Here is a 56,021-nt window from a genome sequence, read left to right as displayed (position 1 = left end):
CCGGGATGGACGATGAGCACTTCGAGCCCGTTGCTCCCGGTGCGGTGGACCAGGAGCCCGGCGCTTCTCTGCGTTCGTGATGAGGGCACGCGACCAGTGTGCCTGACCGTTATCGACAAGAGGCCCGGGTATTCACGCCGCAGCGTCTATCGGGGTCCGCGTGAGCGACGGGCGAGTCGGCGCATCGGCGGCCGGGACGGGCTTCCCGCGTCGGGCGGCGACGTCGGTCACGAGGCGCTGGAGATGGGTCTCGAAGGCCACCAGTCGACTGACCAGCACCACCACCGGCGCGCCGACGCCTGCCGCGGCGAGACGTTCATGGTCACGAGCCGTCGTGAGGGCCGGCGAGAGGGACAACCCGTCGACGTGGTCGCGCAGCGCCTGGACGGTGGCGGCGCTGAGGCCATGGACCTCGCTGCGGATCGGGTCGGCCGCGGTGATCCGTGGATCCGCTCCCTTGGCGCGGTGCCAGTCCGCCAGAGGACCGCTCCCCTGCCAATCGGCGACCACGGCCGCGAGGGCATGCAGCACGGGCAGAGGCACCGGCTGTTCGCGCCGGTACAGCGCGTCATATGCCTCGCGCGTCCCGGCCAGAACCTCAGGCGTCAGGTCAGCGAGCGAGCCCTGCTCGTCGGGCGAGTCACGAAGAATGGCATCGAGAATCTGATCGGCTTCCAGGGCGGAATTGATTCGGCTCATAGAGTCACCTTATGCCCGCCAGAAGCTGCACTATAAGGTCCGGACACGTGACCCCGAGCACATCGCCCGGACCTCGATGTTCGACCGGCACAGTCGCTGTGAGATCAGGCCAGGCGTGCCGGCGGGCCGGTGTGCTGCACGTCGCCGATGAACCACATGTCCGTGCCGGCGCCTCCGGCGACGAGGTCGCGGCCCTGCGAGGCGACCGGGAGTTCGCCGAGCGCACGGCTGCGACGCAGCAGGCCCGCGAACCAGGCGACGTACCCCGGATCATCACTGGTGGCCTCGACCGGCGGGATCACGGCGAGGATCCGCTCTGCGATCGTCTCGGCGCTGGTCCGGGTGACCAGTGTCGACTCTGCGAAGCTCCACTCATCGCGGAGTGCTCCGCCGAACGAGCCGCGAGCCACCTTCGTGACGTCCCGCAGCTGGTCGAGGGAGTCGCCCACCTCAGCGTCCCGCCCGACGTGCACCCGCAGGTGCATGCCCGACGGGGACAGGGCGGGGAGGAATCTGATCCGGTGGTAGCCGCGCTCGTGGAGCACCGCCACCGCGTCCATGATCCGCCAGACGATCGCGCAGGTCACGGCTCGCCCTGCCAGGGAGTCGTAGACGGAGACGGGGAACGGCACCGTGTAGTAGGTCCGCTTCTTCGCCGCCGCGAGCCGCTCGCTCAGCATGTCACCCGAGAGGTCGAGCAGCCGCATCCGCAGCGGATCACCGGAGCGGACGTTGTCGACCACGTAGAGATGGAAGTTGCGTTGGGTCCGCCCGGCCTCCACCTGGGGCTCCTCGAGCCAGAGGTCATCGCCGCGAGCGGATTTTCCGTAGGCCTTGACCTCGATCAGCCGCTCTTCGCCCGTCCCGTCGTCGGTGCTGACCATGTCGGCGGGGCTGCCGGGCACATGGCGGGTGTCGCGTGCCGTCCGGCCTGCGGCTGCTTCGTACGCGGTCACGAATTCGACCGCGGCGTCCTCGACCTGTCTGTTCGTCATCGAAGTCAGACGCGTACTGCGCGGTGCGGGGCTCATGTGCTGATCATGTCAGGCACACCTGCCGCGCGATACCGATCCGGGCCGCTCACCCCTCCAGCCACCTCGGCTCGACCAGCGTGGTGCGGGGCCCGGCTCCGTCCACGCGCAGCAGGCGCACGAGCTCCTGGACCGCGAGCTCGCTGATCTCCACCCGCCGCGGGTCGATCTGGGGCACGGCGGCCAGCAGCGGGCTGACGTCCCGGAGGTCCTCTCCGCTCAGCGCGATCAGCATGCGGGTGTCATCGACCAGCGCGCCATCGGCGGCCATGGCGAACAGCGCCTGGCGCACCCCGGTGATCCCGAACAGGGCCGTGCGCTCACCGGGCCGCGTCAGCCGCAGAGCCCGGTGGGGGATCTTCGCCAGGGGCCCGGCGTCGAGAACCACGTCGAGGTCGGTCTCGTCGGCGTAGTCCTCGATGCCGGCGAGGAAGCGGGCGACATCATTGCGCTCGCGCTTTCTTCCCGGGGCACCGAACAGCAGCAGGCGGGCGCACCCCTCCTCGACCGCGCGATCGACGATCATTCGACCCAGCAGCTCGAAGTCCAGATCGACGACGGATCCGTGGGGGAACTCGTCCGGCTTGCCGATGGTCACGAACGGCAGACCGGAATCGATCACAGCGTTCACACGCTCGTCGTGCCGGCCCAGCTCCATGAGGATCAGCGCCTCGCACACGCCGGTGCGGACCACGCGATCGATGCCGCGCGCGCCCTCCTGCGCGGTCACCAGCAGGATGTCGTAGCCGTAGCGCTGGGCCTCACGGGCGATGGCGCCGATGAACATCATCAGCACGCCATCGTCCGCGTCGGCCTCAGGGACCATCAGTCCGATCACGCCGCTGCGCTGGGAGCGCAGGGTGCGGGCACCGGAGTTGGGGTGGTAGCCGAGCTTGTCGATCGCGTTCTCGACCCGCCGGCGGGTGGCCTCGGAGATGGGGCGGGAGCCGGTGAGCACGTAGCTCACCGTCGATTGGGAGACACCGGCCAGACGGGCGACGTCCTGGCTCGTCGGCGGCTTCTTCCTCACGGGTGCGGCTCCTCCTCCATCGTCGCGATGCTGCGCCCGGCGAGCTAGTGCATGCTGAGACCGGAGGTGCCAGTCTTCCACGTGGCCAGCGCCGTGCTGCGCCCGTCGGCCGCATCCAGGACGCGGGCGGACTCGAGCGCCTCATCCAGCACCTCGGCAAGCTGGACGCTGCGACCCTCGTCCGCCGCGCGCACGGCCGCCTCGACGATCGCCTGGGTCCATATGTTGCCGTGGACCTCGCTCGCCGGCCTCGCCCCGGTGCGCAGCGCCTCGCAGAACTCGGCGAGGGATGCGTCCAGCTCCCAGCGGGCTCCGGCCGACGGTTCGCGGCCGCTCACCGGGTCCTCACCTTCGCTCTGGGCCGACGGTGGCCGCTCACCGTCCCAGGCGACGGATCCTCGCGGGCAGCTGATCGTCCATTCACCGTTCCAGCTCGTCTCCCGGCCCGGCGCGCACCAGGAGCCGCTGTACGTATGCACCGCGCCGCTGTCGTAGGTGATCACCACGGTGGCGGCGGCGTCGCCCGCGTACCAGCTCCATGGCGGGTTCGATGAGTTCGCGGTGACCGAGACGGGGTTGCCGTCCACGAGGACGCGCCCGGCGTCGAAGGCGTGGATCGCCATGTCGATGATCAGCGGATGGGCCATCTCCTCGCGGAAACCGCCGAAGCGCGGCGCCCGGTAGAACTGCGTGTCGAGGATCCCGGCGCCGCCGAGCTCGTCGGCGAGGCGCCGGGCCTCGTGCAGATGCGGGTTGTTGCGGCGGGACTGGGAGACCATGAACAGCTTCCCCGTGGTCTCGGCGTGACCGGCCAGCGAGACGGCCTCGGCGAGGGTGGCCGCGCAGGGCTTCTCCCCCAGCACCGGGTAGCCGGCGTGGAGGGCGTCGGCGGTGACCGGGTGGTGCGCGGCCGGGATCGTCACGTCGATGAGCGCGTCGGCGCCCGCTTGGCGAGCAATGGCCAGCGGGTCCGTGCCGGCGAGGATCCCCGGGCGTTCGTGCTCGGGGACCACTTCGGTGACGGCGTTCTCGGCGGTCCCGTCGATCACGTCGGCGACGCCGACGAGCTGCGCGGCCTCGGAGGCGAGCACGGTACGGATCCATGCCCGGCCCATCCCGCCGGCGCCGACGACGACGACTCTCACGGGCGAGTGCTCGTCGCCGGTGGCCGCGGTCGTCCCGGCATCGGGACGGGAACCCTCATGTGCAGACCTGTCGGCGGCGCTCATGCGCCCTTCCCGGCGGCCGCGGCGTCACCCACACCCTGGCCCGCGGTCCCCTTGACGAACCATTCCGTCTCGAAGCGGTCCAGCACCGGCACCTGGCGGTCCGCGACGGCCGGCCGGGCCCACCCGACTCCGTTGGCGATCACACGGCGTACCTCGGGCTGCTGGTAGACGGGGTAGTCCTGGTCGCCGGGGCTGAAGTAGAAGATCTTGCCCTTGCCCCGGCGGAACGTGCACCCGGAGCGGAATACCTCGCCGCCGCTGAAGGAGGAGACGAACACGAGCTCGTCGGGCACGGGGATGTCGAAGTGCTCCCCGTACATCTCCTGCTCGGGAATGATGATCGGGTGCGGGATGCCTTCGGCGATGGGGTGGCTGGGGTTGACGGTCCAGACCAGCTCGCGGTCGGCCTCGTTGCGCCAGCGCAGGGTGCAGGTGGTGCCCATGAGGCGGGTGAAGGGCTTGGACCAGTGCCCGGAGTGCAGCACGACCAGCCCCATGCCGGCCAGCACGTGCTTCTGCACGCGCTCGGCGACCTCGTCGGAGACCTCGTCGTGAGCCATATGGCCCCACCAGGTCAGCACATCGGTCTCGGCCAGCACCTCCTCGCTCAGACCGTGCTCGGGGTCATCGAGCAGTGCGATGCGCGTGGTGACGTCCTGGCCGTGGTGCTCGACGATGCCGTCACGGATGGCGGTGTGCATTCCGTCGGGGTAGATGTCCCGGACGCGCTGGTCGCGCTTCTCGTGGCGGTTCTCGCCCCACACGGTCACGCGCAGAGGCGGTGCGGTGGCGGAGGCGGAGGACGATGCAGCAGGGGTCGACATGGGTTGTCCTTTCGAGGGGGATGGTGGAGAGGGTCGGGCCTATTTCACGGCGCCGCCCGTGGCACCGGCGGCCACGTACTTCTGGGCGACGATCATGAGGATCACCGCGGGCAGCGAGGACAGCACCGCCGTGGACATCACGGCGCTCCAGTCGGTGTCGTTGGTGCCGATGTAGGTGTACAGGCCCAGCGTCACGGGCCGGATCGATTCGCCGGTGGTCAGGGTCAGGGCCATCAGGAAGTCGCTCCAGGCGAACAGGAACGAGAAGATGCCAGCGGTGATCAGCGAGTTGCGGCTGACCGGCATCACGATCGACCAGAACGCTCTCACGTGACCGCAGCCGTCGACGCGAGCGGCTTCGACGATGGAGGCCGGGAACGTCTCGAGGTAGGCGCGCATGATGAGGATCGCGAACGGGATGCCCTGCGAGGCGTCGGCCAGGATCAGGCCCGGGATCGAGTTCACCATCCCCAGCGGCGTGTAGACGGTGTACAGCGCGTTGGCGATAACGATGCCGGGAATCATCTGGCTGATCAGCACGAAGAACAGCAGCGCCGCAGTGCCCCGGATGCGGAACTGGGCGAGCGCATAGGCGCACGGGGCCGCGATCACGACGGACAGGGCGCACGCGCCGATCGCGACGATCAGCGAGGTGATGAGGTTCGGGCCCTGATCGGCGATCGCGCGGGAGTAGCCCGAGAAGTCCGGGTTCAGCGGGAGCCATTGGATGTTCAGGCTGTTGCCGGCCGGGGCCAGGGAGGCGTTGACCATCCAGTAGACCGGGAACAGCATGATCGCGACCAGGACGATGCCGATCACGGTGTGGAGGTAGGAGCGGCCCGGTCGGGTGCGGCGCGGGGCGCCGGAGAGGGCGGGCCCTGCGGAGTGGCCGGCGGGCGAGGCGGGAGCGGCGGTGCTCATCGGGGTCATCCGTTCTTCTCGGCGCCGGCGTTGGCGCGCAGGTAGACGAGGCTGAAGGCCAGGGCGATGAGGATCAGGATGTTGCTGAGCGCGGCGCCCTGACCGAAGTCGAACTCGACGAAGGACATCTCGTAGCTGCGGGTGGCGAGGGTCTGGGTGGCGTTGGCCGGGCCGCCGCCGGTCAGTCCGATGATCAGGTCGAGGACCTTGATCGTGTAGATCACCCCGAGCAGCAGCACCACGCTGACGACCGGCCGCAGCATCGGCAGGGTGATGTTCCAGAACGACGTCCAGCCCGTGGCGCCATCGAGCTGGCCGGCCTCGTAGAGCTCATCGGGAATGGATTGCAGGCCGCTGTAGAGCAGCACCACGTTGAACGGGATGCCGAGCCAGATGTTCACGATGATCACGGCGATCAGCGCTGTATCGGAGCTGTTCAGCCAGGGGATCGGGTCGGAGATCAGTCCGATCCCGGTGAGGAACTCGTTCAGTGCCCCGTTGTCCTGCTCCAGGATCCATCGCCACACCGCTGCCGAGACGATCATCGGCAGCAGCCACGGCAGCAGCAGCAACGAGCGCAGGAACCCGGACAGGGGGAACTTCTTGCGGAAATACAGTGCCAGGCACATGCCGAGCACGAACTGCCCGATGATGGAGCCGACCGTGAACAGTCCGGTGTTGCCCAGGGCCCGCAGGAAGATCGGATCGGAGAACGTGGCGGCGTAGTTGTCGAGGCCGACGAACGGGGCCTGGCCGTTGAAGAACGTCGCGAAGTCGTAGTTCTGGAAGCTCATCACGACGTTCTTGATGATCGGGTATCCGAAGAACAGGACCATGTAGAGCGCGGCCGGGGCGATGAACGCGTAGCGCACCATGAGGTCCCCGCGATGGCGGCGCCGCCTGGGCGTCCGTGGCGCTCCGCCGGACTCCGCGAGCCCCGACCTCGCGGCGGTGGGCTGGGTGGTGGTCATCATCGATCTCCTCAGCTGACGGTCTTGGCGGCTTCGTCGAACGCGTCCGCCGGGTCGGTGTCATCAACCAGAACCCGCTGGTTGGCGGTGTAGATCGCCTTGGCGGTGCGGGGCCAGTCGGGGCCGAGCTGCGCCGTGCGGGAGCGGGCGGTGGAGACCTGGTCGACGAAGGTCCTCAGGTCGGGGTTCTCCTCGGCGAACCGCTCCGCAGCGTCGGCGTCACCGGGGATCGTGTTGCGCTCCCCCGCCATGTACAGCTGGTTCTCCGGAGCGACGAAAGCCTTCAGCAGCTCGGCGGCCTTGCGCTGCTTCTCCTCGTTCCCCGTGATCGGAACGGTCCACACCTCGCCGCCCAGGGGTGCGACGGAGTCGTGCTCGGCGGTGGGCACGGGGATGGTGACCACGTCCCACTCCAGGTCCGGGGTGTCCGCGGTCAAGCCGGCGATGTTCCACGGCCCGTTGATGCACATCGCGGCGTTGCCGGCCTTGAACTGGTCGATCACATCGCCCTGGCCCCAGTTCACGACCGAGCGCGAGGCGAGCCCATCGCGAACCATGTCGGACCAGAAGCGGGAGGCACCGAGCACTCCCTCCCCGTCCAGATCCGTCTCATCGCCGTCGTTGGACCACATGAACGGCATGAACTGGAACGTGCCCTCGTAGCTGGCGATCGCGGAGAACGCGAAGCCGTAGCGGTCCTCGGTGGTCAGCGCCTCCGCGGCGGCGCGCAGCTCGTCCCAGGTCGTGGGAGGTTCGACGCCCGCGTCCTCGAGCAGCTGGACGTTGTAGAACAGGGCGATGGTGTTCACGGTCGGGGCGATGCCGTACAGGGTCCCGTCGTACATCCCCAGGTCGGCGACCGGCGCGGTGAGCCCGTCCGTGGTGATCCCGTAATCCGCCAGCGGTGCCAGAGCCCCGGAATCGGCGACCTGCTGGACGTTGGGGTTGTCGAGCATCAGCAGGTCCGGCAGGGTGCGCGAGGACCCCATCTGCAGGACCTTGGCGATGAGCTGGTCCCCGGGCACGCGCTCCCGGGAGAAGCTGAGACCGAGCTCCTCGGCGCAGGTGGTGAAGGTGCCGTTGATGGCGACGTCATCGGCCGGGGTGTTGTAGTAGTCCACGATCCGGATGGAGTCCGGATCTCCTGTCCCGCCGCCGGATCCGCACCCGGCCAGGCCCAGCAGCCCTGGGGCCGCCACGGCACCGAGGCCGAGAGCCCGACGGGTCAGGCCCGAGCGAGGCGGCGCGGTCGCCTCGAGGCGTGCCGGACGGGCCCGGGCGGGCGGATGGGGGCGTCGTGGCCGGGAGTTCGAAGACATCTTCGTCCTGCTTCCTCTGTCTCACGTCGGGTGGTGCGCGACGCGTATCGATTCGTATCGATAACGGGGACAGTCGTCGACGATGGCGAATGGGTTGGCTGTATCTGGCGCAGCGATGCCCGCGTCCCGACACCGGGTGGGCTCGCTGCGACGACCGCCATCATGGCGCAGCTTCTGCGTGGACGCAAGGCTCGGAGAGTCGGAGAACGGGGGCGCCCGCGGAGCTCCGCGTGCCAAGCCTTGCCGTTCGCGCAAGCTCTGGGCAGCAGCAGCGGTCCGCGGTCGACCGTGACGCGCCATCGATTCGTATCACTGCGCAGGGCGAGGGCGTCGCTCCTCCGCTCCGTCACAACCGGCGCCCGGCACCGGCACCGGCACCGGCACCGGCACCGGGCCGAGCGTCCGTGGGAATCAGGGCAGAGAGATCAGCGCCTGGACCGGAGCGTGGTCGGAGGGGTAGGAACCGTCGCGGTCCCGCGAGACGTTGATGGCGGCCTCGTGGGTGGTGATGTCCTCGGTGGTCAGCACCCAGTCGATGCGCTCACCGTCCTCGACCGGGTCCTCGTACCCGGGGAACGTGCCCCACGCCGGGGTGACCTGCTGTTCGGCGCTGTCCCAGGTGTCGACGGTCGGGCCGTCGGTGACCAGGGTCGTGTAGGCCCCCGAGTCATGGGCGATGGAATTGAAGTCGCCGGTGACGATGGTGGGCAGCTCATCGAGCTCACCACCCTCGAACAGCTCGATCATGGCCTCGCCGCTCGTGATCCGGGCTGGCTCCGACTCATGATCGAAGTGGGTGTTGATCATGGCGAACTCCTCGCCGCTGGCCAGGTCCTTGAGTCGCGCCCACACGACGATGCGAGTGACGTTGTTGCCCCAGGTGGCCGAGCCGATCACGTCCGGTGTGTCCGAGAGCCAGAACTGGTTCCAAGCGAGCACGTCGAACCGCCGGGCGTCGTAGAAGATGGCGGAGTACTCGTCGTTGCTCCCACCCTGGCGGCCGTACCCCACCATGCGATGACGCGGCAGCGCTTCCTCCACTGCGCTGAGCTGGGCATACTTGGCTTCCTGGACCCCGAGAAGACAAGGCTGCTCGCGCTCGAGGAGGTCGATCAGGATCGGCCGACGGTCCGGCCAGTGGTCGGGATCGCCCGGCTGCGTCTCGGTGGAGCGGTCCAGGCGGATGTTGAACGTCATCACGTGGAGACGCCCACGCGTCGCCCTGCCGATCAGGGGCCGGTTCGGGCCGCCCTTGCCTGGCGCGGCGGGAGCAGCGGCCGCGGGTGCGGCGAAGGCAGCGGCGGCCGTGGCCCCGGCGGCGGCGGTGCCTAAGCCGGAGATGAGCGTGCGACGGTCGATCGGGCGGGCCATGAGGATCTCCTGAGGTGGAGGGGAACAGGGGCGCGAGCCAGCCTAGGAACGGCACCGGCGTCGCGGGCCCCGAGCCCTCGACAGTTCACGACCTCGGCACCTGGGCGTCATCGTCGACCTGACGTCGGCCCCGCTGCCGCGCCGGCCTCGTGGATCACAGACCCTGATCGTCGAGCCAGTGGTAGCCGTGAGAGACGACTTCGAAGGGATCCATCGCGGTGCGATCGAGCTCGACCAGGTTCCACTCGACCTGCGAGGGCAGTGCTGAGGCCGCCCCGGCGAGGTCGGCGCTCCCGCACCCTAGGGGCACTTGGTCCGCAAGGGGATCATCGCTGAGCCCGGGCCCGTCCTTGAAGTGAACGAGGCGGACCCGCTCACCCAGACTTTGCACCAGTTCCGGCAGGGAGCGTCCGGCGGTGTGCGCCCAATAGAGATCGACTTCAGCAACCACCGAGCCATCCAGTTCCTCGAAGAATCGGTCGTATCCTCGCGAGCCGTCCTCGAGCTCGGGCCAGTCCCACCAGTGATTGTGATAGCCCACGCGCACTCCATGCTGCCCGGCCTTGTCCGCGAGCCGGCCGAAGGCCTCGGCGAAACGCTGCACACCGTCCCTCCGGGCCAGGATGTCGCGGCCGAAGCCCAGGACGTGTTCCGGCACGCTTGCCAACGCGACGGAGGTGCCGACGATGGCCAGTTCTTCCAGCAGCCAATCCATTTCCGAGGGAGCCGGGAAACGCGTGTGCACGGAGCTGACATCCAGCCCGGCCCGATCGATACAGCGCCGGAGCATCTTCGCGCGGGTGAGGCGGTCCCCACGGGACAGCGACGGGTTCCCGAGCCCGAACGGCTCCACTCCTTCGAACCCGATCTCCGCCACCCGCTCCAGAGTGCGCTCCGCATCCTCGGCCAGTGCATCGCGGACCGCGTACAGTGCCAGTCCCCTGCGTGCCATGCTTGTCCTCCTCGACAACCGCTTCCTTACTGTCGTTCAGTAAGTATGGTGGCCGGGAACCGTCGAGGCAAGGAAGAATTCGCTGAACGGCGTCAGCTATCCCGAGGAGTAGTCCGTGAACCCACTTCGTAGTCGCACGGCCGCCGAGACGGCGATGGCGATCCTGGATCTCGTTCGCCGCGAGTCCCCGATCTCCCGTGTCGAACTGTCTCATGCGACAGGCCTTACGGAGACGTCGATCTCCAAGACCGTACGCCGCCTCCTCGAGGCCGGCCTGGTCGAGGAGGCCGGACGGGACTCGACGGGGCGCGGCAAATCGCGCACCATGCTGAAACTTGCGTCGACCGCCATGTATGCCCTCGGTGTCGTCCTGGACGACACCAGGATCAATTGCGTACTGACCGACTTCAGTGGCGCGATCCTCGCAGCGAGAGAGCTGACGGGAACGCGCGGAGAGCTTCCGCATGATGTGACCGAGCGTGTGGCCGCGGCCGTGCTCGAGATGCTCAGCGCCGCCGGGATCGACAGCTCCGACGTCGCCGGGGCCTGTCTGGCGAGCCCCGGGCGATTCGACGCGGAGAAGAAGAAGCTGCGCCTCTCCAGCGTCGCTGCCGAGTGGGAGCACTTCGACGTGCAGGAACAGTTCACCGAACTCACCTCCATCCCCGCCACCCTCGAGAAGGACTACGGCTGTGCCGCCCTCGCGGAGCACTGGGTGGCGCGCGATACCCCCTCCGATTTCGTGACCGTCTACGTCGCCAACGGCATCGGCGCCGGGATCGTCATCGACGGCGAGCTCTATGGCGGACTTTCGTCGAATGCGGGCGAGATCGGCCACCTGCCTCTGGACCCGGACGGTCCGGAGTGCAACTGCGGCAATCGAGGATGCCTAGAACGGATCGCGGCGCCCCAGTACCTGGTCCGGGCCGCGATGGCGCGGCCTGAGCTTGCGCAGCGGCTCGGGCTCGACGGTGCCCGCGACACCATCCGGTCGGATTTCGAGAAGCTCGCTCGCGGCGCCGCACGTGGGGACGACGGAGCGCTCGAACTCATCTCCGGCGCCGCCGAACGATTGGCACAAGCGGTGCTGGGTCTGGTCAATACCCTCGACGCCGGTGAGGTGGTACTCGCCGGCCCCGCTCTGGAGTTCGTCGGCGACATCTTCGCCGCCACGATCCAGGAGGCATTGGATCACCTGTCGTTCATGCGGCCGGTGCACAGCGTGTCGGTTCGCCTCTCCGGCCTGGGGCTCGATGGCGCGGCCCTCGGTGCGGCGATCGCCGTGCTCCGCAACGAGGCCGCGGCGGTCTGACCACCCTTACCGCCTGATCCTTGGGGCGTTCCGGATCCGCTGACCTGGCCGGCGGCCCCTCGCCTGCTCCCGCAAGCGTCGCCGACCCCTTAACACGTCTACTTACTCAGGTTTAGAAAGGTAACCCAGCCCATCGCCGCGTCATACAGCGAGTTCAACGAGGAGCTTCACCATGGGAACGTCACAGTCACCGCACATCTCTCGCCGCAGTGCACTCAAAGCCGGCGCCGCATCCTCCGCGGCCGCCCTCTCTGCGCCCGCTCTCGCCGCATGCGGAAGCGGCGGGGCCGGAGGCGGGAAGACGGAAGTCCGGATGTGGTCGTGGTACAGCGAGCAGCAGGAGGTTCTGCCGAAGGTGATTGAGGCCTTCGAGGCCGACCATCCCTCGATCACCGTCACCAACCGCATCTTCGGCAGCCCCGATCAGTACCTCCCAGCACTGCAGGCCGCCGTGTCCGGCGGCGATCTGCCGGAGATTTTCGCGCCGCACACCCGCGCACTGGAGTACGGCAGGAACGGAATCAGTCTGGACATCAAGGCAGAGCTCGGATCCGAGTTCACCGATCAGTTCTTCGAGTCCGCGAATAACCAATACACCGAGGATGGAGCGCAGTACGCCATCGGATGGATGGCCCAGACCTTCGGCATCTTCTACGATCCCGCACAATTCGAGGACGCCGGGATCGACGGGGAGCCGGAGACCTGGGACGACCTGATCACTGCCTCTGCTGAGCTGCGAGACAACGGTATCGCGCCCTTGGCTGCGTCGTTCAACCCCGGAACGAGCGGCCTGGACTTCTTCCTCCCTCTCATCACCCAGGTCACCGATGATCCGACGTGGTACCTCAAACTCGACAAGGGTGAAGAAGGCTTCGAGTACACCTCACCGGAGGTGATCGAGGCACTCGAGTTGTTCGAGAAGATCGTCCAGGGCGACGTGTTCCAGGAGGGCGCCGGAGCGACCCAGGGCCCCGAGGCCACACAACTGTTCTATACCGGCAGGGCAGCGATGCTCTTCAGCGGTTCATGGACTCCCCAGGGTCTCGTGCAGGATGCCGACCCGGAGTTCGTGGAGTCCTACAAAGTCATGAAGAATCCTGCGATCAGCAGTGGGGCGCAGCACTGGACAGCGAACCAGGCAGGAGCAGGCTGGGCTGTCAGCTCGGAAGAGAAGAACCGCGACGCCACCTTGGAGTTCCTCCGGTATCTCTACTCCGAGGAGCAGTACTCGAGGCTCATGAACGAATCCAACTCGATGCCCGCGACCAAGGCAGCTGCGGAGGACATCGAGAATCCGGTGATGGAGCAGATGACCTCCTGGCTGGTCGACGGCGACGGTTGCCCCCACATCCCGTTCGGCCCCGGGTCCTCCGAGGTAGGCGGTCCGCTCGCCAAGATCCTCGATGGCTCCGGCACTCCTGAGCAGGTCGCGCAGGAGATGCAGGATGCCGTGATGAACGCCCGCGGATCCGCATCATGACCTCCACGGCGACGCGTGAGTCATCATCGCCCCCTGCCGTACCCGGCAACAACGTTCGTCGTCGACGAGGAGTGCCCCCGATCCGCCGCAAGGAGATGCTTGCCGGTTATGGGTTCGTCGTACCCACTGTCGTGCTGTTCGTTCTCTTCGTCGGCTATCCGATCCTCCGCACCGTGTACCTCAGCACGACTGAATGGAGCGGGTTCGGCGAAGCGTCGTTCATCGGATTGGAGAACTACGCGCGGGCCGCCTCCGACCCCGTGACGCGCCGCGCATTCCTTCTCACCGTGGCGTGGGCACTGGTCACCACTGCCCTCCAGACCGCCATTCCCCTGGTGATCGCAGCCATGGTCGCGTCGGTCCCTGGCCCGATCTCGGTGCTCGTCCGCACCGCTCTCTTCATGCCGGGAATCGTCTCCTTCGTGGTCTCCGGCGTCCTGTGGAGACTGATCTATGACCCGAACTTCGGGACCCTTAACGCCGCCATCCAGAATCTCGGGTTTGAGAGCTTCAACCATCCCTGGCTCGGATCTGCGAACTCGGCGATCCCGGCGCTCATGGTAGTGGCAGTGTGGCAGGGGCTCGGAATGAGCATGCTCATTCTCTTTGCCGGCATCCAAGGGATCGATCCAGGCCTGCAAGAGGCTGCGATGGTCGATGGCGCGGGCACGCTCCAGCGATTCCGGCACGTGACGTTGCCCAGCCTCCGATACGTCACCGCGATCGTCATTGCCCTGAACCTCATGAATGGGTTCAAAGTCTTCGATCTGATCTATGTCATGACCGGCGGCGGCCCGAACAACAGCACTCAGGTGTTGGGCACCTATCTCTACGACCTCGCCTTCGGCTCGACCTCGGGCTCGGTCCCACAGCTGGGCTACGCCTCTGGTCTGTCGGTGATCGTCATGGCTCTGTGCACCGTCGCCGTGCTGTTCCAGATGCGGCTGAGCAGGAGGGCCTCCCGATGAGCACATTGAGCGCATCCAGCACCACAAGCACATCGAGCACCTCACGCGGATCGAACACGTCGATGCGCACACAGGCCCGAGCGGGACGGTGGCTGAACAGCACCATCCTGCTCATCATCAGCATCGCGACCGTCTACCCCTTCGTCTGGATGATCCTCACCTCGATCCGGGAGTCCAATTCGGTCTTCGGTGGCTCCTTCCTGCCAGAGCGGATCACCTTCGATGCGTATGCCAGAGTCCTCGAGTTCACCGGCTTCATCGGCCACTACTGGAACTCCATCTGGATGACCGTCGCGACCTGCAGCATCGTCCTCGTGCTCGCCACACTGTGCGGCTATTCGTTCGCGAAGCTACGTTTTCCGTTCAAGAACACGATATACATCGCGCTCTTGTCGACGCTGATGATGCCGGGCACGGCGCTCATCATTCCCGTGTATCTGCAACTGCGCACCTTCGGTCTACTGGACACGCAGCTCGGCCTCATCATCGTCTACGCGTCCGGGGCCGCACCGTTCTCCATGTTCCTCATGCGAGCCTTCTTCGAATCGTTGCCCGATGAGCTCGTCCACGCTGCGCGTGTGGATGGAGCGGGAGAGCTGATCGTGTTCCTGCGCGTGGTTCTCCCTCTGGCCCGGCCAGGCATCGCCACGGTACTGATCTTCCAATTCCTCACGACGTGGAACGAGTTTCTCATGGCCAACACGATCCTACAGAGCCCCGAGAAGCTACCACTGCAGCCCATTTTGTTCTCCCTTCAAGGGGAATACTCCACGGACTGGACGACACTCAGTGCCGGCTTAACCCTCTCGGCAATTCCCGTCGTCCTCGTCTATGTCTTCCTCCAACGACAGTTCGTCGCCGGGATGACGCTAGGCGCAGTCAAGAGCTGACAATCACCAACCCAAGAGAATCGAGACACCATATGAGCATCGAATCGATCATCGTGAATGTTCGCGACGTCACCACGTCCCGGACCTTCTACGAGAAGCATCTTCAGGCCGAGGTGCTGGAGGAGAGCACCGATCACGCTCTGCTGGACGTGGTCACCGCGACGATCCGTCTCCAGCGCGTCGACGGCAGTCTTGAGTCGGCGTGGTCGACCGACGATCTGCACCGCGGCTTCCGTCATATCGGCTTCAAGGTCTCCGACACGGATCGACTCTTCGCCCAGATCGAATCCGACGGAGCTGCGATCCACCTCGCACCGATCGATGCCACCGGTGGTGTGCGCATCGCCTTCTTCTACGATCCGGACGGAACTCTCCTCGAACTGGTGCAGGGCGATCTGAAGTATCACGAGGTCGTGGATGAACAGCTAGTGGAAGCGGAGCATGCGCTCGGGGTCCCGCAGCGCCCCCGCTTCGACCACGTTGCCGAGACCGTCGAGAGCTTCGAACAGACGGAATCCTTCTACGCCCCGCTCGGCTTTCGGCACCACGGGACCATCGAGCAAGCGCACGATCCGCGAGGCTTCCGCATCCGGTTCCTCAAAGAGTCCGACAGCGTGCTCGAGATCTTCACCTACGACGCCGAGACGGTCTCGCCGCAGCATCGTCCCGGCGCTCCCGGCTTCGACGCCGTCGTGCTCCGCGACGGCGGGGGATGGCCGCCGGCCGGTTCCACGCCGGTGTCCGATGCGGCCCTCGATCCGGACGGTCTCCCCCTGCGCCGGGCCGGCGCATGAGCTCAGCCGGCCTCCCCCGGCCAGGGGCCTCAGCATGGACCCGCCCGCTCGGCCGTACCCAACTGCGGGTCTCCGCGCTCTGTGCAGGTGGCGGCGTGCTGGGATCCGTTCCCCAGATCTTCGGTTACGAGGTCAGCCGGGACGACGCCTCCGAACTTCTGGCCGCACTCTTCGATTCGCCGATCACGTTTATAGACACCTCCAACGGGTACTCCGGAGGTGAGAGTGAGAAGCGCATCGGCGACGCTGTGCGCAAATATGGCGGCGTGCCCGCGGATATGGTGATCGCCACGAAGGTCGATGGGCGTGACGGCGAGTACTCCGCCGAGCGGGTGCAAGCGTCTATCTCGGAATCTCAGCGAAGACTCGGTATCGACGCATTCCCCCTGCTGCATCTGCACGATCCCGAGTACTATCCGGACGTTGACTTCTTCGCGCCCGGCGGTGCCGTCGATGCTCTGCTCGCAGCGCGACGGGACGGGGTGGCAGAGCATCTCGGGATCGCCACGGGAAGCATCGAGCTGGCTCACCGATTCCTCGATACGGGGGCCTTCGACGTGCTGCTCATGCACTCCCGGTACACACTGATCGATCGCAGCGCCGACGCGCTGTACGACCGAGCCGCAGCCGACGGGGTCGGCATTATCAATGCTGCCGTGCTCGGCGCTGGAGTCCTCGCCCGCCCTCAAGAGCCTCATACGCTCTACGGGTATCTTCCCATCAGGGATGAGGTCCTGCACGCCGCGCGACGGATGGAGGCCGTCGCAGATTCCGCGGGAGTAGCCCTTTCGACGCTGGCCCTACAATTCTCCGTGCGAGATCCGCGAATCTCATCCACCGCCGTCGGATTCAGCAAGGCGTCCCGCATCGCTCAGACTCTTGACGCCCTCGCGACGGAGGTCGCACCGGAGGTCTGGGACGAGATCGAGGAGCTCGTGCCCGCGCAGGAGTTCTGGTTGCATTGAGGGCCGCCGCCCAGCGCACCCGGACCGACCACCCGGTCAAGACGGTCACGCCGGTGCCATCCGCGATTACTGAGCGTTCGCGCTGGTCAAATCAAGGTTCGATCTCGGACGCCCGGTCACCTCGTCCCAGTACCAACTCTTCCTTGCACAGCCGGACGCCGCGCGGTTGAGACCTCTTCGGCGGCGCTCATAGGATCGCGCTCACCGATGAACATGTGAGCTGGCGCACCGGCGAACTCGGCTAGGAGAGGCACCGCGATGAGCGATCCGTCGAACCAGGACCCCACCAGTAAGCACCGCGAGGAGGGTTTCGAGAAGCAGGACATGGCCCAGCCCGGGCTGACCGGTGACATGTCCGCCCAGCCCGACCACGGCGAGGAGAGCTATGTCGGGACCGATCAGCTCACCGGCAAGGTCGCTCTGATCACAGGCGGCGACTCCGGGATCGGGCGCGCCGTCGCCATCGCCTATGCCCGCGAAGGGGCCGACGTCGCGATCGTGCATCTGCCCGAGGAGCAGGCCGATGCCGACGAGACCAAGAGCTGGGTCGAGAAGGCGGGCCGGAAGTGCCTGAGCCTCCCCGGTGACGTCCGTGAGGAGCAGTTCTGCACAGAGGCCGTCGAGCGCACGGTCAGCGAGCTGGGCCGCCTGGATCTCGTCGTGCTCAACGCCGGCTATCAGAAGGACCGCGAGGGCTTCGACAAGCTGCCCACCGAGGAGTTCGATCGAGTCTTCAAGACGAACCTCTACGGTCTGATCTGGACGGCACGAGCAGCCGTGCCGCACTTGCAGGAGGGCAACTCGATCATCACCACCTCCTCCGTCCAGGCGTATCAGCCGAGCCCCACGCTCATCGACTACGCGATGACGAAGGCCGCGCAGGTCGCCTTCACCCAGGCACTCGCTCAGGAGCTGGGTCCCAAGGGCATCCGCGTGAACGCCGTGGCTCCGGGCCCGATCTGGACGCCGCTGATCCCGGCGACCGGGTGGCCCGAGTCCCTGCCCGAGTTCGGTCAGAGCACGCCGCTGGGGCGGGCCGGGCAGCCGGCCGAACTGGCGGGGGCCTACGTCTACCTGGCTTCGGAGCAGTCCTCGTACGTCTCGGGCGCGGTGCTGCCGGTCACCGGCGGCAAGGGGGTCTGAGCGAAGAGTTGCCCTCCCGCCACCGATCTCGAAGCAGGCCGCCACCCACAGCGGCGCTCCACTGCAGAAGGAGAGCACCATGATTCAGCGCGGAAGCGACAAGAACGGACCGAACCTCGACGACGAGCTCAAGCACGAGACCAGCGGCATGGTCGACGGCACCCAGCCCGACCACGTCGAGGAGTTCCGCCAGACCGAGCCGATGCCGGACGACACCGACGCCGACGAGGTCGAGGATGCAGCCGGTATGACCGGCAACGAGGTCGACGCCGAGCTCGTCTGGGAAGAGGACAGCGAGAACCCAGGCGCATCAGACGCCTGACCGGGCACGACCCACACAGACGCTCCCGTTCGACGTCACGTGATCTCGGACGGGAGCGTTCCCTTGCCGGGGAGCCTCCCTCACGGTCCGCAGTGGTGCAGGATTCAGCAGTCCGCGACGAGCCGAAGCAGGACGCGGGCACCGAACCGGATCGCGTCGACCGGGACACGCTCGTCGATGCCGTGGAACAGCGGAGCGAAGTCGAGGTCGGCGGGCAGCTGCAGCGGAGCGAAGCCGTACCCGTCGATGCCGATCTGCGCGAGCTGCTTGTTGTCGGTGCCGGCGCTGAGGCAGTAGGGCACGAGTTCGGCGCCCGGATCCTCGGCGAGGATGGAGCGGTGCATCGCATCGACGAAGGGCGTCTCGTGCGGCGCGTCCAGCGAGATGCCGATCTTGTCGACGATCACCTCGACATGCTCGCCGGAGAGCTCGTCGATCAGCGCCAACAGGTCGTCCTGGTGCCCGGGCAGGAAGCGGCAGTCCAACTCCGCCTCGGCCGTCTGCGGGATGACATTGCCCTTGTACCCGGCGTGGAAGGTGGTCACGTTCGCGCTGTCGGCGAGGGTGCCGGTGACGAACTGGCGGGCCCCACCCAGCAGCGGCAGGAAGGACTCGACGTCCTGTTCGTCCCATGGGGTGCCGGTGATCGAGGTGACCCGGTCGAACAGCGTGCGGACGCTCGCCACGTACTCGCGCGGGAAGACGTGGTCGTCGATCGCCGCGACGGCCCGCGAGAGACGCACGATCGCGTTCTCGTCGTTGGGTACGGAGCCGTGGCCGGCGCGGCCGGTGGCTCGCAGCCGCATCCACGCGTACCCCTTCTCCGCGGTCTGGAGCAGGTAGGCGCGCACATCCTGCCCAGTCGCCCGGTCCGGAAGGGTGATCGAGTAACCGCCCACCTCGCTGATCGCCTCCGTGCATCCCTCGAACACGTCGGGGCGATTGGCGATCATCCAGCGCGATCCGTAGGTCCCGCCCGCCTCTTCGTCGGCGAACATGATGATCACCAGGTCGCGCGGCGGCTTCTGGCCGGTTCGGGCGAGGTGACGGACGACGGCGAGGATCATGCCGTCCATGTCCTTCATGTCCACCGCGCCGCGGCCGTAGAGGACGTCGTCGACGATCTCGGCGGCAAAAGGATCCACTGACCAGTCCTCGGCGTGAGCCGGCACCACATCGAGGTGACCGTGGATGACCAGACCGCCGCGCTCGCGATCCGATCCCGGGACCCGCACGACGACGTTCGCGCGGCCGGGCCGGGATTCGATGATCTCCGGTGCCAGGCCGACCTCTTCGAGCTGGGCGACGACGTAGTCAGCGGCCGTGCGCTCCCCCGGTCCCCACGTGGCCGGATCGTGGCCGCCGTAGTTGCTGGTGTCGATGCGGATCAGATCGCGCGTGATGCGCACGGCCTCGTCCTGAACGAGGGCGAGCTGCTCATCGGTGGCGGCGGTGATGGTCACCGGGGTTCCTTCCGTCGGGGTACTGCGGTGGGTCCTGCAGCAGCGGGGCCAGCTGCACGATAGTGGGGCGGTCCGTGCCCGGGGGCGTCCCGGGGACGGCGACGTCCGCGCCTGCGCGGTGGTCGACCCCGAGCAGTGAGCGGATCCGGTCAGCCCGGGCGGCATCACCGGTGGCTGCGACCAGCTTGTCGCGCAGGGCGGGCGCGGGCAGCGGGTTCTCCGGTGCCCCGAGTGGCCGATCGGCATGCGCCGTCAGGGTGCGGCCATCGGTGGTGCGCAGCACGACCTCCGTCCAGAAGTCTCGACGGCCGGCGCCAGCCCGGGCAGGGCTGCTCGACCCGGCGGGACCACCTGACACGGGAGGATCCTCGGGCGCGGCGGGGCCCGCCTGGCTCCGGAGCCCAGGGGCTCCGGCGGGCGCGGGAACGTGTTCCCGGCGGATCCGGGCGCCGACCTCTGCGACCAGCGGGTCCAGGCTGCCTCCGGCGAGATGCTCGAGGGAAGGCTTGTGACCCAGGAGGATCAGGGCGACGACGGCCTCGACGCTGAAGCGGGCTTCCTCTGCGGTCCGCGGAGCCGTATGGATCAGTGCCGCATCAGCGCCCGGGCGCATCCGCACGGTCACCGAGGCGATCTCTCGTGCGCGCTCAGAGGCGGATCCCTCGAGCCCGGCCGCGAGGGCGAAGGCGGCATCGGACGCGGCCATCGCTGCTGAGCAGAAGGGGTAGCGCTTGAACCAGAGACCGGGGTCCAGCAGCGCCCAGGCGGTGCCGGGGGCCGGGCCGGTGGAACCGTCGATCCGAGCACCGGAGCCGCTGCCCACGGCGTCCCGGGCCATCCGTGGCGTCCCGAGACCGGCCACCACCGCACGCCGTCCCTCCTCGGGGACGCCGTGAGCGGCGAGCAGCCCGGCGGGGCCGAGCACGGCGTCCTCGGCCGTGCGGAGGCCCGCCTGGGCCCAGCCGACGGCGTCGACGCCGCTCTGGGATGCGAGACCGGCGTGCAGCGGCTTACCCGAGGTGCCGAACTGCGCACGCACACCCCCGGCCCTCGAGGCGGCGACGGAAAGTGCTGTGGCGACCTGGGAGACGGGCAGGGAGCGCAGGTGCGCTCCGGCGGCCGCCGCCGCGACCGCACCGGCGGTTCCGGTGGGATGCCATCCCGCCTGGTAGTGCATCGGCCCGAGAGACTCGCCGAGTCGGGCCATCACCTCCAGCCCGACGGTGTAGGCGGCCAGCAGCCGGTCGATCGGGTCGTCCGGGCCGGCCAGGGCGAGGAGGGCGGGCACGAGCACCGCGGAGGGGTGGCCCCGAACCAGTTCATGGGTGTCGTCGAGATCGAGCAGGTGAGCCTGGAATCCGCCGACCAGGGCTGCGCGCGATGGTGACAAGGCGTGCCCGCTGCCGATCACAGCCCGCGGGTCTGCCGGGGTGCCTTCGGCCAGGGCCCAGTCCAGGAGCCCGTCGCGATCTGCACGGGCGGACGGGTCGGCGTCGACGGCGAAGGATGCGGCGATGACATCGGCCACCGCCGTGCCGGCCGCGTCCCGCAGCCAGTCTGCGCAGGAGGGGTCCGAGAACGGGTCGGCCTCGTGCACGGCCCGGGCGAGAGCGTCCCGGACGGACTCGTCGGCGCTCTCCGGAGCGTTCACGCTCACCCCAGCGGACCCCTCGTATCCAGTGGAGAGCGGCCCAGGCCCGGGGCCTCCTCCCCCGGCTCCTCGGCGCTCTGTCCGGCCGCCGGCGCGGGCGGCCGTGGACCGCTGGTCTCACGCAGGAACCGCTGTGTGCGCTCCTCGCGCGGGGTCGAGATGACCTCGCGAGCCGGTCCCTCCTCGACGATGCGGCCTCCATCGATGAAGACCACGCGATCGGCGACGTCGGCGGCGAAGGCCATCTCGTGGGTGACGATGACCAGGGTGATGTTCTGCTCTGCGAGGTCCTGGATCACGGCGAGCACCTCCCCGACCAGTTCGGGGTCCAAGGCGCTGGTGGGTTCGTCCAGCAGGATCGCCGAGGGCTGCGCACCCAGGGCACGGGCGATCGAGACACGCTGCTGCTGCCCGCCGGACAGCGTCACCGGGAACTGCTGCATGGTCGTCTCGGCGATGCCCACGCGCTCGAGGAGCTCGCGCGCCCGCGAGGCGGCGTCCGCCTTCGAGGTCCCGCCGGCGGTCATCGGGTCCATGACATTCTGCAGCGCCGTGCGATTGCGGAAGAGGTTGTAGCTCTGGAACACCATGGCTGTCTTCGAGCGCAGCGCTCGCTTCTGAGGGCCCGTGATGCGGGGCGCGACGACGCTGACGTCGTCGATGCCGATGGTCCCCGTGTCGGGGGCCTCCAGCAGGTTCAGGCAGCGCAGCAGGGTGGACTTCCCCGAGCCGGAGGGCCCGATGATCGCGACCACCTCGCCGGTCCCGACCTGGAGATCCACGCCGTCCAGGACGGTGTTCTCTCCGGACCTGCCGTGAAAAGTCTTGCTGAGGTCTTTGACGTCGATCATGCGGGGTTCACCTCACGTAGGCGCGGCTGAGGCGCTTCTCGAGTCGGCCCTGCAGCCAGGAGTAGGCGATCACCAGGAGCCAGTACACCAGCCCCACAACCAGGAAGGTCTCGAAGAACCGGAAGGATGCGGAGGCGACGATCTTGGCCTCGGCGAACAACTCGGTAAGGCCCAGAGTGAAGGCCACCGAGGTCTCCTTGAGCAGGGAGATGAAGATGTTGCCGGTAGCCGGCAGGGCGTTGTAGGCGGCCTGAGGGATGATGTAGCGCCGGTAGACCTGCGGCGCGGTCATCCCCGTCGCCAGACCGGCTTCCAGTTGTCCGCTGTCGACGCTGGTCAGGGCGGCGCGGAAGATCTCCGCGAGATACGAGGACTCCTTGAGGGAGAACCCGACGATCGCGGCGGTCAGCGCGTCCATGGTCGACAGCGAGGGGATCAGCTGCGGCAGCCCGTAGTAGATGAGGAACAGCTGAACCAGAGTGGGGATCCCACGGAACAGAGAGACGTACAGCTGGGCCAGCTGATCCAGCACGGGGATCTGCAGGAAACGGATCAGCGCGACGAGCAGACCGATCAGGATGGCGAACACCATCGAGGCGACGGCGATCAACAGTGTGATCGGCAGGAACTTCAGCAGCTGGGGCAGTACCTCCAGCATGTATGCCGGATCGAGATCCATCGATCAGCTCCCTTCGTAACCCTCTGGCTCCGTGGTCACGTCATCGCCGTAGTACTTCTGGGACAGCTCGACCAGGGTGCCGTCCTCATGCAGCGCGGCGATCTGCTCGTTGAACTGAGCGACCAGCTCGGAACCCTTCTCGAAGGGGAAAGCCACCGACTCCCAGGCAATCGGGTCTCCGACGAACTTCAGGTCCGTGCCGTTCTCGGCCATCTCGGCGAGAAAGATGCCGGTGGAGTTGATGTACCCGTCCACGCGGCCGGAGAGCAGATCCTGCATGGCGCCATCGCGTGTCTCATAGGTGCGGATCTCGACGTCCACGCCGTGTTCGGAGATCCAGTTCTCCAGATGAGTGGTGTTGTTCGATCCCAGCACGCCGGCGATCGTGTGCCCGGCGATGTCTTCGAGCTCGTTGAGCTCGTCGTTGTCGCCGGTGGTGACGATCGTGGCGCCCATGTAGGCGTACGGATCGGTGAAGTCGTACTGCGCGGCGCGCTCCTCGGTCACGGCAACGTTGTTGGCGATCGTGTCGAGTTTGCGGGCCTCCAGCTGTCCCATCAGGCCGGAGAAGTCGGCATTGGTCCAGTCCACGCTGCGGCCCAGGTTCTCCGCGATGGTCTCGATCGCCTCGACGTCGAATCCGACGAGCGTGCCGTCCTGCTGGTAGCTGTTGGGGAAGGACTGGCCGGTGGACCCGGCGCGGATGGCGCCGGAGTCACCACCGCTGCACGCCGCCAGCAGCGCCGGGAGGGCCAGCGCAGAGAGGGTGAAGGTGCGTCGCTTCATGAGGAGAGTCCTTTCAAGAGCTCGGTGTGACGTGCCTGCCAGCCGGCGTAGGCGACGTCGTCGAGGGGGCGGATGTAGAAGTCGGTGATGTGGCCGAGGCCGAGGTCCCGGCTGCCGACAGGCTCGAAGCCGAGCCGGCGGTAGTACGCGCCCAGCCAGGGATGATCCTGGGCGGTGCCCAGCGAGACCGCCGGGGCATGGAGCTGACCGATCAGAACCTGCTGCTCCAGCTGGCTGAGGAGCGAACGCGCCAGGCCCTGCCCGGCGTGGCTCGGGCGGGTGGCGAGCCAGCCGATGTGCGGCAGCCCCAGATACCCCGGGTTCGGTCCCCACGGCATGCGCAGGGAGACGGTCGCGATGAGGGCGCCGTTCTCGTCGCACGTGCCGTAGGCGATGTTCTGGCGCAGATGCGTCAGCACATCGTCTCGAGAGGCCTGCGAGGCACCGAAATGCACTCCGAGCTCGACGTTCGCTGAATAGGCGGCCTGCAGCAGATCACGGTACTCATCGGCGCGCTCGGGCTGGATCTGTTCGAGCCGAGCCAACCCCGGCCGGCTGGTCGCGCTCTGTCCCGTCTCGGAGCCGGTCACGAGGCGGATCCGTCGGACGGTGCCGATCCGGCCGGGCCGGGCCTCGTGGACTCACCGGCGGGCAGCCCGGCGGCGTCGGCCGCGGCGAGGACATCATCGATGGCCGCACCGGTCTCCCCGAGATAGGCGCCCGCCTCCAGCCAGGAACGGATCATCGTCGGCTCGAAGCGGGAGGCGACACGCTCGTCCTCGGCGAGGACGTCGGCGAGGTGCCGGCCGGTCTCGACCGCGGCCATCGACGCGTCGTACACGATCTGGTGGGCAGTCTGCTTGCCCAGCTCGCGACCGATCTCGAACATGGCCTTCTCGCTGAGGATCAGTCCGCCCTGCAGCTCAAGGTTGCGCGCCATGGCGTCCTCGTGCACGACGAGCCCGGACAGGATTCCGCCGAGCGTCTTCAGCTGCGCCGAGAGGTAGAGATGGATCTCGGGAAGGGCGATCCATTCCGCCCTCCAGCTGATCGCATCGCGCTCGTGGACGGTCGCAGAGCCGTCCAGGACCAGCGCCATGGCGTGCTTGATGGGCGCGGTCAGCGCCGCGGCACCCTCCAGCAGTGCGGGATTGCGCTTGTGCGGCATGGTGGTCGACCCGATCTTGCCGGCAGTGAAGGGCTCCTCGACCTCGCCGATCTCGCTGTGCATGAGGGTGGACAGCTCGGTGGCGATCTTGCCGAGCGTGGTGGAGATCAGTCCGAGCACGGTGGCGTACTCCGCGATGCGGTCCCGGGCGGCCTGCCAGGCGATCCGCGGCGTGGCCAGCTCCAGGCGCTGCAGCGTCTCCCGCTCGATCTCGCGACCGCGCCCCTGGAAGGACGCGTAGGTGCCCACGGCCCCTGAGACGTTGCCGGTCAGCACATCCGGGGTGACGCCGTCGAACCTTTCGAGGTGGCGCAGGGCCTCGTCCAGCCAGATGGCGGTCTTGAATCCGAATGTCGTGGGCAATGCCTGCACGTAGTGCGTCCGCGCGGCCATCGGGGTGTCCCGGTGCGCCGCAGTGAGGTCGCGCAGTGCGACGGCGACAGCGGTCAGGTCCCGCCGCAGCGGGACGATCGCGGCCTTGATCTGCAGGATGGTGCCGGTGTCGACGATGTCCTGCGTCGTCACGCCGTAGTGGACCCATTCCCCGTACTCACCCGAGGCGTGCTGGAGAGCGGTGACCGTGGCGTTGAGCGAGTGCATCGCCTTGGCACCCTCGGCAGCGATTGCCGAGAGATCGAAGTCGCCGTGGGCCGCGCGCTCGATCGCGTCGGCCGCCTCGCGCGGGATCACACCCAGTGCACCCTCGGCCGCGGCGAGGGCCGCCTCGACGTCCAGCTGACAGCGCAGGCGATTCTCCTCGCTCCAGATCTCCCGCATCTCTGGGGTGCTGAAGCTGTTGCCGATGGTCAGCATGTCGACGACGTGGGAAGCCACGGGGGTCCTTCCGTGAAGGTGGGTCGGTGGATGCATGGGGGCACCCGGATGCCCGGGCTGCGCTCCGTGCCCTGGCGAAGGCGTCGGGGGCGACAGGTCTCGCGGAGGCCTGCAGGCGCATGGAGTGGCCCGATGCATCGGGTCGGTCGTCCATAACGCTACGTGATGCAGGGGCTAATGTGACGCTTTGCGTCGCATTGTGAGCCGAATGTGAGCCCCAGGTAACGGTGGGCGTGCGGAAGGCCACTCCGACCACCGCCGCGCCCTGCCGGATCGGTCCTGTCGCGCGTCCCGCCGACCCGGCCGCGGGCGACGCCTCATGCTGGAGCATCCCCGTTCGACCAGGAGGCGACCGGATACCCGCGCACAGACGCGACCTCTCCCTGACCCAGCTGACGTACTTCGTGACGGCTGCGGAGGCTCGCCGTCGTCGAAGACGTCGCGTGGCGAACCACGGACCTGCGGGTCGACGACAGCGGTGACCCGCTCGCCGACCTGACGCCTCTGCTCCAGCTGTGGCTACCGCAGAAGCAGGACTACCTCACACGTGCGGTCGATCCGACGTCGGCCCCGTCGTACGGCGTGCCGGGCGATCAGTGATGACTCTCGCGGTGGTCGGTGGGGGCGCGAGAGCTTTCCCGGCGTCGCGCACGGCGCGCGCCGAAGGGCGACACGGAGCGCCGCTCCCTGCCCGCCTCGACGGCCGGGCAGGGAGCGCAAGCGATCAGTCGTCCAGGTGCTCGATCGCGTAGTCGGCCTGTTCCTGCGTGAACTGGCCTCCGTACTCCGACGTCAACTGGTCGCGGATGGCTTCGGGCGACATGTCCATGGTGTCCCGATACGAGCGGGCGCTCTCCAGCGCATTCTCGTTCCAGTCCGCCTCGATGGTGTCGATGGCGTACTGCGCCTCCTCGGGGAGGAACTGCTCGCCGTGCTCCGAGGTGAGCTGGTCGTAGATTCCCTGCTTGGACATGTGCATGGTCTCCGAGTAGCTCTCGGCCGAGGCCAGCGCATTCGCGTTCCAGTCCGCCTCCACGTTGTCCACGGCGTACTGCGCCGCCTCATCGGAGAACTGGTCGGCGTACTCCGAGGTGAGCTGGTCGAACAGCCCCTGCTTGGACATGTGCAGCAGATCGGAGTAGCTCTGGGCGCTGTTCAGCGCAGAGGTGTATTCCGCCGGGACATCATCCTCAGCTGGCGCCTCCTCCTCGGCCGGCGCCTTCTCCTCGGCGGGGGCTTCCTCAGTGGGCGCGTCGTCCCCCTCAGCTGCCGCCTCCTCCGCAGGGTCCTCATCGGCCGGGGCGTCGTCGACCGGTGCCTCGGCCTCCGCAGGCTCCTCGACGTTCTCGACGTCGGCGGGTTCGGCGACCGCAGTCTCCGTTTCGCTCGGCTGAGGATCTCCACTTCCTGAGAGGGCGATGGCGGAGCAGCCGCCGACGAGCACCACGAACAGAGCGATGCACCCGCAGCCGGCAGCGAACAATCCTCTTCTCTTCTTCCGCGACGGCGCAGGGGCATTGGGTGGGACGGCAGCCGAGTCATCGCGGTGCGGTCCGGGAGCACCGGCGCCGACATTCGGGGCGGGCGGCAGATTCGAGGCCGACGGATCGTCGGGCGTGGGCGCATTGCTGTTCACAGCTGCACTCCATTCTGTGTACATGGTGAGGACCCTGGGCACGGGCGTGCCAGGGCTACTGCTGAGAAAAGAGGCCTGCTGCGGATACGTGAGCTCGACGAGGGTCAGGATCTGCGACGAGCATCGGCGTCCGACGCGATGTCGGAGGGGAACACCTACCGGTTGGGGCCTTCAGGAGAAAAGGTACGAATGGGGTCAGACAGCCGACGCCTCGAATCGGGCGTGGCCGCGGAGTGGTCGTGCCGAGAATTCACCGATACGCCCCGACCAGTCCTTGTCCCTATCGCCGCACCTGTGCGGGGTTCCGGGAGTTCTACGATGCCCGTGTGCTGCTGCTTTCGGATCCGACGCTCCTCGATATACCCGTCACCGAGTGCGGTGACGACCTGGTCGACATCCGGACCGCTCCGGACCTGCTGCTGGACCGGCGCAAGGAGGATCCGGAAGGGGCCTGGGCCACGCTCAGACGCGGCGTGCTCGATCGGCTCGTGGTCGCCCAGCGCGCCCTGCCGGACGGGATCCGGATCCTGGTGGTCGAAGGCCACCGTCCCGTCACGCTGCAGCATCGATATTTCGACGAACGCTGCCAGGATCTCGCCGGGCAACATCCCCACTGGTCCGCTCAGACGGTTCATGTCGAGGCGAGCGACGGCGCCTGCTTCACAGATTCCGGGAACATCACGGCGAAGGCGCGATGGTGGCGCGACACGCTGGGAACAGCCCTCACCCGTGCCGGCCTCGTGAACTACCGACCTGAGTGGTGGCACTGGTCGTTCGGAGACCGGTACTGGGCCGCCGTGACGGGGGCCGAGAGCGCGATCTACTCGCCTCGCTGATCACGCGGCCGAGCCTCCGCGCTGACCAGCGTCGATGAGTCGGCACACCGACACTGATACGTCAAGAGAGCACGTCGGGTTCGCCGGGCGGCCTTTACACGCCGTGCTCTACTTAGGTGATGAACACTCTCTCTGCCACCCGCCGCCGGATGACCCGTGACGAGGCGCTCGCGTGGAACTCGAACTGGTCCCTCGCCGACATCCGCCTGATCGGGGAGAACTTCGATCGCATCGGGGCGCGGACGTTCTACCGCACCCAGTCCAACGGCAGCATCACCGCGCAGGACGAGAACGGGCGCTCCCTGATGTACATCCATCCCGGGTATGTCCAGTTCCGCAAGGGCCTCGCCCCGACGGACCGCCCGGATCAGCAGGTCGAAGGGTTCGACCTCTCCACCGCGCAGCCCCGCGAGAAGACGCCCGCCAAGGGGGAAGAGGTCCTGACCATCTGCCCGTCCTGCTTCTACGCCATGCCCTACACCGGGGTCTGCGACACCTGCGGCTGAGACCCACCGATCAGGGCCCGGCCATCGAGCGCAGTGTCCGCTGCAGGACGAGGCAGTTGCCCAGCACGGACGCCCGGGGTCTCATGACGCGATGTCACGCCTCCGCGCCGCGCCGCGTTGTCGCGGTCCCGGTCGCCCACGCTCGCCAGCTCGGCGCAGCGCGGCCAGCGCCACGACCGTGCATGCGGCGAAGGACGGCCACAGTGCGAAGCGCTCGATCAGACCGCCCCACTGCACCTCGAGCCTGACCAGCAGGACAACACCCGACACGAGGCTGAGCGCTCCGATCGCGACGAGCCGCCACCATCGTGGATCCCACGATCGTGCCAGCACGGCCCCGGTCAGCGCCATGGCGACGCCGCTGAGCACGATGCCCGGGAGCGAGACGATCACGTGCAGAGTCAGCAGCTGATCCAGCGGCGTCAATCCGGTACCGATCGACGACAGGCCCGTCATCACCCACAGTGCCACCGCCGCCGTCATCATCGCTCCCGTCGGCAGCTGCGGGCGCAGCAGCACGGCGCCCACCGCCATCGCCGCTCCGAACAGGATGAAGGCACCGTTGACGGCCACGTGAGCCGGGGAGCAGACCGGGACGTGCTGCGAGTGGTAGGGAATCGACGTGCAGGTGACCGCGCCCAGATCGCTGATCGTGTTGTGCGCCAGGCTGTAGGGCGCGGTGCTCCACGCCGCGGCGGCCAGCTCGATCGGGACGTACAGCACCTGCACTGCCCACAGGACGATCCCGGCACGGGCCGATGCGGACAGAACCGGTGTGGACCGGGCGGGTGACTCCATGTCGCCATGGTGCGATGGCAGCGTCGCGACGTCTTCGTCCGAACGGACGATGTCGGGTCGAGCGTGGGCGAGTCGGTTGTCACACCCTCGCGCCAGACTGCTCCCATGATCCTTCCACCCGAGCCGAGCGACAGCGTCGGCCGACCGCTTGAGTTCCCCGAGCGTGGAACGTGCCCGAGCTGCGGTTCGGGAGAGATCGTCCACCATGTCCGAGGGCTGCCGGACGTGCTGTACGTGGAGGCCGCACCGGCGTGGATGGTCTTCGGCGGCTGCACGATGATCGGCCCCGACCGCACGTGCTCATCGTGTCAGCACCAGTGGTGGGGACCGTATGACGAGGACTTCGAGGAGGAGGATGAGGACGACAGCGAACACGACACCAGCGACGAGGACGATGGATGATGGCCCGGTCCACCGCGGTCCGCCACGCCGGCCCGTGCCCCATACAGTGGTGAGCATGGACGAGCCCCACCCCGCCGACCCGATCCTGACTTCCGACGGGCATGTCGCCGTCGACTCCGCCCCGGCGAACGGCTCCCCCACCGACCCGGCGCTGCGCATCCTCTCGACCGTCTTCGGCTACGACTCCTTCCGCGGCGAGCAGGCAGCCATCATCGAGCACGTCGCCTCCGGCGGCGACGCGGTCGTGCTCATGCCCACCGGCGGCGGCAAGTCGCTGTGCTACCAGATCCCGGCCATGCTGCGCGAGGGCACCGGTATCGTCGTCTCCCCGCTCATCGCGCTGATGGCCGATCAGGTCGCCGCGCTCGAAGCCGTCGGGATCCGGGCCGCCTTCCTCAATTCCACGCTCGAGCCGCACGAGGCACAGGCCGTCGAACAGCAGCTTCTGGCCGGCGAGCTCGATCTGCTCTACATGGCGCCCGAGCGTCTCGTCCTCCCCCGCACCCTCGATCTGCTGCGCCGCGCCGAGCTCTCCCTGATCGCGATCGACGAAGCCCATTGCGTCTCCCAGTGGGGCCACGATTTCCGGCCGGACTACCTGGGACTGGCCGTGCTGGCCGATGCATTCCCCGGCGTGCCCCGGATCGCGCTGACGGCCACCGCCACCGAGGCCACCCACGCAGAGATCACCGACCGGCTGCGGATGGAGGGCGCCCGCCACTTCGTCTCCAGCTTCGACCGCCCCAACATCCAGTACCGCATCGATCCCAAGGCCTCCCCGCGCGAGCAGCTGCTGCGCCTGATCACGACCGAGCACGAGGGCGAGTCGGGCATCGTCTACTGCCTCTCGCGCAAGAGCGTCGAAGCCACCGCCCAGTGGCTCTCCGATCGCGGGATCCCGGCGCTGCCGTACCACGCGGGGCTCGACGCGGCGGTGCGCCAGGATCACCAGGAACGGTTCCTGCGGGCCGAGGGGCTGATCGTCGTGGCGACGATCGCCTTCGGCATGGGCATCGACAAGCCGGACGTCCGGTTCGTCGCCCACCTGGATCTGCCCAAGTCCATCGAGGGCTACTACCAGGAGACGGGCAGGGCCGGCCGTGACGGGCTGCCGTCGACGGCATGGATGGCCTACGGCCTGGGCGACCTGGTCAACCTCCGCAGGTTCATCGACTCCGGGGACGGCGACGAGCAGTTCAAGCGCAACGCCCGCGCCCACCTCGACGCGATGCTCGCCCTGTGCGAGACCGTCTCCTGCCGCCGCGTGCAGCTGCTGCGCTACTTCGGGCAGGACTCCGAACCGTGCGGGAACTGCGACACCTGCCTGAGCCCGCCGCAGACCTGGGACGCCACCGTCGCCGCCCAGAAGCTGCTCTCGGCAATCATCCGCCTCGACCGCGAGCGCGATCAGAAGTTCGGCTCCGGGCAGGTGATCGACGTGCTGCTGGGCCGCGAGAACGAGCGCTCCCGCCAGTCCCGACACGATGAGCTCAGCGTCTGGGGCATCGGCACGGAACTCAGTGAGAAGGAGTGGCGCACGGTGCTGCGCCAACTGCTCGCCCGCCGCATCGTCGAGGCCGTCGGCGACTACGGCGTGCTCGTGCCGGGGCCTGAATCACCGGCTGTCCTGCGCAGCGAGGTCACCGTCGAACTCGCGGTGGACCGCACGCCCACGAAGCCATCGCGCTCGCGCAGCTCCTCCCGCGGTTCCTCCGGGGGCGGCGGGGCGACGTCTCGAGCGGCCGACGGTCTCGAGCCCGCTCAGCGCGAGGTCTTCGAGGCGCTGCGCACGTGGCGCACCTCCGTGGCCAAAGAGAAGCAGATCGCCCCGTACATGGTCTTCTCCGACGCCACGCTGGTGGGGATCATCGAAGCCCGCCCCGGTTCGGTGGCCGCCCTCGGCGGGGTCAGCGGGGTCGGCGCGAAGAAGCTCGCCGAGTACGGCGACAGCGTGCTCGAGGTGCTCGCGACGACATCGTCCTGACCGGGTCGCTCTCAGTCCCGCCCCGTCGCCGCTCACGGCCGCCGGCGGACGTTCACTCCCCCGACTCGCTCGGCGTCGTCGACCAGGGTGAAGGCACGCGTCTCCGGCGGGTACGGGAGATATCGTGGATCGGTCTCACGAAACAGCGGCCCGGCGCTCGGGATCCTGATGGGCCAGTTCTCCATGGCCCGGGTCACGCGATGGTTCAGACGATTCCCCAGGTCCCTGTCGCGGAACTTCGGTGCGTCGATCCGAGCGACCACCAGGGTGTGGCGCCCGCCCACCTCGATTCTCTCGATGTGCTTCCACGGCACCAGTCCCTGGCCGTGCAGAACATCGATCCAGCCCTCGCTCGTCACGCGGGCGCTTCGGCGCCCGACGGTGCGCAGCAGGCGCCACAGTCTCGGGACGAGGATCACGAAGCCCAGTACGGGCGCCCAGGCGAGGAGAACCAGGACCCACCACGGCGCGTTTCCCAGGAGGACCGCCACGATCATCGCCCCGCCCAGTAGCCCGCAGACCGCGGTTGCCCAACTCATGAGCGCGATGTGAACCCACTGCCCAGCGCGGGGCGCCACCCCGGATTCCGGATCTTGAGACCACTCGGGATCCAACCCGAGACCACGGACCTCCGCGGCGGTGGGAGCGAAACCCTCCTGCGTCCAGCGCCGTACCGCCGTGTGCGCCCCGGGCCGCCAGCGGACGCGCTTCCCGAGCCCGGCGCCGACATCGGGCGGCAGCGATGAGACGGCCCGCGACTCTCCCAGCACCAGCCCGACACGATCCCAGGGAAATGTGGTGGCATCCCCGCCGTGGTCCGGGACGACGGCCAGGCCCTCAGGGGACACGGCCACGATCCCGGCTCCGTCGGCGTACCACCGGCTGAGCCGGGGCAGCAGCGAGGACACCGCGAGTCCGAAGACGGCGGCGAGCACGGATCCGGCCGCCATGAGGCCCGCGGAGGGACCTTCAGTGCCGACGCCGACCAGAACGCCGAGGACCACGATGGCGACGACCAGCACCGCCAGGGCGATCCAGGACACCACGATCGCGAGCCGACGAGGCCGCTGGGCGATCATGACGGCACCACCGACACGCCGCGGCTCCTGCACGTCCTGAAGGAACCCTCTGAGAGTGACAGCCCAGGGCACCGCGCTGAGCAGGAGGAGGACCAGCGCCAACCCGATCCGGCTGGCGATCCCCAGGTCCGGCTGGAACGGCAACGTGACAGTGAACAGGAGTGCCACCACCGAGACGAGTCCCCGCACCGGCGGGATGCTCAAGAGCGCCATGGCGCTCGCCTGGCTCATCGCCATGGTGCTCCTCCGAGCGTCGAGGAACCGGGTTCTCCGCCCGCCGGGCCGCCATCCCGGCGTGCCCGGCCGGTCGCATCATACTCGGGTCGCTCGCAGCCAGCGGAATCCGTACGCCCCCAGCTCGACCTCGAGCTGACCGTTCTCCGGGCGGGTCACGCTCTCCGGCTGCAGGAGGTCATGGAAATCGGCCGATGCGATCTGCACTGACAGGGAACCGACATCGACCGTGGCCGTGCAGTCGTGGTCGGCGAAGTTGTGCAGGGCGACGAAGACGGCCCCATCGGAGACCGCGGCATGGGCGAGGGCGCTCCCCTCTCCTGTCTCCAGGACCGCGAGGTCACCGAAGGCGATCTCCGGGGTCGCACGGTATTCACCGATCAGCGTCTTGAGGAAGGACAGCAGGGAGTCGGGATCGTGCAGCTGGTCGTAGACGTTGACACGCTCGGGGCCGTAGTCGCCCTCGGGCAGCTGCTCCACGAGGTCGTCGCGGCGCGCGGTGGAGAACCCGCCATTGCGCCCGGAGTGCCACTGCATCGGGGTCCGCACGCCGGAGCGATCCTCGGTGCCGGCCGGCTCCCCCATCCCGATCTCCTCGCCGTAGTAGAGCACCGGTGCCCCGGGCAGGGAGAACAGGAGGCTGTAGGCCAGGCGGAGCCTGCGCTGGTCCCCGCCGAGCATCGGGGCCAGTCGCCGCACGATGCCCCGCCCGTACACCCGCTGGCGCGGGTCCGGTGAGAGCGCCTCGAAGACCTCCTCCTTGGCATCGCCGAGCAGTTCGAGATTGAGTTCGTCATGGGTGCGCAGGAAACTGGCCCAGCCCTGACTGACGTCGACCGCAGGCAGCTCCCGCAGCACCGTCGCCAGCGGCGCGGGATCGTGGCGGACGAAGGAGAGGAAGGCGGCTTCGGCGGTCTCGAAGTCGAACTGCAGGTCCAGCTCCACACCCGGGTTGCCGAAGTAGTCCAGCTGGTCCTGGTGGTCCAGGCCCACCTCGCCCAGCAGCGCCGCGCCGCCGTAGCGCCGGGCGACGAACCGCCGCAGCTCGCGCAGGAAGGCGTGGGGGTCGCTCTGGTTCCCCGCTCCGGGCGGGTGGATCAGGAACGGCACCGCGTCGATCCGGAAGCCGTCGGCCCCGAGCTCGAGCCAGAATCCGAGAATGCGCGAGATCTCCGAACGCACCTCGGGATTGGAGTGGTTGAGGTCCGGCTGGTGGTGATGGAAGTGGTGGAGGTAGTACTGCCCTGTCTGTTCGTCGTACTGCCAGACACCGTCCTCCTCGGTCGGGAAGACGTTGCTGCCGGCATCGTCGGTGGGCTCATCCTGCCAGACGTAGAAGTCGCGGAGCCGGGCGTCGCGGCTGCTGCGGGCATTGACGAACCACGGGTGCTGATCGGAGGTGTGGTTGATGACGAGGTCGATGATCACGCGGATGCCGCGGTCGTGGGCGACGCGGATCAGTTCGACGAACCGGCCGAGATCGCCCAGGCGGCTGTCGACGCCGAAGTAGTCGGTGACGTCGTAGCCGTCGTCCCGATCCGGCGTGGGTTGGAACGGCATCAGCCACAGGCAGGTCACGCCGAGATCGGCGAGATACTCGATGCGGTCGAGAAGGCCGTCGATGTCGCCGAGCCCGTCACCATCGGAGTCCTGGTACTTCTTGATGTCCAGGCAGTAGATGACGGCGGATCGCCACCACAGGTCGCTGCGGTCGGCCGGCCTCATAGGGTCTCCTTCAGGACGCTGATCAGGTCGTCGGCCCGATCCAGGAAGTAGCTCTGGTCCTGGCCGACGTGATGGATGTAGAGGTGGTCGAAGCCTCGGCCCGCCGCGGTCAGCTGCCCAGCGAGCTGCTCGACCGAGCCGGCGATCGCCACGGAGGACCGCATCGCCTCGGGAGTCGGCTCCGCGAGGGCGTCGAAGTCCTCGGGCTGCTCGACGTCCCACATCGTCGCCGAGGCGGTGGCGTGCTTCCACTGGTCGGTGGCGATGGCCAGTGCCTCGTCCTCGCTCGGGGCCAGGCTGACATGGGCCTGCAGCATGGTCTCTCCCGTGCCGCCGGCGTCGCGGTAGGCGCTGAGCACCTGCGAGGTGCTCTGCGGGTCGATGCCGACGGTGATCATTCCGTCGGCCCACCTCGCTGCCCAGCGGGCGCTGTCGGGGCTGGCGGAGGCGGCGATCGCGGGCGGCTGGGTGGCCGGACGGCTCCAGATCCGTGCCTGGTGGATCCGCACGACGTCGTCGAGGTCGACCTGCTCGCCCTTCAGCAGACGACGGATCGCCTCGACCGACGCCGTCACGCGCCGGCGCCGGGTGTCCTTGTCGGGCCAGGGGTCTGCGGTGACGTGCTCGTTGACGGCCTCGCCGCTGCCGTAGGCCGCCCAGAACCGGTCCGGGAACATCTCGGCCAGAGTGGCCACGGCCTGTGCGATGACCACGGGGTGGTACCGCTGACCGGGCGCTGTGACGACACCGAAGGGCAGCGTCGTGCTCGCCATCGCGGCGCCGAGCCAGCTCCACGCGAAGCCGGCCTCCCCCTGCGCCGTTCCCCAGGGTGCGAGGTGGTCCGAGCACAGGGCGGCGTCGAACCCGACCGCCTCGGCGCGCTGGACGTCGGCGAGCAGGGTGCTGGGGGCGATCTGCTCGTGGGATGCGTGATACCCGATGATCGTCATGCTCACTCCTGGATCATGCGCTGCCGGTCTCGTCCTCGGCACAGAAGGCGTCCTCTGCTCCGGCCCGCCCGACGTTCTCGACCGACGTCCTGCGCACCGGTGCTCATCGACGATATGCGCACCGGAGCGTGTACTCCAGCACCGAGAAGACCACTCGGTTGCTTCGTCCAGCTGCCGCCCGTCTCGTCGAGGCCGGCTGGCTGGCTCGGACCGAGAGGATCCCGACTCGGGGCCGGCGCGGTCAGCTGATCCCCTCGGGGAAGTCCGCCGGCTCCCCGGGCTGAGCCCCCGCGCTGAGGTCGATGCCGTAGTCAGCCGCGAAGCGCAGCTCGGTGCCGGCGAGGACGTCCTCGGTGCCTTCATCGAGGTGGAACACGCGCGCGCCCCGCAGGCGGTGGTCCTCGTCGCCGCCCAGCCCGTAGGTGCCGAATCCGGTGCCGGGCGCATAGCCGAGCTTGATGCCGTAGTAGTCGCCGACGTAGGTGTTGATGTGGTCGTGGCCGACGAACAGGCCCTTGACGTCGCCGCGCTGCAGCATCGCGGAGAACATGCCCGAGTTGAAGGGGCCCGGGCACTCGTCCTCGTTGCGCTCGCCGGTGATCCCGTGCTTCTCGAGTGCCCGGGCGTGGTCGGCCTCGGTGCGGGAGTCGACGCTGGCGAACCACATGAACCGGTGCTCCCAGAGGGCGATGTGCTGGAACACGAGCCCCGGCACGAGCGCCTTGTTCTTCTTCTCCAGCTCCTGGGAGGCCTCGAGATACCACTGGATCTGATCCGGGCGCAGCCAGTCCCAGTCCGGGTATCCCTCGAAGTCCTGCCCGGCGATCTCCTCGGGGGCGTAACGGCCGGAGTCCAGCAGCCACAGCGCGAAGGCGTCGCCCTTCCCGGCTGCGGAGGTCACCGTGAGCACCTGGTTGCCGGTGCCGGTGATGCCGCGCGCCCCGGCGGTGTTCACGTTGTGGCGGTACTGGCGCACGAAGTCGATGTAGTCGTTCTCGTCGAGGCCGGTCTTCTCGGTGGAGTCCTCGTCGTGGTTGCCGAAGGTCAGGGCCCACGCGATCCCGCGGTCCTCCATCGGGCGGACCACGTTGTTGATGGCCTGCTTGGCCTCGAGCGCCGTGGAGGGACCGCCGTTGAAGACGTCCCCGTTGATCAGCGCGAAGTCGGGACGGACGTCGTCGAGCACCGCTTCCTGCAGCTGAATCGTGCGCACGTCGGTCTGGTGCGTGTCCTGGGTGTCATTGAACTGGACGACGGTGAACGTGCCGTCCTCACGGAAGCTCAGCTCGCCGCGCACGACGCCGTCCTTGGGCTGGGCTCCGCCGCCCGTGCCCGCCACCGGCGCCGCCGCGGCCGCTCCCATCGTGCCTGCGGCGGCGAGGCCGGTCGCGGCCGCGGTCGAGAAGCGCAGCACGTCGCGACGGGTGCGGGCTGCCCGAGCATGCGGGGCCGACGGGTTCTGGGCGGGATTCTGCGGAGAGTCGACCATGGTGTCACCGTGCCTGGTTCTTGAGGAGTGAGGAACTCCCGAACCGTAGCCACGGGTCCATACCAGCCGACGACGCGACCGTGAGCATCGCCCGTCGGCCCGCGGAATTCCCGGTGAACCGCGGACGGTGACCGTGCCCGGTCGCGCTGGATCTCCTCGTCCGCGCCGAGGCGGCCGAGAGATCTCGGCGTATCGGCTAGCTCGCCGCCCCGCTCCCCCATTGCTGGATGAAGGCCTCGCGCCGCTTCGCCTGCTCGATGGGGTCCGGCACGGGCAGGGAGGCGATCAGTTTGCGCGTGTAGTCGTGGCGGGGCCGTTGCAGCACCTCGGGGCCGTGGCCGTCCTCGACCAGCTCCCCGCGGTACAGCACCCCGATCCGATGGGCGAGGGTGTCCACCACAGCGAGGTCGTGGCTGATGAACAGGGCTGCGAAGCCCAGCCGGGACTGCAGCTCCCGGAACAGGTCCAGCACGGTGGCCTGGACCGACACATCCAGCGCGCTGGTCGGTTCATCGGCGATCAGCAGCTCGGGACCGAGCACCAGTGCCCGCGCCAGGGAGACGCGCTGGCGCTGCCCGCCCGAGAGCTCGTGGGGGTACCGGCCGGAGTAGGCGCCGGGCAGCTCCACGGCCTCCAGCAGGTCTCGGACCCGCTGGGTGCGCTCGGCCGCGCTGAGCGAGGGCTCGTGCACGATCAGCGGCTCGGCGATGCACTGCTCGATCGTCAGGTGCGGGTTGAACGAGGTCGCCGGATCCTGGAAGACGAACCCGATACGGCGGCGCACGGGTTTGAACGCTCGTTCCCTGACGCCGTTCATCTCGTGGCCGAGCACGCGCAGGCTGCCGCCGGTGGTGCGCTCCAGCCCCACCATGGCACGGCCGATCGTGGTCTTGCCGGAGCCGGACTCGCCGACCAGGCCGTAGACCTCTCCGGCGCGGATCGTGAAATCCACGCCCTTGACGGCCCGGAACGGGGGCCGCCCCAGCCGGCCCGGGTACTCGATGACCAGGTCCTTCGCCTCGACCACGGGGTCGGCGTCCTCGATCACCTGGCGCTGCTCGGTGCTCAGCTCCGTCCATGCGGAGCGGCGCCCCAGGTGCGGCACGGCCGCGAGCAGCTTCTGCGTGTATTGCTCGCGGGGCTCGGCGAACAGCTCCTGGACGCCGGCGCGCTCGATCACCTTCCCGCGGAACATCACGGCCACGGAATCGGCGAGGTCGGCCACCACACCCATGTTGTGGGTGATGACGATGACGGAGGTCCCGAAGCGGTCGCGGACATCGCGCAGCAGCTCCAGGATCTCGGCCTGCACCGTGACGTCCAAGGCAGTGGTGGGCTCGTCGGCGACGATCAGCTCCGCCCCCAGGGCCAGCGCCATCGCGATCATCACGCGCTGCTTCTGGCCGCCGGAGAACTCGTGGGGGTAGCGGTCGATGCGCTCGGCCGGATCAGGGATACCGACCGACTCGAGCGCCTTGATGGCTTCGGCGCGGATCTCCTTGCGCGTCAGCTTCGGCCGGTGCGCACGCAGACCCTCGCCGATCTGCCACCAGATCGGGTAGACCGGATTCAGCGCACTGGAGGGCTCCTGGAAGATCATCGAGACGTCCTCGCCGCGCAGGGCGCGCAGCCGCGGCCCGGTCAGGCCCACGACGTCGGTGCCGGAGATGAGGATGCCTCCGGTCTCCTCGGCGGTTTCGGGCAGCAGCCCCAGGATGGAGCGGGCGGTGACGGACTTGCCGGAGCCGGATTCGCCCACGATCGCGAGGATCTCGCCGGGCGCGACCTCGAGGCTGACGCCGTCGACGGCGTGGACGTCGCCGGCGTCGGTCGCGAAGTGGACGTCGAGATCGCGGATCTCGAGCCGCGCCGTGCGGTCCGTCGCGGGCTCGGTGGCGGTGCCGGTGTCGCTCATGCGCTCGCCTGCTTCTCTGTGGTCGCGGCCGTCACGGTCTTGCGGGATCGCTTCTTGCGGGTCCGCAGCCGTGGGTCGTTGAGGTCGTTGATGGATTCGCCGACGAGGGTCACCCCGAGCACTGCCAGCACGATGGCCAGGCCGGGGAACAGGCCCGTCCACCAGATGCCGCTGGTGGCATCGGCCATCGCGCGGTTGAGGTCGTAGCCCCATTCGGAGGCGCTGGTGGGTTCGATCCCGAAGCCCAGGAAGCCCAGCGCGGCGAGGGTCAGGATGGCCTCGGAGGAGTTCAGGGTGAAGATCAGCGGCAGCGTGCGGGTGGAGTTTCGCAGCAGGTGGGTTCCCATGATGCGGCGGTGCCCGGTGCCGACCACTTTCGCGGCCTCCACGAACGGTTCCGCCTTCAACCGCACGACCTCCGCACGGATCACGCGGAAGTACTGCGGCACGAAGACGACCGTGATCGAGATGGCTGCGGCGAGGATGCCGCCCCACGCGTTGGACTGCCCGCCGGAGATCACGATCGACATGACGATCGCCAGCAGCAGGGAGGGGAAGGCATAGATCGCATCGGCCAGCATCACCAGCACCCGGTCCAGCAGGCCGCCGACGTACCCGGAGAGCAGGCCGAGAGCCACGCCGAGGAACAGGGAGGCCACCACCGCGCACGCCATCACGGCGACCGCGGTGCGGGTTCCCCAGATCACGCGGGAGAGCACGTCGAAGCCGGTCACGGTGGTGCCGAGCGGATGGGCGGCCGACGGGGGCTGCTGACCGCCGAAGTTCGTGCCGTCGGCCGCGGTCTGCGCGAAGCCGTAGGGGGCGATCAACGGCGCCGCCAGCGCCGTCAGCAGCAGGATCGCGACGAGCACCAGACCCGTCACCAGCATGCCGCGCTGGAGGCCGACGCTGCGGCGATAGTGGCTGACCACAGGCAGGCGCAGATACCAGGGGGCACGGGCGGAGCCCGCCACGATCGTCGACTCGGTCGAGAGATCGGCCTCGGCGGGATCGCCCTCGCCCGGGGGCACGGGGTTCGACAGCGTCATCTCAGTACCTCACTCGCGGGTCGATCAGAGCGGCGACGACGTCGACGATGAAGTTGGAGACGGCGACGATGACGGCGAGGGTCATCACGATGCCCTGGACGGCCACGTAGTCGCGGGCCTTCATGTACTCGGCGAGCATGTAGCCCAGTCCGTTCCATTCGAACGTGGTCTCGGTCAGCACGGCGCCGCCGAGCATCATCGCGATCTGCATGCCCATCACCGTCACGATGGGGATCAGCGCCGGCCGCAGCGCGTGCCGGGTGGTCAGGCGGGACTCGGCGACGCCGCGGGAGCGGGCCGAGTCGATGTACTGCATCTCCAGGGTGCCGATCATGTTGGTGCGCACCAGGCGCAGGAAGATGCCGCCGGTCAGCACGCCGAGGGCGATCGCCGGCAGCAGGGCGTGGCTGAGCACGTCGGCCAGCACGTCCAGGCGTCCCAGCCGGATCGCGTCCAGCAGATAGAACGGCGTCGGGTTCAGGATCGAGCCCATCGTCAGCTCACCCCGCGTCGAGATGCGCCCGGCCACCGGCAGCCAGCCCAGGCCCACGGAGAAGACGAGCTTGAGCAGCAGGCCGACGAAGAACACCGGCGTCGCGTAGCCGAGGATCGCGACGATCCGCAGCACCGCGTCGGGCCAGCGGTCGCGGGTGCGGGCTGCGATCATGCCCAGCGGAACCCCGGCGACCAGCGCGACCACCACGGCGTAGGCGACCAGTTCGAAGGTCGCCCCGCCGTAGGTGGTGAGGATCTGCGTGACCGGGGTGTTGTCGGTGTAGGCGGTGCCGAAGTCCCCGCGCAGCACCCCGCCGAGATAGTCGAAGTACTGCACGATCAGTGGCCGGTCGTAGCCGGCCTCGGCGCGGCGCTCGGCGAGCTGGTCCGGGGTGAGTCGGCCGCCGAGAGCGGCCGTGATCGGGTCCCCGGTGATCCTCATGAGGAAGAAGACCATGGTCATGAGGATCAGCACGGTCGGGATGATGAGCAGGAACCGGATGAGGATGTAGCGGCCCAGCCCGCCCGAGGAACGTGCGCGCCCCGGACGGCCGGAGCCCCCGGTGCCGGGTCCTGCGGCACCGGGGGCTGCCGGGCTGTCGAGCTCTGCCGTCACTTGGCGAGCGGAGCGAGGCGGAACTTGAAGGACGAATCGAGCGTGACGCCCTGGAGGTCCGCCGTGGACACGGCGATCTGGGCGCCCTGCAGCAGCGGCAGGGTGGAGATCTCGTCGGCCACGATGTCCTGGATCTGGACGAACAGCTCCTCGCGCTCGGCCTCGTCCTGGGTGCCGCGCTGCTGAGCGATGAGCTTGTCCACCTCGGGGTTCGAGTAATGGTTGACCAGGAAGTTGTCCTCGGGGAAGAACGGCGAGAGGTAGTTGTCGGCATCGGAGTAGTCCGGGAACCAGCCCAGCTGGTACGCCGGGTACACATCGGCGGTGCGGTCCTCCGAGTACTGCACCCACTCGGTGGACTGCAGATCCACCACGAACAGCTCGTCGGCCTCCAGCTGCGCCTTGACCGCCGCGTACTCGTCTCCGGAGGAGTTGCCGTAGTGATCCGGGTTGTACTGCAGGCTCAGGTTCACCGGGATCTCCACCCCGGCGTCCTCCAGCCGCTGGCGGGCCTTGGCGGGGTCGGGGCCGCCGCTGCCGTCGCCGTAGAGGTCCTGGAACTGGGTGCCGTTGCCGGGCAGCCCCTCGGGGATGTACGAGTACAGCGGCGTGTAGGTGTCCTTGTAGACCTCGGTGGCGATCGCCTGGCGGTCGATGAGGTCCGCCGCGGCCTGACGGACGGCCTTGGCCTTGGCCGGGTCGGCGTCCTCGGTCTCCGCCCCGTACGGCATCGTGTTGAAGTTGAAGACGATATAGCGGATCTCGCCGCCGGGGCCCTCGTGCACGGCGACGGCGTCGTCCCCCTCGAGGTCCTCGATGTCGGTGGCCGAGAGCGAACGCCACACGCAGTCGATGTTGCCCTGCTGGATGTCCAGCTTCATGTTGTTCTGATCCGCGTAGTACGTCATCGACACGCTCGAGCTCGAGGGCTTGCCGAACAGACCCTTGTAGTCCTCGAAGGCCTCATAGGAGACCAGCTCGTTGAGCTTCCAGCTGGTGATCTGGTACGGGCCGCAGAAGGCCTTCTCGGAGACGATGTCGTTGTCGGGCAGCACCTCGTCGGCGGGGAACACGTCGGCGTCGACGATGGGACCGGCGGGGCTGGTCAGCACGTACGGGAACGTCTGATCATTCGGCTCCTTGAGGTGGAACTCGACGGTCAGGTCGTCGACGGCTTCCACGCTGTCGAGGTTCGCCAGCAGGCTCGAGGGTCCGTTGGGGTCGGCGATCGCGAGCTGGCGATCGAAGCTGTGCTTGACGTCCTCACTGGTGAGCTCATTGCCGTTCGCGAAGGTGAGGCCCTCCTGGAGCGTCACGGTGAAGACGTTCTCGCTGGTGAACTCAGCCGTCTCGGCCAGGTCGGGCTCGGGCGCGCCGTCCTCGGAGCCGATGCTGGTGTTCAGCAGGTACCCGTAGACCTGGGCCCACACGGTCGATGAGCCGTTGTCGTAGGCCGCGGCGGGGTCCAGGGCGGTGACCTTGTCGGTGGTGCCGACGGTCAGAGCGCCCTCGCCGCCGCCTCCCCCGCTGCCCCCGTCCTCGGAGGTCTGGGCGCAGGCCGAGAGCAGCAGCGGGGCTCCGGCCGCGGTCAGCAGCACCGTCCGTCGCTTGGGGGTGAAAGCGGCATCGAACATGGGTTCCTCCAGGGAATGAAGCAGGCCGCGTGGTCACGGCACTGTGGTGCACGCAGCGGCCTCGTGTGGCATGGCGCACCCATGGTGTGCCCTGGAACCTAGCACTGCCAAATGCTCCGGCCCGCCCGCAGGCACGGATCGGCGTCCACGTTTGCCGAACCGTTATTGGAATGGCCCGGATTCTGGCGTGAGGAGGGCGAAATACCGTGAGCGCGGGCAACGATCTCTCCCGGCTCCGCGCCGTTCTCTCGGCCGAGGAGGCGTCGTGACCATAGGATCTGTGCCCACCAGTCGGAGTCGACGTCCCGGCACCTTGACGCCTCGCGCGGATGCGGGCGTTCTCCGATGGTGCCGAGGAGCCCCCATCACCGAGGAGATCCACATGACCACCGAACCTCCGCCGCTCCTGGCCGACGGCGCCCAGCTCGAGAAGGTCGCCACCGGGGCGATCTGGGCGGAAGGGCCCGTCTGGGTCCCGCTGCGCCGCGCCCTGCGCTTCAGCGACATCCCGAACAACCGGATCCTGGAGTACTCGGAGACCACCGGCGAGCTGAGCGTCTTCGCCGAGGGCGTCGAGTTCACCAACGGCCGCACTCTGGACCTCGAGGGATACGTCATCGAATGCTCCCACGGTCGCCGTGCCGTCCAGCGCGACACCGCCGTCGGCCCCGGCGACGAGCACCGGCCGGTCACCGTCGCCGACCGCTTCGGGGAGGTCCGCCTGAACTCCCCGAACGACGTGGTCGTCAGCTCCGACGGCGCGATCTGGTTCACCGATCCCTCCTACGGCATCAAGCGAGAGGTCGAGGGGCATCCCGGCGAGGAGGAGTACGGCGACCGGTACGTGTTCCGGCTCGACCCCGGCACCGGAGCCCTCACACCCGTGGTGATCGACGTGGAGGCCCCCAACGGTCTCGCCTTCTCCCCCGACGAGAGCCTGCTGTACGTCGCGGACTCCTCCCGCTCCCCCGCCGATCAGGAGAATCCGAACCCGCGGCGGCCCCGCGGGCACGCGATCCACGTCTATGACGTCGTCGAGGGCCGGCACGCCAAGAACGGTCGGATCCTCACCGAGGTCTCCCCCGGCCTGCCCGACGGCATCCGGGTGGATGTCGAGGGCCGGATCTGGAGCTCGAGCGGGTCCGGCGTGCAGGTGTTCACGCCGGCGGGTGAGCGCCTGCTGGATCTGCCCGTGCCGGAGAAGGTCGCCAACCTGTGCTTCGGCGGGGACGACGGGCGGACCCTGTACATCGTCGCCACCACCAGCCTCTACCGGGTACGCACCTCCACGGTGGATGCCGCCCGGGCAGCCCGCGGGCGCCGATCGGACGTCAGCCTTCCCCCCACCACCTGAGGACCCGCAGAGCCTGCAGCGTCACCCATGGAGACGGCTCGCCGTCAGGCACATCGATCTCGAACCACACGTGGCCCGGCAGCACCATCTGCTGCAGCCAGGTGCCGTCGGGCTGCTGGGCCTCGCGGACCATGGAGACCGCCTCGGCCATCCGCGGGTCGCGCACGCCGGCGCGGCGGAAGTGCTCCAGCGCGCCGAGAGCGGTGTAGATGTGCCGCGTGGGGTAGAAGAACGTATCGACCCACGGGCCGACGAGCTCGCCGGTGCTCAGTCGCCGCGTGAGAGTGCGGGCGAGCAGGTACTCCTGCCCCGATGCCCGGGCCGCGCGAGTGGCCTCGGTCCCGCCGGTGGCCTGCTCGTGGACCAGCAGCGCCCGCACGGCGTTCAGGGTCGAGTGGAAGCTGGAGCGCACCGACCCGTTGGCCCATTCGCAGTTCCAGCCCCCGTCGGGCAGGCGGTGCTCGACGAACCAGGTCGCGAGGTGCTCGACGTCGACTCCGAGCCAGAGCCCGTTGGCCAGCGTCATCGCGTTGATGCAGCAATCGACCTCACCGCCCCAGTACGGGAGCGTCCGGTCGTACTCCCAGTGGGAGTTCCGGGCCAGGAGCTCAGGTGTGCCGCGATCGATGAGCGGGGCGGGGTCCATGCCCCATTCGCGCAAGGTGGTCAGCGTCCAGGTGGTCGCCGTCCAGGGCTGGCCGGGCAGATTCCGGTTGGCCGGATCGTCGAAGAACCCCGCCGGGAAGAAGGCACCACCGGCCCATTGCCCGTCAGGATCCTGGCGGTCCAACAGCGCGGCGCCGAAGCCCTCTCGCGGGATGCGGGCGCGGGTGGCTTCCCACTGCTCGGCCGGGAGATCGAGCAGGTCGCGCTCGACCTGCCAGCGCAGCGCGGGGTCGGAGTCCAGCAGCCAGGCGATCACGTCGGTGGGTGACATGGACCCACTCTGCCACTGCGGGCCCGCGCTGTCGCTGACCGCGACGTCGTACACCGCGACCCCGGGTCATCGCCGGCGGTCACCAGCCCGGGGGCGGCCAGGGCTGCCCTTCGGCCAGGGCGTTCAGCTCGTACGCTCCCTTGCCGTCGATCGATTCGCGCAGGATGTCCGCGTGGCCGGCATGGCGCGCGCCTTCCTCGATCGCGTGCAGGGCGCACCAGCGCACCGTCCAGTTCTCGCAGCCCACGAACCACGGACGATCCGGGACCGGTACGGACGTCTCGAGATCCGCGGCGCGGATCGCCTCGGCGAGCCGGCTCGCCACGGCATCGAGCTCGGCGCTGAGCGATTCGGCGGTGTCACCTTCCCGCACGGCCGACGGATCAATGGTGCCCTCGGCATAAGCCTGCGCGGGCTCGCGCTCGGGTTCGGAGGCATTTCCCGGAGCGGCGAGGATTCCGGCGGTGACGTTCTCGACCATGAGGATCGCGTGCCGGGCGAGAGCTCCCAGGCTCATCGCCGACGCGCTCGGTGTGGCGGCCAGCTGGTCCCTGTTCAGCCCGTGCAGGGCCGTGGCGAGCTGGCGGTACTGCTGGAGGGCGAAGGTGGCCAGGCCGTCGTGCTCCGTGGTGATATCGGCGGTGAGGAAAGGCATCCGAGGCTCCTGGGGGCTGAGGCGGGGCGAGACGGCCGTCCGGCCGCTCAGGGTCCACTGTCGCGGAGCGTGCGGACAGAAACTGTCCGCAGAAGCGGCGGTTCCCTCCGCAGACGCGCCGCTTCCCTCTGCGGCGACGCCGCTTCGGTCCGACGGGACGCGATGACGCCGTGACCCGGGTGCCTCTCAGAGCTGGTACGGGCCGAAACGGGACCACGCCACGACGACCGACAGGATCGCCAGCACCACCGAGGGCAGCGTGGCCATCACGCCGTCGCCGCGCCGGGTGTGCACGAGGGCGGCGAAGACCATGGTGATCGCGAGCCCGGCGGCGGCGAAGGGGACGAGCACCGTGGCGATACCGGTCAGCCCGGGCACGATCAGGCCGATCGCACCGAGGATCTCGAGCACGCCGATCCCCAGGACCACGGAGTGGGGGAAATCCTCGGCATAGGGCGTGCGCTCGATCTGCTGTTCGCGAGAGGTGAGGAGCTTCGCGGCACCGGAACCGATGAAGACGGCGGCCAGGACGAAGGACAGTATCCACAGGAACACGTTCATGGTGCGTCTCCTCGTGACGTCGGTCCGGCACCGATGGCACCGATGCCGGGTGGACGATTATCCGCCTCCTGGCCTCCTCTGTCACCGATTCCGCATTCTCGTTCCTACTGAGCGAGGTCGCCGGCCCGTGCCGGAACCGGGCTGGGCTCCGGCGCGGTCGCCGGTTCCTGCACGCCGGTCGAGCCGGCGGTGACCGCGCTCTCGGCAGTCGCATGGGACTCGCCCAGCAGCTCCAGCAGCATCCCGGCAGGCAGGTCCGCCCGGTCCTGGCGCGGGCTGATGGCGCTGACGGTCCAGTCCGCGACCGAGGCACCGTGCAGCGAGTGCCGGATCAGCTCGGCTGCCTGCGGCTTCGCCGCCACATGCTGCGGCACGATGGCGATGCCCAGACCGCGGCGCACCAGATCGAGCAGGGTGTGCACGTCATTGACGCTGCAGCGCACGCGGCGAGTGACGCCGTGGGCCGCGAACGCCTCGTCGTTCAGGGTGCGCACTCCCCAGGAGGAGCCGAAGTCGACGAAGTCCTGGCCCTCCAGCTGTTCCCAGGTGGGATCCGTATGCGCCAGCGGATGCCCGGGCGAGGTCAGCAGCACGACGGGCTCGTGGCCCAGGGGCACATGGCGCACTGAGGCCAGATGCCGGGTGGTGGCCACGAAGGCGACGTCGAGCCCGCCGGCGCGGACGGATTCGACCAGCTCATGCGAACCGGACTGAACGAACTCGGTCTCCACGAGCGGGTAGCGGCGGTGGAATCGCTCCAGCAGCCCGGCGACATCGACCAGCCCGAGGCATTGCTCTGCGCCGACGCGCAGCGACCCGGTCACCGTGCGGCTGACCCGCACCACGGCGTCGCGGGCCTGCGCCGCCTCATCGAGCATCGCCCGGGCATGCGGCAGCAGTGCCAGCCCGGCGGCGGTGGGTTCGACCCGACGCGTGGTGCGTCGGAACAGGGACGTGCCGAGCTCGTCCTCGAGGCTGCGGATCGCCGAGGACAGCCCGGATTGGGAGATGCCCGCCAGATCCGCGGCGCGGGTGAAGTGCCGCTCCTCGGCGAGGGCGAGCACGTACTCCATCTGACGAAACTCCATTGACCGCTCCTGCTTCTCAATACCATCTGCGCAAGCTGTTGGACGCGTAGATTACGGGTCCTTACGCTGAGCCTCATGACTACTGTTCCCACCATCACCCTGAACTCCGGTCACGCCATCCCCCAGCTGGGTTTCGGTGTCTTCCTGGTCCCGCCGGCCGAGGCCGAAGAGGCCGTGAGCACTGCTCTCGAGGTCGGATACCGCCACATCGACACCGCCGCCATCTACGGCAATGAGGAAGGCGTCGGCGCCGCGATCGCCAAGAGCGGCATCCCGCGCGACGAGCTGTTCGTGACCACCAAGCTGTGGAACGACCGTCAGGCCGGCGAGGCCCCGCACGACGCGATCCGCGAGAGCCTCGAGAAGCTCGGACTCGACTACGTCGATCTCTACCTCACCCACTGGCCCACCCCGGAGAAGGACACCTACTCCAACGCGTGGCAGAAGCTCATCGAGATCCGCGACGCGGGCCTGGCCCGTTCGATCGGCGTGTCCAATCATCTGCCCGAGCACCTCGATCGCCTCGTCAAGGACACCGGCGAGGTCCCCGCGGTCGACCAGATCGAGCTCCACCCCGCCCTCCAGCAGCGTGACGTGCTCGAGTGGGGCGCGGCCAACGGGATGCACATCGAGTCCTGGGGCCCGCTCGGCCAGGGCAAGTACCCGCTGTTCGAGAACCCCGCCGTGGTCGCCGCCGCCGAGGCGCACGGCGTCACCCCGGCGCAGGCCGTCATCCGCTGGCATCTCGATCGCGGCTTCATCGTGTTCCCGAAGTCCACGCACCGTGAGCGCATGGAGCAGAACTTCGACGTGTTCGGCTTCGAGCTGACGGCCGACGAGATCGCCGCGATCGACGCCCTCGACGCCGGTGACGGCTCGGGCCGCGTGGGCGCCCACCCGCTCGAGCTCAACTGATCCCCGATCCGGTGCGCGGGAGCACTGCTGCGGTTCCGCACCGCGGTGCTCCCTGATCGCCTCGCAGGCCCGGTCCGCTCAGCGGGCCGGGCCTGCGGCCGTCCGGACAGATACCGCCGGCCACCGCACACGTCTCTCAGGCGCCGATGGCCGAGGTCGCCGGCTCCGGGTGGCGGAGGGCTGCGGCCGCGGCGCGGTACCGCTGCGCGATCACGGAGATCACCGCGGGATCGGTGCCCAGGGGCGCGCTGACCTGGTCGGCCCCGGCTGCGAGTACGAGGTTCGCGAAGTGGCCCGGGGCCAGCACGTAGCTGGCGGCGATGACGCGGTCCGCCCCGCCCTCGCGGGCGGCGGCGACCGCGCGGGGGATGCGGGGCTTCGCCCCGGCGCCGTAGCCGATGCTCACCGGAGCGGGCAGCTCGTCGGCCAGCAGGTCGCGCATGTGCTCGACGTCCAGCACGGCCTCGGGATCGCTCGACCCCGCTGCGGCGAGGACGATGTGGTCGCCGGGACGCCGGCCCGCGTCGCCACCCGGGAGCTCTCCCAGCCGGCGGAGCAGGGCCTGGGCCAGCAGCTCGTGCGGCCCCATCGTGCCGGCGGAGACGACATGGGGGTACGGGGCGACGGCGCGGCCGATGTCGACCTTGGTGTGGTGGCCGGTGGACAGCAGCAGCGGGACGACCACGGCGTGGCCGTCGGCGGCGACGCGCGCCACGACGTCGTCGACCTCGGGCTGTTCCACGTCGACGAAGGCTGGTTCGATCCGCACCCCGGGAAGGGCCAGCGAGAGCAGGTCCAGGATCTCGGAGACGGTGGCGCGACCCTCGGCGAAGCGGGTGCCGTGCGAGCAGGCGATCAGCGCGGTCATCGGTCCTCCTCCCCGGCGGTCCCGGATCCGGTGTCGAAGTGCTGGACCACGCCGCGCACGAGAGAGCCCATGCGCCCGCGCTCCGCCATCAGCACCGGCAGGCCCCGTTCTCTGAGCGGCCCCGCGGTGACCGGGCCGACGGCGGCGAAGGTCAGATGTCCCGCCGCGGCCTGCTCCGCGATGCCCGCCAGGGCGCCGGCGCGCTCGGCCTCCTCGAGCCAGCGGGAGGCCCCGGGGGCGGCGGTGAAGACCACGGCGTCGACCTCGCCCGCGCTCGCGGCGATCACGGAGCGGACCACGGCCTCCGGGTCCCGTGAGGGCCCCCAGCGGTACACCGTCAGGCTCACCACGTCCGCTCCGTGCCGATCCAGCAGCTCGTCCAGTCCGTCGGAGCCCGAGCCGTGGTGCTGGACGGCGACGCGCTTCCCGTGGAGGTCCTCCTCGAGCAGGCGTTCCCCGACCTCCGCGCTGACCTCGGAGGTGGCGGCCCAGCCGGTCGTCAGGCCCGCCTGCTGCACCGCTCCGCGTGCCTTCGGACCGCGGGCCAGGATCAGAGAGTCGCTCATCGCAGTGCGCAGGTCCTCCCCGAGACCGGCGGCGTCTGCGGCTTCGATCCAGCCGCGGAAGCCGACGCCGGTCAGGGCGACGGCTACCTGGGGCGGGCGGGCGATCAGTTCGCGGGTGCGCTCCAGCAGCGAGGCGTCGTCGATGTGCGGAACGGTCGACATCGCCGGGGCGACCTCGACCGAGGCACCGTGGCGCTCCAGGGCGGCGGCGAGCTCCTCCGAACGGCGATCCACAGCGATCACGATCCGGCGCCCCGTCAGGGCGTGGGAGAGCAGAGGGGCGGTGCTCATCGAACCGCCTGCGCAGGTGCGGAAGTCACTGCGGACTTTCCCTTCTCGTCGATCAGCGAATCCAGCAGGCCGTCCCGCGCCACCTCTCCGATCACGATGACCGCGGGGCTCTGCACGTCCACGCTGCGGGCCAGCGCCACGATCTCACCGAGGGTGGAGCGGGTGGTGCGCTGCCGCGCGCAGTGGCCGTTCTCCACGATGGCGACGGGGCGGGCGGCGGGCACTCCGTGCTCCAGCGCGGCCCCGACCAGGCGGGGCAGGCCCGCCACGCCCATCAGGACCATCGTGGTCACCGTGTCGTCGGCCAGCGCCGCCAGCGTGGAGGCGCTGGGCGGACCGTGGCCGGTGACCACGTGGACCGTGGCGGCCGTCCCACGGTGGGTCGCGGGGATGCCGGCGGCCTGAGGGACCGCGATCGCGCTGCTGATGCCGGGGACGACGTCGACCGGGACACCGGCGGCGGAACAGGCGGCGTACTCCTCGCCGCCCCGGCCGAAGATGAACGGGTCGCCGCCCTTGAGTCGCACCACCCGTCGGCCCTCGCGGGCGTGCTCGATCAGCAGGGCGTTGATCTCGTCCTGCGGGACGGGATGAGCGCCCGGCTGCTTGCCGACGTCGATGATGTCGGCGCACCAGCTGATCTCGGCGATGGCCCCGATATCGGGGCCGAGTCGGTCGGCGATGACGACGTCCGACTCCTGCAGCAGGCGGTGGGCTCGGACCGTCATCAGATCGACCGGTCCCGGCCCGCCGCCCACCAGCCAGACGTGCCCGGGGCTCATGAGGACTGTTCCCAGAGCAGGTAGACGTCGCCGTCGCGCACCTCGGCGGGCCAGGTGCGCAGCTCGGCAGGGTCCTTGCCCTGCGTGTCGAGACAAGCACCCGTGTCCAGGTCGAAGACCTGCTTGAACATCGGGGAGGCCACGGTGGGCGTCTGCCCGCGGGAGCCGACGATGCCACGGGACATCACGTAGGCGCTGCTGTACGGATCGCGGTTGCAGACGGCACGGACGGTGCCGTCCGACAGCAGGAACAGTGCCACCTGGGTGACCCCCAGGAGCGCCGCGCGGCCCCGCTCCACCTCGAGGTCGCGGACGGCGCAGATGCGCAGCCACCCCGACTCCCCCGGCGCGGCGGGTGCCGGCGCGGAGTGTGCCGAGGCACCGCGCGTACCGGTGGTTCCCGGCGTCTCGGCCGTCCCGGGCTGGCCGGGCGTCGTCGCGGGGTCCAGGGTCTGTGCGGTCATCGCCGTACCTCCAGTCGTGTTCCTGCGATCAGGACCTCGCCCGATGCGCGTTCCTCGCTGCTGGCGGGCCGGGCCTGGCCGCGCTCGGCAGTGTAGGCGAGGGACGGGTCCGGGGTCGTGGGCGCGTTCACGAACGAGCCGAACCGGCGCAGCTTGTCCGGGTCGGCCAGGGTCGCCGCCCATTCGTCCTCGTAATCGTCCACGTGCTTGTCCATCGCCGCGTCCAGATCGGCGCAGATGCCCAGGCTGTCCTCGAGCAGGACCTCCTTGAGGCCCTCGATGCCGCCGTCGAGGTCCTCGATCCAGCGCGCGGTGCGCTGGAGCTTGTCGGCCGTGCGGATGTAGTACATGAAGAACCGGTCGATGATGCGCAGCAGGGACTCGTCGTCCAGGCCCTCCGCCAGCAGCTCCGCGTGCCGCGGGGTGAACCCGCCGTTGCCGCCGACGTAGACGTTCCAGCCGGTCTCGGTGGCGATGACGCCGACATCCTTCCCGCGCGCCTCGGCGCACTCGCGGGCGCACCCGGAGACGCCCACCTTCAGCTTGTGCGGGGAGCGCAGCCCGCGATAGCGCAGCTCGAGCTGGACGGCCATCCCGACGGAGTCGAGCACGCCGTAGCGGCACCACGTCGAGCCGACGCAGGACTTCACCGTGCGCAGGGACTTGCCGTAGGCGTGACCGGATTCGAACCCGGCGTCGACCAGTCGCTGCCAGATCAGCGGCAGCTCGTCGAGGCGGGCGCCGAACATGTCGATCCGCTGTCCGCCGGTGAGCTTCGTGTACAGCCCGAAGTCCTTGGCGATCTCCCCGATGACGATGAGCCCCTCGGGGGTGACCTCGCCGCCGGGCATGCGCGGGACGACCGAGTAGCTCCCGTCCTTCTGCATGTTCGCCATCACGTGGTCGTTGGTGTCCTGCAGGGTGGCATTCTCTCCGTCCAGGACGTGCTTGCCGGTGAGGACCGAGAGGATGCTGGCGATGGCCGGCTTGCAGGTGTCGCAGCCGCGCCCGGTGCCGAAGCGCTCGATGATCGCGCTGAAGGTGTCCAGGCCCGAGACGTGCACCGCGTCGAAGAGCTGCCGACGCGACATCTCGAAGTGCTCGCACATGGCGTTCGAGACGGCCTTGCCCATCTTCGTCAGCTCGCCGCCGACGAGGCCCTTGATCATGACCACGCAGGAGCCGCAGGTGGCACCGGCACGGGTGCAGCCCTTGATGCCGGCCACGTCGGTGCAGCCCTCCTCGTGCACGGCCTCCCGGATGCGGCCGGCGCTGACATTCGCACAGGAGCAGACCACGGCCTCATCGGGCATCTCGCCCTTGGGAGTGGGGACCCCGCCCTCGGGCATCAGGTAGGCGGCGGGATCACCGCCGAGGGCTCCGCCGACCAGGGGCCGCAGCGAGCCGTAGGCAGAGGCGTCGCCGACGAGCATGCCGCCCAGCAGCGTCTTGGCGTCGTCGGAGAGGACGAGCTTCTTGTGAACGCCGCTGACCGGGTCCGCATAGACCACATCGAGTGCTCCGGGAGTGGTGGCGAAGGCGTCACCGAAGCTCGCGACATCCACGCCGGAGAGCTTGAGCTTGGTCGAGAGGTCGTACCCGCCGAAGGTGGCGTCCCCGCCCAGGATCCGGTCGGCGGCGACCTCGGCCATCGCATACCCGGGGGCGACCAGGCCCACGCACATGCCCTGGTAGGAGGCGACCTCACCGATCGCCATGATGGCGGGATCGCTGGTGCGGCAGGCGGCGTCGATCTCGACGCCGCCGCGCTCGGCGCAGGTCAGGCCGGCGGACCGGGCCAGTTCGTCGCGCGGGCGGACGCCGACGGTGAAGATGACGACGTCGGCCTCCATCGCGGTGCCGTCCTTGAACTCCACGCCGCGCACCTCGCCGTCGTCCCCGGCCAGGACCCGGGTGGTGCGAGCCCCGGTGCGCACGCCGATGCCGCGCTTCTCGATGAGCCGGCGCAGGGAGGCCCCGGCGGGCAGATCGAGCTGGGCGGACATCAGCCGGTCGCTGGACTGGATCACCGTGGGCTCGGCGTCCATCCCCTGCAGGGCTCCGGCGGCTTCGAGGCCGAGCAGGCCGCCGCCGATGACGGTGCCTCGCACCGGACGACCGAGTTCACGGGCCCGGCGCCGGACGTGGTCGCGCAGCTGCTCGACGTCGTCGAGCGTGCGGTAGACGAAGCAGCCGGGCTGCTCGGCGCCGTCGACCGGAGGGCGGGCGGCATAGGAGCCGGTCGCCAGGACCAGGTGGTCGTACCCGAACTCCTCGCCGGAGCGGGTGCCCACGCTGCGCCGGTCACGATCGATGTGCTCGGCCGGATCGCCCGCGACCAGCGTGATCCGAGGATCCTCGAGCACGGTGCGTTCCAGGGAGAGAGCGTCGGCGTCCTCCCCGTCGAAGAAGCGGGTCAGGCCCACACGGTCGTAGGGGTGGCGGCCTTCGTCGCCGAGGATGGTCAGGGTGTACGCGGCGTCGGCCCGGGCGCTGAGGCTGTCCGCGAGGCGGTGGGCCACCATGCCCGCGCCGATGACGAGGATGCGGGCGGTCATCGGGTCGCACCGACCAGCTCGGGCTCGGTCGTCCCCTCGGTCTCGCCCGCGGTCACGGGGATCACCGGTTCCGCGGCGGCGGCCTTGCGCCGGTGGGCCAGGTACAGCGGGAGGCCGACGAAGGCCAGGCCCCCGACCAGGTTGCCCACGACCGTCGGGATCTCGTTCCACAGCAGGTAGTCCATGAGCGTGAAGTCCGCGCCCAGCAGCAGGCCCGAGGGGAACAGGAACATGTTCACGATGGAGTGCTCGAAGCCCATGTAGAAGAAGAGCATCACGGGCATCCACATGCCGGCGATCTTGGCGATCATGCTGTCGGACATGAAGGCTGCGACGACGCCCGTGGAGACCATCCAGTTGCACAGCACGCCGCGCACGAACAGGGTCAGCATGCCGGCGGCGCCGTGATCGGCATAGCCGACGGTGCGGCCGTGGCCGATCTCGCCGATGGCGAGCCCCACCTCGTTGGGTGCGGAGGAGAAGCCGTACGTGAAGTAGATGGCCATCAGGACGGCGACGGCGAATGCACCGATGAAGTTGCCGACGAAGACCAGCCCCCAGGTGCGCATCACGCCGCCGACGGTGACGCCGGGGCGGCGGTCCAGCAGCGCCAGCGGGGTCAGGGTGAACACACCCGTCAGCAGGTCGAAGCCCATCAGATAGAGCATGATGAACCCGACCGGGAAGAGGATCGCCCCGAGCAGGGGCTGGCCGGTCTGGGTCGAGACGGTCACGGCGAAGGCCGCGGCGAGCCCGAGGATCGCACCGCCCATGACGGCGCGCACGAGGGTTTCCCGGGCAGACATCCCGATCTTGCTGGCTCCGGCATCGACCAGGCGTGTGACCAGGTCGGACGGCTTGACGTAGTCCATGGCTGCCTCCAAGGGGCGCAGTGGGCTGGGGCCCGCCGAGCAGCGCCCGGCGATGCGGCCAACGTAAGACGGGGGCGCGTCAGCCCATGCAGCCGTCAGCGCCCGTTACGTTTCCGTGACCCCCGGTCTCATTCCCGTCCGGCCCCGCCGAGCGAGCCACGATGAGACCTCCCGCGGTCGATACCGCCGGACGTGACCTCATCCAGCGCCCGTTCCGACAACTGTCGCGGTATCGAGCTCCTCCCGCTCAGTCCTTGGCCCGGACCAGGCGTTCGTGGCCTGTCTCCTCCAGCACGGCGATGTCCGAGTTGGCCTTGAGGAAGTCGGAGAAGGAGCGGAAGCCGAGTGCTTTCTCGCTGAAGGAGGGGTCCATGCGACGCATGTGCGTCTTGACCGCGGAGCTGTGCAGCCACTCGCTGTCCCCGCGGTCCCCCAGCTGCAGGGCGCGCTGGAGCAGGCGGGTCGCCGCCTCCTGTGGATCCTCGGTAAGTTCGACGACCTCGTCCTCCGCATCGGCGGTGCCGGATGCGGCCGCCGGCGCCTCGGCGGCCGGGGCCGGTGCCTGACCGGAGGCTGCCGCGGCGTCACGATCCGTGGACGCTCCGGAGCTGGCCCCGGACCTGCCCTTGCCCTTGCCGCTTCCCTGTCCGCGGCGCGACCGGGACGCGGGCGCCGGCTCCGGGCGCTCGATGCCGGGGAGGTTGTCGTAGGACTCGAACTCGTCGCAGGCCGCGGCGAGAGACTTGGCGGTCGATCCGGCCACCCCCATCCCGATGACGTACCGGCCCAGCCGACGGCAGCGCTGGGCCAGGGGGACGTAGTCCGAGTCCCCGGCGACGATGACCACGTGGGTGAGGTCCGGGATGCGGAACATGTCCTCGACGGTGTCGACGGCCAGGCGGATGTCGGCCCCGTTCTTCGCGTACGCCGCGGCCGGGAAGAGCTGGACGAGGTCCACGGCCCGGGAGACCAGCTGGGAGCGGTACTCGGCGTTGACGGGGGCGGACCAGTCGGCATAGGCGCGGGTGAGCATGAGGGTGCCGAACGAGGCGGCGTAGTCGATGATCGCGCCCACGTCGACGGTGGCCTTGCCCAGCCGTTCGGCGAGC

Annotated in this window: 53 protein-coding genes (2 of these 53 running past the window's edge); 14 read left to right on the top strand and 39 right to left on the bottom strand. The window is 68.9% G+C overall.

Annotated features, from left to right (window positions below; translation table 11 throughout):
• The 11 genes from ACFQRJ_RS02520 to ACFQRJ_RS02470 form a co-directional block, all read right to left on the bottom strand.
• Window positions 1–89, bottom strand: partial view of an NUDIX domain-containing protein gene (locus tag ACFQRJ_RS02520; protein ID WP_377016702.1) — the 5' portion only. The gene continues 391 nt to the left of window position 1, outside the view; only the first 89 of its 480 coding nucleotides appear in the window; it begins with the start codon at window positions 87–89; its stop codon lies off the left edge, out of view.
• 43 nt (window positions 90–132) lie between these two features.
• Window positions 133–699 carry a hypothetical protein gene (locus ACFQRJ_RS02515; RefSeq protein ID WP_377016700.1) on the bottom strand — a complete coding sequence of 189 codons (567 nt, stop codon included), beginning with the start codon at window positions 697–699 and terminating at the stop codon, window positions 133–135.
• Between the two features lie 104 nt (window positions 700–803).
• On the bottom strand, window positions 804–1,694 hold the full coding sequence (locus ACFQRJ_RS02510; protein WP_377016698.1) for a protein NO VEIN domain-containing protein: 891 nt from the start codon (window positions 1,692–1,694) through the stop codon (window positions 804–806).
• 85 nt (window positions 1,695–1,779) lie between these two features.
• Window positions 1,780–2,760 carry a LacI family DNA-binding transcriptional regulator gene (locus ACFQRJ_RS02505; RefSeq protein ID WP_377016696.1) on the bottom strand — a complete coding sequence of 327 codons (981 nt, stop codon included), beginning with the start codon at window positions 2,758–2,760 and terminating at the stop codon, window positions 1,780–1,782.
• Between the two features lie 44 nt (window positions 2,761–2,804).
• A complete protein-coding gene (locus ACFQRJ_RS02500) occupies window positions 2,805–3,989 on the bottom strand; it encodes a Gfo/Idh/MocA family protein (protein WP_377016694.1) in 1,185 nt (394 codons plus the stop codon).
• Window positions 3,986–4,813, bottom strand: coding sequence for a ThuA domain-containing protein (locus tag ACFQRJ_RS02495; protein WP_377016692.1), 828 nt, complete (start codon window positions 4,811–4,813; stop codon window positions 3,986–3,988). Before ACFQRJ_RS02495 ends, ACFQRJ_RS02500 begins: the two co-directional genes overlap by 4 nt.
• A gap of 39 nt (window positions 4,814–4,852) precedes the next feature.
• Window positions 4,853–5,734 carry a carbohydrate ABC transporter permease gene (locus ACFQRJ_RS02490; protein WP_377016690.1) on the bottom strand — a complete coding sequence of 294 codons (882 nt, stop codon included), beginning with the start codon at window positions 5,732–5,734 and terminating at the stop codon, window positions 4,853–4,855.
• A gap of 5 nt (window positions 5,735–5,739) precedes the next feature.
• The gene (locus ACFQRJ_RS02485) at window positions 5,740–6,708 is read right to left on the bottom strand and encodes a carbohydrate ABC transporter permease (protein ID WP_377016688.1); all 969 of its coding nucleotides are present in this window, start codon (window positions 6,706–6,708) and stop codon (window positions 5,740–5,742) included.
• A gap of 8 nt (window positions 6,709–6,716) precedes the next feature.
• Window positions 6,717–8,024, bottom strand: coding sequence for an extracellular solute-binding protein (locus tag ACFQRJ_RS02480; RefSeq protein WP_377016686.1), 1,308 nt, complete (start codon window positions 8,022–8,024; stop codon window positions 6,717–6,719).
• Between the two features lie 411 nt (window positions 8,025–8,435).
• The gene (locus ACFQRJ_RS02475; protein WP_377016684.1) at window positions 8,436–9,395 is read right to left on the bottom strand and encodes an endonuclease/exonuclease/phosphatase family protein; all 960 of its coding nucleotides are present in this window, start codon (window positions 9,393–9,395) and stop codon (window positions 8,436–8,438) included.
• 154 nt (window positions 9,396–9,549) lie between these two features.
• The gene (locus ACFQRJ_RS02470; protein WP_377016682.1) at window positions 9,550–10,347 is read right to left on the bottom strand and encodes a sugar phosphate isomerase/epimerase family protein; all 798 of its coding nucleotides are present in this window, start codon (window positions 10,345–10,347) and stop codon (window positions 9,550–9,552) included.
• A gap of 115 nt (window positions 10,348–10,462) precedes the next feature.
• On the opposite strand from ACFQRJ_RS02470, the gene ACFQRJ_RS02465 reads away from it, so the two are divergent.
• The 8 genes from ACFQRJ_RS02465 to ACFQRJ_RS02430 all read left to right on the top strand — a co-directional run bounded on the left by ACFQRJ_RS02465 (window position 10,463) and on the right by ACFQRJ_RS02430 (window position 18,221).
• Window positions 10,463–11,659 carry an ROK family protein gene (locus ACFQRJ_RS02465; RefSeq protein WP_377016680.1) on the top strand — a complete coding sequence of 399 codons (1,197 nt, stop codon included), beginning with the start codon at window positions 10,463–10,465 and terminating at the stop codon, window positions 11,657–11,659.
• Window positions 11,660–11,831: 172 nt separating this feature from the next.
• Window positions 11,832–13,139, top strand: a complete 1,308-nt coding sequence (locus tag ACFQRJ_RS02460) for an ABC transporter substrate-binding protein (RefSeq protein ID WP_377016678.1) — start codon at window positions 11,832–11,834, stop codon at window positions 13,137–13,139.
• The gene (locus tag ACFQRJ_RS02455; RefSeq protein WP_377016675.1) at window positions 13,136–14,107 is read left to right on the top strand and encodes a carbohydrate ABC transporter permease; all 972 of its coding nucleotides are present in this window, start codon (window positions 13,136–13,138) and stop codon (window positions 14,105–14,107) included. Before ACFQRJ_RS02460 ends, ACFQRJ_RS02455 begins: the two co-directional genes overlap by 4 nt.
• Complete coding sequence (locus ACFQRJ_RS02450; RefSeq protein WP_377016673.1) at window positions 14,104–14,997, top strand: carbohydrate ABC transporter permease; 894 nt, start codon at window positions 14,104–14,106, stop codon at window positions 14,995–14,997. Before ACFQRJ_RS02455 ends, ACFQRJ_RS02450 begins: the two co-directional genes overlap by 4 nt.
• A gap of 32 nt (window positions 14,998–15,029) precedes the next feature.
• Window positions 15,030–15,791, top strand: a complete 762-nt coding sequence (locus ACFQRJ_RS02445; RefSeq protein ID WP_377016671.1) for a VOC family protein — start codon at window positions 15,030–15,032, stop codon at window positions 15,789–15,791.
• Between the two features lie 95 nt (window positions 15,792–15,886).
• The gene (locus ACFQRJ_RS02440; protein ID WP_377016669.1) at window positions 15,887–16,756 is read left to right on the top strand and encodes an aldo/keto reductase; all 870 of its coding nucleotides are present in this window, start codon (window positions 15,887–15,889) and stop codon (window positions 16,754–16,756) included.
• Window positions 16,757–17,014: 258 nt separating this feature from the next.
• A complete protein-coding gene (locus ACFQRJ_RS02435) occupies window positions 17,015–17,899 on the top strand; it encodes an SDR family oxidoreductase (protein WP_377016667.1) in 885 nt (294 codons plus the stop codon).
• A gap of 79 nt (window positions 17,900–17,978) precedes the next feature.
• Complete coding sequence (locus ACFQRJ_RS02430; RefSeq protein ID WP_377016665.1) at window positions 17,979–18,221, top strand: hypothetical protein; 243 nt, start codon at window positions 17,979–17,981, stop codon at window positions 18,219–18,221.
• A gap of 104 nt (window positions 18,222–18,325) precedes the next feature.
• Here the strand turns inward: ACFQRJ_RS02430 and ACFQRJ_RS02425 are convergent, their stop codons facing one another.
• The 8 genes from ACFQRJ_RS02425 to ACFQRJ_RS02390 all read right to left on the bottom strand — a co-directional run bounded on the left by ACFQRJ_RS02425 (window position 18,326) and on the right by ACFQRJ_RS02390 (window position 27,136).
• Complete coding sequence (locus ACFQRJ_RS02425; protein WP_377016663.1) at window positions 18,326–19,684, bottom strand: M20/M25/M40 family metallo-hydrolase; 1,359 nt, start codon at window positions 19,682–19,684, stop codon at window positions 18,326–18,328.
• Window positions 19,659–21,341, bottom strand: a complete 1,683-nt coding sequence (locus tag ACFQRJ_RS02420) for an MmgE/PrpD family protein (protein ID WP_377016661.1) — start codon at window positions 21,339–21,341, stop codon at window positions 19,659–19,661. Before ACFQRJ_RS02420 ends, ACFQRJ_RS02425 begins: the two co-directional genes overlap by 26 nt.
• A complete protein-coding gene (locus ACFQRJ_RS02415) occupies window positions 21,338–22,186 on the bottom strand; it encodes an amino acid ABC transporter ATP-binding protein (RefSeq protein ID WP_377016659.1) in 849 nt (282 codons plus the stop codon). The genes ACFQRJ_RS02420 and ACFQRJ_RS02415 overlap by 4 nt, the downstream gene beginning before the upstream one ends.
• Window positions 22,187–22,193: 7 nt before the next feature.
• A complete protein-coding gene (locus ACFQRJ_RS02410; protein WP_377016657.1) occupies window positions 22,194–22,865 on the bottom strand; it encodes an amino acid ABC transporter permease in 672 nt (223 codons plus the stop codon).
• Window positions 22,866–22,868: 3 nt separating this feature from the next.
• Entirely contained in the window at window positions 22,869–23,651 is a 783-nt protein-coding gene (locus ACFQRJ_RS02405) for a transporter substrate-binding domain-containing protein (RefSeq protein WP_377016655.1), read from the bottom strand.
• Window positions 23,648–24,241: a GNAT family N-acetyltransferase gene (locus ACFQRJ_RS02400; RefSeq protein ID WP_377016653.1), complete on the bottom strand. Its 594-nt coding sequence runs from the start codon at window positions 24,239–24,241 to the stop codon at window positions 23,648–23,650. Before ACFQRJ_RS02400 ends, ACFQRJ_RS02405 begins: the two co-directional genes overlap by 4 nt.
• On the bottom strand, window positions 24,238–25,653 hold the full coding sequence (gene purB / locus ACFQRJ_RS02395) for an adenylosuccinate lyase (RefSeq protein ID WP_377016651.1): 1,416 nt from the start codon (window positions 25,651–25,653) through the stop codon (window positions 24,238–24,240). The genes ACFQRJ_RS02400 and purB overlap by 4 nt, the downstream gene beginning before the upstream one ends.
• A gap of 724 nt (window positions 25,654–26,377) precedes the next feature.
• Window positions 26,378–27,136: an Ltp family lipoprotein gene (locus ACFQRJ_RS02390; protein ID WP_377016649.1), complete on the bottom strand. Its 759-nt coding sequence runs from the start codon at window positions 27,134–27,136 to the stop codon at window positions 26,378–26,380.
• 479 nt (window positions 27,137–27,615) lie between these two features.
• Here ACFQRJ_RS02390 and ACFQRJ_RS02385 point away from each other — a divergent pair, with 479 nt between their 5' ends.
• Together ACFQRJ_RS02385 and ACFQRJ_RS02380 are read left to right on the top strand one after the other, a co-directional pair.
• Window positions 27,616–28,125, top strand: coding sequence for a dipeptidase (locus tag ACFQRJ_RS02385; RefSeq protein WP_377016647.1), 510 nt, complete (start codon window positions 27,616–27,618; stop codon window positions 28,123–28,125).
• A 119-nt stretch (window positions 28,126–28,244) separates the two neighbouring features.
• Complete coding sequence (locus tag ACFQRJ_RS02380; protein WP_377016645.1) at window positions 28,245–28,631, top strand: hypothetical protein; 387 nt, start codon at window positions 28,245–28,247, stop codon at window positions 28,629–28,631.
• Window positions 28,632–28,712: 81 nt separating this feature from the next.
• Here the strand turns inward: ACFQRJ_RS02380 and ACFQRJ_RS02375 are convergent, their stop codons facing one another.
• Window positions 28,713–29,429, bottom strand: a complete 717-nt coding sequence (locus ACFQRJ_RS02375; protein WP_377016643.1) for a DUF998 domain-containing protein — start codon at window positions 29,427–29,429, stop codon at window positions 28,713–28,715.
• Between the two features lie 6 nt (window positions 29,430–29,435).
• On the opposite strand from ACFQRJ_RS02375, the gene ACFQRJ_RS02370 reads away from it, so the two are divergent.
• Entirely contained in the window at window positions 29,436–29,831 is a 396-nt protein-coding gene (locus ACFQRJ_RS02370) for a hypothetical protein (RefSeq protein WP_377016641.1), read from the top strand.
• Window positions 29,832–29,886: 55 nt separating this feature from the next.
• Window positions 29,887–31,815, top strand: coding sequence for a DNA helicase RecQ (gene recQ, locus ACFQRJ_RS02365; RefSeq protein ID WP_377016639.1), 1,929 nt, complete (start codon window positions 29,887–29,889; stop codon window positions 31,813–31,815).
• A gap of 32 nt (window positions 31,816–31,847) precedes the next feature.
• Here the strand turns inward: recQ and ACFQRJ_RS02360 are convergent, their stop codons facing one another.
• The 8 genes from ACFQRJ_RS02360 to ACFQRJ_RS02325 all read right to left on the bottom strand — a co-directional run bounded on the left by ACFQRJ_RS02360 (window position 31,848) and on the right by ACFQRJ_RS02325 (window position 43,001).
• Window positions 31,848–33,125 carry a hypothetical protein gene (locus tag ACFQRJ_RS02360; protein ID WP_377016637.1) on the bottom strand — a complete coding sequence of 426 codons (1,278 nt, stop codon included), beginning with the start codon at window positions 33,123–33,125 and terminating at the stop codon, window positions 31,848–31,850.
• An 81-nt stretch (window positions 33,126–33,206) separates the two neighbouring features.
• Window positions 33,207–34,853 (bottom strand): alpha-amylase family glycosyl hydrolase, encoded by a 1,647-nt coding sequence (locus ACFQRJ_RS02355; protein ID WP_377016635.1) that lies wholly within the window; start codon window positions 34,851–34,853, stop codon window positions 33,207–33,209.
• Entirely contained in the window at window positions 34,850–35,803 is a 954-nt protein-coding gene (locus tag ACFQRJ_RS02350) for a TIGR03557 family F420-dependent LLM class oxidoreductase (RefSeq protein ID WP_377016633.1), read from the bottom strand. The genes ACFQRJ_RS02355 and ACFQRJ_RS02350 overlap by 4 nt, the downstream gene beginning before the upstream one ends.
• Before the next feature lie 241 nt (window positions 35,804–36,044).
• Entirely contained in the window at window positions 36,045–37,292 is a 1,248-nt protein-coding gene (locus ACFQRJ_RS02345) for a metallophosphoesterase family protein (RefSeq protein ID WP_377016631.1), read from the bottom strand.
• 196 nt (window positions 37,293–37,488) lie between these two features.
• Complete coding sequence (locus ACFQRJ_RS02340; protein WP_377016629.1) at window positions 37,489–39,207, bottom strand: ABC transporter ATP-binding protein; 1,719 nt, start codon at window positions 39,205–39,207, stop codon at window positions 37,489–37,491.
• Window positions 39,204–40,256 carry an ABC transporter permease gene (locus ACFQRJ_RS02335; protein ID WP_377016627.1) on the bottom strand — a complete coding sequence of 351 codons (1,053 nt, stop codon included), beginning with the start codon at window positions 40,254–40,256 and terminating at the stop codon, window positions 39,204–39,206. Before ACFQRJ_RS02335 ends, ACFQRJ_RS02340 begins: the two co-directional genes overlap by 4 nt.
• A gap of 1 nt (window position 40,257) precedes the next feature.
• The gene (locus ACFQRJ_RS02330) at window positions 40,258–41,271 is read right to left on the bottom strand and encodes an ABC transporter permease (RefSeq protein ID WP_377017262.1); all 1,014 of its coding nucleotides are present in this window, start codon (window positions 41,269–41,271) and stop codon (window positions 40,258–40,260) included.
• Between the two features lie 92 nt (window positions 41,272–41,363).
• Window positions 41,364–43,001 (bottom strand): ABC transporter substrate-binding protein, encoded by a 1,638-nt coding sequence (locus tag ACFQRJ_RS02325; protein WP_377016625.1) that lies wholly within the window; start codon window positions 42,999–43,001, stop codon window positions 41,364–41,366.
• Window positions 43,002–43,383: 382 nt separating this feature from the next.
• On the opposite strand from ACFQRJ_RS02325, the gene ACFQRJ_RS02320 reads away from it, so the two are divergent.
• On the top strand, window positions 43,384–44,355 hold the full coding sequence (locus tag ACFQRJ_RS02320) for an SMP-30/gluconolactonase/LRE family protein (protein WP_377016623.1): 972 nt from the start codon (window positions 43,384–43,386) through the stop codon (window positions 44,353–44,355).
• Here ACFQRJ_RS02320 and ACFQRJ_RS02315 read toward each other — a convergent pair.
• The 4 genes from ACFQRJ_RS02315 to ACFQRJ_RS02300 form a co-directional block, all read right to left on the bottom strand.
• Complete coding sequence (locus tag ACFQRJ_RS02315) at window positions 44,333–45,292, bottom strand: squalene cyclase (RefSeq protein WP_377016621.1); 960 nt, start codon at window positions 45,290–45,292, stop codon at window positions 44,333–44,335. The genes ACFQRJ_RS02320 and ACFQRJ_RS02315 overlap by 23 nt on opposite strands.
• Before the next feature lie 79 nt (window positions 45,293–45,371).
• Entirely contained in the window at window positions 45,372–45,947 is a 576-nt protein-coding gene (locus ACFQRJ_RS02310) for a DUF664 domain-containing protein (RefSeq protein ID WP_377016619.1), read from the bottom strand.
• A 186-nt stretch (window positions 45,948–46,133) separates the two neighbouring features.
• Window positions 46,134–46,508 (bottom strand): DoxX family protein, encoded by a 375-nt coding sequence (locus ACFQRJ_RS02305; protein WP_377016617.1) that lies wholly within the window; start codon window positions 46,506–46,508, stop codon window positions 46,134–46,136.
• A gap of 104 nt (window positions 46,509–46,612) precedes the next feature.
• A complete protein-coding gene (locus ACFQRJ_RS02300; protein ID WP_377016615.1) occupies window positions 46,613–47,596 on the bottom strand; it encodes a LysR family transcriptional regulator in 984 nt (327 codons plus the stop codon).
• Between the two features lie 75 nt (window positions 47,597–47,671).
• Here ACFQRJ_RS02300 and ACFQRJ_RS02295 point away from each other — a divergent pair, with 75 nt between their 5' ends.
• Entirely contained in the window at window positions 47,672–48,511 is an 840-nt protein-coding gene (locus tag ACFQRJ_RS02295) for an aldo/keto reductase (RefSeq protein ID WP_377016613.1), read from the top strand.
• A gap of 136 nt (window positions 48,512–48,647) precedes the next feature.
• On the opposite strand, the gene ACFQRJ_RS02290 is transcribed toward ACFQRJ_RS02295, so the two are convergent.
• From ACFQRJ_RS02290 to ACFQRJ_RS02260, 7 genes are all read right to left on the bottom strand, one after another.
• Window positions 48,648–49,379: a sirohydrochlorin chelatase gene (locus ACFQRJ_RS02290; RefSeq protein ID WP_377016611.1), complete on the bottom strand. Its 732-nt coding sequence runs from the start codon at window positions 49,377–49,379 to the stop codon at window positions 48,648–48,650.
• Window positions 49,376–50,236, bottom strand: a complete 861-nt coding sequence (locus ACFQRJ_RS02285) for a uroporphyrinogen-III synthase (RefSeq protein ID WP_377016609.1) — start codon at window positions 50,234–50,236, stop codon at window positions 49,376–49,378. The genes ACFQRJ_RS02290 and ACFQRJ_RS02285 overlap by 4 nt, the downstream gene beginning before the upstream one ends.
• The gene (gene cobA, locus ACFQRJ_RS02280; protein ID WP_377016607.1) at window positions 50,233–51,018 is read right to left on the bottom strand and encodes a uroporphyrinogen-III C-methyltransferase; all 786 of its coding nucleotides are present in this window, start codon (window positions 51,016–51,018) and stop codon (window positions 50,233–50,235) included. The genes ACFQRJ_RS02285 and cobA overlap by 4 nt, the downstream gene beginning before the upstream one ends.
• Window positions 51,015–51,482, bottom strand: coding sequence for a nitrite reductase small subunit NirD (gene nirD, locus ACFQRJ_RS02275; protein WP_377016605.1), 468 nt, complete (start codon window positions 51,480–51,482; stop codon window positions 51,015–51,017). The genes cobA and nirD overlap by 4 nt, the downstream gene beginning before the upstream one ends.
• A complete protein-coding gene (gene nirB / locus ACFQRJ_RS02270; protein WP_377016603.1) occupies window positions 51,479–54,040 on the bottom strand; it encodes a nitrite reductase large subunit NirB in 2,562 nt (853 codons plus the stop codon). The genes nirD and nirB overlap by 4 nt, the downstream gene beginning before the upstream one ends.
• A complete protein-coding gene (locus tag ACFQRJ_RS02265; RefSeq protein WP_377016601.1) occupies window positions 54,037–54,912 on the bottom strand; it encodes a formate/nitrite transporter family protein in 876 nt (291 codons plus the stop codon). The genes nirB and ACFQRJ_RS02265 overlap by 4 nt, the downstream gene beginning before the upstream one ends.
• A gap of 247 nt (window positions 54,913–55,159) precedes the next feature.
• A protein-coding gene (locus tag ACFQRJ_RS02260) for an NYN domain-containing protein (protein ID WP_377016599.1) crosses the window boundary here: on the bottom strand, window positions 55,160–56,021 show its 3' portion. 140 nt of this gene lie beyond the right edge of the window; 862 of the gene's 1,002 nt are visible here — the last part of the coding sequence; its start codon lies off the right edge, out of view; it ends in the stop codon at window positions 55,160–55,162.

The organism is Brachybacterium sp. GCM10030252, from assembly GCF_042666535.1.
Lineage (GTDB): Bacteria > Actinomycetota > Actinomycetes > Actinomycetales > Dermabacteraceae > Brachybacterium.
This window is presented reverse-complemented; position numbering and strand designations above follow the sequence as displayed.

Excerpts from the sequence above, each read along its gene's own strand:
- ACFQRJ_RS02515 (WP_377016700.1), bottom strand. The coding sequence starts at position 699 with ATGAGCCGAATCAATTCCGCCCTGGAAGCCGATCAGATTCTCGATGCC.
- ACFQRJ_RS02510 (WP_377016698.1), bottom strand. The coding sequence starts at position 1,694 with ATGACGAACAGACAGGTCGAGGACGCCGCGGTCGAATTCGTGACCGCG.
- ACFQRJ_RS02500 (WP_377016694.1), bottom strand. The coding sequence starts at position 3,989 with ATGAGCGCCGCCGACAGGTCTGCACATGAGGGTTCCCGTCCCGATGCC.
- ACFQRJ_RS02495 (WP_377016692.1), bottom strand. The coding sequence starts at position 4,813 with ATGTCGACCCCTGCTGCATCGTCCTCCGCCTCCGCCACCGCACCGCCT.
- ACFQRJ_RS02490 (WP_377016690.1), bottom strand. The coding sequence starts at position 5,734 with ATGAGCACCGCCGCTCCCGCCTCGCCCGCCGGCCACTCCGCAGGGCCC.
- ACFQRJ_RS02485 (WP_377016688.1), bottom strand. The coding sequence starts at position 6,708 with ATGATGACCACCACCCAGCCCACCGCCGCGAGGTCGGGGCTCGCGGAG.
- ACFQRJ_RS02480 (WP_377016686.1), bottom strand. The coding sequence starts at position 8,024 with ATGTCTTCGAACTCCCGGCCACGACGCCCCCATCCGCCCGCCCGGGCC.
- ACFQRJ_RS02475 (WP_377016684.1), bottom strand. The coding sequence starts at position 9,395 with ATGGCCCGCCCGATCGACCGTCGCACGCTCATCTCCGGCTTAGGCACC.
- ACFQRJ_RS02470 (WP_377016682.1), bottom strand. The coding sequence starts at position 10,347 with ATGGCACGCAGGGGACTGGCACTGTACGCGGTCCGCGATGCACTGGCC.
- ACFQRJ_RS02460 (WP_377016678.1), top strand. The coding sequence starts at position 11,832 with ATGGGAACGTCACAGTCACCGCACATCTCTCGCCGCAGTGCACTCAAA.
- ACFQRJ_RS02455 (WP_377016675.1), top strand. The coding sequence starts at position 13,136 with ATGACCTCCACGGCGACGCGTGAGTCATCATCGCCCCCTGCCGTACCC.
- ACFQRJ_RS02450 (WP_377016673.1), top strand. The coding sequence starts at position 14,104 with ATGAGCACATTGAGCGCATCCAGCACCACAAGCACATCGAGCACCTCA.
- ACFQRJ_RS02445 (WP_377016671.1), top strand. The coding sequence starts at position 15,030 with ATGAGCATCGAATCGATCATCGTGAATGTTCGCGACGTCACCACGTCC.
- ACFQRJ_RS02435 (WP_377016667.1), top strand. The coding sequence starts at position 17,015 with ATGAGCGATCCGTCGAACCAGGACCCCACCAGTAAGCACCGCGAGGAG.
- ACFQRJ_RS02430 (WP_377016665.1), top strand. The coding sequence starts at position 17,979 with ATGATTCAGCGCGGAAGCGACAAGAACGGACCGAACCTCGACGACGAG.
- ACFQRJ_RS02415 (WP_377016659.1), bottom strand. The coding sequence starts at position 22,186 with ATGATCGACGTCAAAGACCTCAGCAAGACTTTTCACGGCAGGTCCGGA.
- ACFQRJ_RS02410 (WP_377016657.1), bottom strand. The coding sequence starts at position 22,865 with ATGGATCTCGATCCGGCATACATGCTGGAGGTACTGCCCCAGCTGCTG.
- ACFQRJ_RS02405 (WP_377016655.1), bottom strand. The coding sequence starts at position 23,651 with ATGAAGCGACGCACCTTCACCCTCTCTGCGCTGGCCCTCCCGGCGCTG.
- ACFQRJ_RS02380 (WP_377016645.1), top strand. The coding sequence starts at position 28,245 with ATGAACACTCTCTCTGCCACCCGCCGCCGGATGACCCGTGACGAGGCG.
- ACFQRJ_RS02375 (WP_377016643.1), bottom strand. The coding sequence starts at position 29,429 with ATGGAGTCACCCGCCCGGTCCACACCGGTTCTGTCCGCATCGGCCCGT.
- ACFQRJ_RS02370 (WP_377016641.1), top strand. The coding sequence starts at position 29,436 with ATGGTGCGATGGCAGCGTCGCGACGTCTTCGTCCGAACGGACGATGTC.
- recQ (WP_377016639.1), top strand. The coding sequence starts at position 29,887 with ATGGACGAGCCCCACCCCGCCGACCCGATCCTGACTTCCGACGGGCAT.
- ACFQRJ_RS02360 (WP_377016637.1), bottom strand. The coding sequence starts at position 33,125 with ATGAGCCAGGCGAGCGCCATGGCGCTCTTGAGCATCCCGCCGGTGCGG.
- ACFQRJ_RS02355 (WP_377016635.1), bottom strand. The coding sequence starts at position 34,853 with ATGAGGCCGGCCGACCGCAGCGACCTGTGGTGGCGATCCGCCGTCATC.
- ACFQRJ_RS02350 (WP_377016633.1), bottom strand. The coding sequence starts at position 35,803 with ATGACGATCATCGGGTATCACGCATCCCACGAGCAGATCGCCCCCAGC.
- ACFQRJ_RS02345 (WP_377016631.1), bottom strand. The coding sequence starts at position 37,292 with ATGGTCGACTCTCCGCAGAATCCCGCCCAGAACCCGTCGGCCCCGCAT.
- ACFQRJ_RS02340 (WP_377016629.1), bottom strand. The coding sequence starts at position 39,207 with ATGAGCGACACCGGCACCGCCACCGAGCCCGCGACGGACCGCACGGCG.
- ACFQRJ_RS02335 (WP_377016627.1), bottom strand. The coding sequence starts at position 40,256 with ATGACGCTGTCGAACCCCGTGCCCCCGGGCGAGGGCGATCCCGCCGAG.
- ACFQRJ_RS02325 (WP_377016625.1), bottom strand. The coding sequence starts at position 43,001 with ATGTTCGATGCCGCTTTCACCCCCAAGCGACGGACGGTGCTGCTGACC.
- ACFQRJ_RS02320 (WP_377016623.1), top strand. The coding sequence starts at position 43,384 with ATGACCACCGAACCTCCGCCGCTCCTGGCCGACGGCGCCCAGCTCGAG.
- ACFQRJ_RS02315 (WP_377016621.1), bottom strand. The coding sequence starts at position 45,292 with ATGTCACCCACCGACGTGATCGCCTGGCTGCTGGACTCCGACCCCGCG.
- ACFQRJ_RS02310 (WP_377016619.1), bottom strand. The coding sequence starts at position 45,947 with ATGCCTTTCCTCACCGCCGATATCACCACGGAGCACGACGGCCTGGCC.
- ACFQRJ_RS02305 (WP_377016617.1), bottom strand. The coding sequence starts at position 46,508 with ATGAACGTGTTCCTGTGGATACTGTCCTTCGTCCTGGCCGCCGTCTTC.
- ACFQRJ_RS02300 (WP_377016615.1), bottom strand. The coding sequence starts at position 47,596 with ATGGAGTTTCGTCAGATGGAGTACGTGCTCGCCCTCGCCGAGGAGCGG.
- ACFQRJ_RS02295 (WP_377016613.1), top strand. The coding sequence starts at position 47,672 with ATGACTACTGTTCCCACCATCACCCTGAACTCCGGTCACGCCATCCCC.
- ACFQRJ_RS02290 (WP_377016611.1), bottom strand. The coding sequence starts at position 49,379 with ATGACCGCGCTGATCGCCTGCTCGCACGGCACCCGCTTCGCCGAGGGT.
- ACFQRJ_RS02285 (WP_377016609.1), bottom strand. The coding sequence starts at position 50,236 with ATGAGCACCGCCCCTCTGCTCTCCCACGCCCTGACGGGGCGCCGGATC.
- cobA (WP_377016607.1), bottom strand. The coding sequence starts at position 51,018 with ATGAGCCCCGGGCACGTCTGGCTGGTGGGCGGCGGGCCGGGACCGGTC.
- nirD (WP_377016605.1), bottom strand. The coding sequence starts at position 51,482 with ATGACCGCACAGACCCTGGACCCCGCGACGACGCCCGGCCAGCCCGGG.
- nirB (WP_377016603.1), bottom strand. The coding sequence starts at position 54,040 with ATGACCGCCCGCATCCTCGTCATCGGCGCGGGCATGGTGGCCCACCGC.
- ACFQRJ_RS02265 (WP_377016601.1), bottom strand. The coding sequence starts at position 54,912 with ATGGACTACGTCAAGCCGTCCGACCTGGTCACACGCCTGGTCGATGCC.